Below are 55401 nucleotides of genomic sequence, written 5' to 3' on the forward strand. Positions count from 1 at the left end.
CCACGCGGGGGGCCAGGACGTGGAGATCATCTATAACGCCACGGGGCGCACGCCGCACCCGATCTTCGACACCCAGATCGCCATGATGGCGATCAGCCAGTCCGAGCAGATTGGCTATTCCAACCTCGTCGAATCGTGGATGGGCCTCACCATCGACAAGGGCGCGCGCTTTACCGACTGGTCGCGCCGCCCGCTGACCGAGCGGCAGATCGAATATGCCATCGGCGACGTCACCCACCTCTCCAAGATTTTCCCCAAGATGCTGAAGCGCCTGATCAAGACCGGGCGCGGCGAATGGCTCGATCAGGAAATGGAGAAGCTGGCAGACCCCGAGCACTATCGCAACGATCCGGCCCAGGCCTGGAAGCGCATCAAGGCAGCCGGCCGCAACCCGGCAATGCTCGGGCGTCTCAAGGCCATCGCCGAATGGCGCGAGTACGAAGCCCAGGGCAAGAACATCCCGCGCGGCCGCATCGCCCGTGACGAGACTCTGGCGGATATCGCCAGCCACCCGCCCAAGCAGCAGGCCGACCTCGCCAAGGTTCGCGGTCTTTCGCAGGGTTGGAAGGACAACGACATCGGCAAGCGTCTGATGAACACCATCGCCAAGGCCCAGCCCCTGTCCGAGGATGAGCTTCCGCCGCGTACGCCCAAGGGTGCGCCGCTCGGCAAGGAAGGCTCGCTGGTTGCCGATCTGCTCAAGCTGCTGCTGAAGATTCGCGCGCGCGAGATCGACGTGGCGGCCCGCCTGCTTGCCCGCAGCGAGGATCTCGAACTGCTGGCTGCCGGCGTGCGCAAGAAGCTGCCGATCCTCGAAGGCTGGCGTTACGAAGTGTTCGGGTGCGACGCCCTCGCCCTGGTCGAAGGCAAGCTCGCCTTCGCGGTGGAGAACGGCAAGCTCAAGATGACGCGCGTAGAGGACGAACCGACCGAGGAAACCGCCGGGGCTTCTGACGAGGCGGCAACCGAGGAATAAGGCCGCTTGGGAGGCCGTAAGACGAAACTGTAGGAAGAAGCCGTCGTCCCGGACTTGATCCGGGACCGCTGGCAGTGCCCCACCCAACTCTCGGCAAGGCGCCGTAACGCATGGCAGCGCCTAAAGACCTGCCAGCGGTCCCGGATCAAGTCCGGGACGACGGGCTCTCCGTCACTGCTCCTCTCTGCCCCCGCTCAGCAAAAGCAAACGCTTGGCGAACGACCAACGTTCGTGCGATAGCCGGCGCGTGACCGTATACCAGCCCACGCTCAAGCAGCTCCAGTACCTTGTCGCCTTGCACGAACACGGGCATTTCGGCCGTGCCGCCGATGCCTGCTTCGTTTCGCAATCCACCCTTTCGGCGGGCCTGCGCGACCTGGAAGCCCTGCTTGGGGTGACACTCGTGGAGCGTACCAAGCGCGCGGTGCGGTTTACCCCGCTGGGCAATGCCGTCGTCGCCAAGGCCCATCGCATCCTGCGCGAGACGGAGGAGCTGTCGGATCTCGTGCAGTCCAGCGGCAAGCCGCTCTCCGGCGAAGTGCGCATGAGCGTGATCCCCACGATCGCGCCGTTCCTGCTGCCGCGCATGCTGCCCCGGCTGAGGCGCGAACGGCCGAATCTCAAGCTGTTCCTGCGCGAGGAGCCGAGCCAGGCCGCCATCGAATCGCTGCACCATGGCCGGGCCGACTGCGTGCTGCTGGCGCTTCCTTATGCTACCGGGGAAATCGAGAAGGAGACGATCGAACTCGACGCCTTCTTCGTGGCCTTCCCCAACGACGACCCACGCAACCCACCGGCCGAGGTCGGTCCGGACGTCATCGACGAACATCGCCTGCTGCTGCTGGAAGACGGGCATTGCCTGAAAGACCACGCGCTGGCCGCCTGCAATCGCCCTGAACTGCGCGCTTCGGCTACGATGATCGGCACGTCGCTGCATACGCTAGTGCAGATGGTGGACAATGGCCTCGGACTGACCATGCTGCCGGAAATGGCTATCGACGCGGGCATCCTGAACGGCACCAACGTCGTCGCCCGCCCCCTGCTCTCGCCCAACGCAAACCGTGAAATCGCACTGGTCTGGCGCAAAAACTCGCCGCGCGGGGACGAATTCCGTCTGCTCGCGGACGAATTGCGGGCGGGGTAGCCATTCCGAGGTTCTGGGGGATCATCCCCCAGAACTTCCGTTTACTTCTTCACCCGCAGCGTCTGCAGCCCAAGTCCCAGCGCCGCGATCGCAGTGCCCAGCACGACCACGCCGGTCCAGCCCCAGTTGTGCCAGGCGACAGTGGCCGCTCCGGAGCTGGCCGAACCGGCGAAGAACATCGATGCCATGTAGACGGTGTTGATCCGCGAGCGCGCTTCGGGTCGCAGGGCGTAGATGATGCTCTGGTTCGAAATCTGGCTTGCCTGGATCGCGAAGTCGAGCAGCAGCACGCCCACGATCAGCCCGACGATCGAGGTCCAGAAACCGAAGACCAGCCAGGACACCAGGGTAAGCGCGCTCGCTGCGACGATTACCGGATGCGGACCGCGCCGGTCGGCGATGCGTCCCGCGATCGGCGCCGCCAGCACGCCCGCGGCGCCGAGGACGCCGAACAGCCCTGCAACCTCGGAGCCCAGCCCGAAACGTGGTTCCTGCAAGTGCAGCGCGAGGATCGTCCAGAACACGCTGAACACGCCGAACTGGGTGCATTGGGTGAACGTGGCCAGCCGCAAGGCCGGAAACTCACGCCACAGATCGCTCAGAGATGCCATCAGCCCAAAGTAGCCGAGGCCGCCCGACTGGGGACGACTGCGCGGCAGCTGCCAGGCCATGAGCGCGGCCGTCAGCAGGGCCAGCGGCACGGCGAGCCAGAACATCGCCCGCCAGCCGAACGCGCCGCCGACGAAGCCTGCCAGGGTACGACTGAGCAGAATGCCGCAGAGCAGCCCCGCCATGACCGTGCCCACCACGGCGCCCCGCTTCTCCTCAGGTGCGAGATTGGCCGCGAGCGGCACGATCTGCTGCGCAACCGAAGCAAGTAGGCCGACGAGCAGCGAGGCTGCCAGCACCGTGCCTCCGGTAGGCGCCAGCGCCACGAGCGCCAGGGCCAGGGAAAGTGCGATGCACTGGCTCACGATCAGTCGCTTGCGTTCCAGCAGATCGCCCAGCGGCACCAGCAGGAACAGCCCCGCCGCATAGCCTAGCTGGGTCGCGGTAGGCACGTAAGTGATCGCGGTGCCCGATATCTCGCGTTCCATCAGGCCCAGCATCGGCTGGCCATAATAGATGTTGGCCACGGTCAGGCCGGCAGAGGCGGCCAGCGCGAACACCAGCGATCGGCCGAACGCTCGCTCGCGGCGCGGCCGGTCGGGCGACGAAGGCTGCTGGGCCGGGGTAGTGGGAGAGTGGCGGGAGGCGGTGATGGGATTGTCCTTGAATGAAGCCCCCAAACTCGCGCTCGCCGTGCCCGGCGATCCGGTTTGTGCCAAACGCAACAAGTTCAAGCCTGGCCGCGAAAATTGCAAATCGGACGACTGCGCGAGGCGCAACGCGTCTCGATCAGTCCATATGCTTGAGGCCGACCCGCAAGTAATCCCAGCCGGTGATCAGCGTGAGAGCCGCCGCAGCCCATAGCGTCGTGAGGCCCACCGTATGGGGAACGTTCACTTTCAGGGCTCCCAGGTCGATGTTCCACCAGGGCATCGCCGCGCCGAGCACCAACGCCCCCAGAGAGATCAGCTGAAAAGTCGTCTTCCACTTGGCCAGGCGACTGACCGGCACCGATACCTGCAATCCGCCGAGAAATTCACGCAGTCCCGAAACGGCGATCTCCCGCACGAGGATGATCAGCCCGGCGATGACATGCATGTCGCCCACGAAAGGTCCGGTCAGGATGCCCTGTGCCGTCAGCACCAGAATCACTGTGGCGACCATGATCTTGTCGGCAATGGGATCGAGAAACACCCCCAGCTTCGACACCGTGCCGCTCGACCGGGCGAGATAGCCGTCGAAATAGTCGGTGATGCCCATCAGGCAATAGAGCCCGAAGGCCAGGCCATAGCCGAATTCCCATCGCGGCCACCACAGCAGGAAGGCCAGGAGGGGAAGCGCGACGATCCGCGAGAGCGTGAGGATATTCGGCAAGGTCAGCATGTTCCCTAGCCCATAGCCCCGATTCTCGCATTTGAGAATTGCCTTGTGAGAGCCGCGTGAGAACGGCGTGAGAACTGCGCGAAGCGGTCCGGCGAATGGCTGGAACGTTTGTTGCCAAACCATTTCACGCCCCGCCGTCCGCCCAGCGGCCCGGCAAAAAACGCCTTACGGGGCTTGTGCCCTCGCCCTACCGCATTAAGTGTCGCCGCAATGATGAAGCGAGGCCGCCGAATTTTTCCGACATGACCACGACGACTCAACTCATCCGGGCCAGGCGTTTCCTGCCCCTGTTCGTCACTCAGTTGCTTGGCGCGTTCAACGACAACCTGTTCAAGAACGCCATGGTTCTGTTCGTCGTCTACGGCGTCTACAACTCGGAAACCGCCGAGGCACGGTTCAGCGCGCTGGCTTCTGGAATTTTCGTGATCCCCTTCTTCCTGCTTTCGGCGCTGGCCGGGCAGATGGCGGACATGCGGGACAAGTCGCGGATCATCCGCATCGTGAAATTCTGCGAAATCATCATCATGCTTGTGGGCGGCACCGGTCTTGCGCTGGCCTGGCAGGGCATCGCGCTCCACCTGTTGGCCATCCCGCTGATGCTGCTGGCGCTCTTCGCAATGGGCGTCCACTCCACGTTTTTCGGACCGATCAAATACGCCATCCTGCCGCAGCACCTGAAGGACAACGAAGTGCTGTCCGGCACCGGCCTGGTCGAGGCCGGCACCTATATCGCGGTGCTCGCCGGAACGATCGTGGCGGGATGGATCAGTGTCGATACGGCGGCCGTGATGGTGGTCGTGATCGCGGCGATCGGCTATCTTGCGGGGAGGCAAGTCCCTTCCGCGCCGCCGCTGGGCAAGCTGGAACCGATCGACTACCACGTCATCCGCTCGTCGATAAACCTGGTCCGCACCACCATGCAGGACCGCCGCGTCTATCTGGCGATCTGCTCGATCAGCTTCTTCTGGGCGATCGGCACCGTGCTGTTCGTGCACTTCCCGCCGCTCGCTAAGAACATGCTCCACGCCAGCAAGGAAGTGGCCAGCTTGTTCCTGGTGATCTTCTCCGTCGGCGTGGCCATCGGATCTGTCGCCATAAACGCCCTGCTCAAAGGCTCGGTGTCGGCGCGCTGGTCGCCGCTTTCGGTGATCGGCATGGGACTGTTCCTGCTGGCCTTCCAGCAGGTCTGCGCGATTTGGCCACCGCACGGCGGGCCGGAAAAGCTGATGAATGTGGCAACCTTCGTCATCCAGCCGCTGGCCTTGCCGCTACTGCTGACCCTGCTCGGCATCGCGGTTTGCGGCGGCATGTTCGTGGTGCCGCTCTACGCGTTCCTGACCACTTTCGTGGACAAGTCCCAGACCGCACGCACCATCGCGGCAAACAATATCGTCAATTCCGGTGCCATGGTGGTGGGCGCCATCGCCACGGGGCTCATGTCCCTGCTGGGGCTGGCCGTGGTGACTCAGCTTACGATCGTGGCGCTATGCTGCGTAGCCTCCGCTTGGCTGGGCCTGCTGCTCTATCGTGCCGAGCGGGCTGCCGGACGGCCCTGAAGCTCCAGCCTCAAGCGATGAAGGCGAAAATAGCCGCCAGAACCGCGCAGTAAGTCGAGAGGAAGCTGCGCCAATCCGCGCCGCTCATTCCCCAGCCGGCAACCAAGCGTTGCCGGGCAAGGCTTTCGCGTAACTGGACCAAAGAGCGCCGATACGGATGGCCGGCCTGTTCGCGGGCTAGAACGCCTGGACTTCTGGACATGCTCCACATGAAGACCAGCGTAACGCTTTGTTTACCTTACGCCACTCATCCAAACGGATCATCCCGAAACGGGACACGGGTTCCTGGATCGTGCTGCGGATGAGCACAAAAAAGGCCGCCCGAAGGCGACCCTTTTCTGCTCCGACATGACGCCGGATAGGAAGGTCAGACCCGGTCGCCCAGCGCGCCCTTGACCTTGCCGATGCCCTGCTGGACTTCGCCCTTCTTTTCCTGCGCCTTGCCTTCGGCCTGCTGCGCGGGATCGTTGCGGACCTTGCCCGCAGCCTGCTTGGCATTGCCGGCGATTTCGTTGCCGAGGCCCTTGATGGTGTCCTTGAGTTCACCCATGATCGGTACTCCTTTTCGGTTTCGGCTCATTCGGCCGTCTACACGTTGAAGAAACCGATCCGAGGCTCAGGAAGTTGCACAAGCCTGCGCCGAAGCGTTCCCCATCAGCGACGAGCTTTAGCGATCCGCCAGGGTGAGGATGTAATCCCAGTCTTCCGGCGTCACTTCCGCAACGGACAGACGGGACAGCCTGAGCATCTCCATCTCGGCGAGCCGGGGATCGGCCTTCATCTGCTTGAGTGATACCGGACGCGCCACCTTGCGCACGGGCTTCACCTTCACCGCGGCCCATTTTCCTTCCGGATCCGAAGGGTCCGTCAAGCCGGACTGGCTGATCGAGACGATGCCCACGATCTCCTTGCCGATGTTGGAATGATAGAAGAACGCCTGATCCCCCACCTCCATCGCCCGCAGGTTGTTCGCGGCGCGATGGTTGCGCACTCCGTCCCAGGTGCCTTCGCCTTCGGCCACCAGATCGTTCCAGCCATAGGCATCGGGTTCGGACTTCATCAGCCAGTAGCGCTTTGCCATCGGGTGCCTTTCGATTTCGCGTTGCGGCAATAAACTTCTATGGGGGCGGCATAACGATTCAATCGGCGGAGACAACAGCGGCGATTCGGCGCCCTGTCGGAGTGCGGGAAGCCGCTATCCGATCCTGTTTTGCCCCCGATCCTTTTGGAAGACCATGATGAACCTTGCCCAGATCCCCGTCCTCAGCCTCGAAGATGATCGCACCGAGTTTTCGCAGCGCATCGGCGAAAGCTTCCGCACCTTCGGATTCGCCATGGTGCGCGATCACGGCATCGACCAGCCCCTGATCGACCGCGCCTGGGCGCTTACCGAGCAGTTCTTCGCCCTGCCCGACGACGTGAAGCGCGCCTACTTCATCGCCGGACAAGGCGGCGCGCGCGGCTATACCCCGTTCCGCACCGAAGTGGCCAAGGGGGCGACGGAAAAGGATCTCAAGGAATTCTGGCACATCGGCCGCGATCTGCCCGCCGGCTCGCCGCTTGCCGCTTCGATGCCGCCGAACGTCTGGCCCGATGAGATCGAGGGCTTCCAGGAAACCTTCACCGAACTCTATGCGCAGTTCGACAAGGCGGGCGCCGAAATCCTCTCCGCCATCGCCGTCTATCTGGGCGTCGATGCGCGCTGGTTCGATCCCGCCATCGAAGACGGCAATTCGGTGCTGCGCCTGCTCCACTATCCGCCGGTGAGCCAGGGCGCCGGCGGCGCCATCCGGGCCGGCGCGCATGAGGACATCAACCTCATCACCCTGCTTCTCGGCGCGCAGGAAGCCGGTCTCGAACTGCTCGGCAAGAATGGCGAGTGGCTGTCGGTCGCCCCGCCCGAGGGGGCCGTGGTGATCAATATCGGCGACATGCTCCAGCGCCTGACCAACCACGTCCTGCCCTCCACCACGCATCGCGTCCGCAACCCCGAGGGCGACCGCGCCGCGCACAGCCGCTATTCGATGCCGTTCTTCCTGCACTTGCGCAGCGACTTCCCGTTCAAGACGCTGGAACAGTGCATCACCGATGAAAATCCGGACCGTTACCCCGTCAGCATCACCGCCGACGACTACCTCCAGGAGCGCCTGCGCGAAATCGGCCTGAAGATGTAAGCGAACGATCCCGCGCGCCCGGTTCTCTGCCGAAGGCGCGCGGGCCGCTTGTCCGATTTAACTAATATTTCAGTCCAGTGCCCTAAGTAATCTGCCGGGGATCGAGCAGGGGGACGTCGGGTGATCAAGGCTGGGGCTGAGCAAAGCCGGACGTTCGAAGACACGGACCGTCAGGTCGATATCGTCGCACTCGGCATCGTCACCGCCGCGATCCTGCTCTTCGTTGCCACCGGCGCGGCGATCGGTCCCGCCGTCGTCAGATCGCTGGCCGGTCAAGGGCCCGGCCCCGACCGCTTTCTGGTCAACGCCTTCGTCCTCAACATTGCCATCATCATCTTCGGATGGAGCCGCTATCGCGAACTCTGCGCCGAAATCCGGCAGCGCAAGGCCGCAGAGCAGCACGCCCGCCACCTCGCGGAAACCGATCCGCTGACCGGCTTCCTCAATCGCCGCAGCTACCACCGCGCCGTGGAAGACATGGTCCGGCAGGCCGCGATGCGTGATAGAACGGTCGTTCTGGCGATGATCGACCTGGACAACTTCAAACAGGTCAACGACCGCAACGGTCATGACACTGGAGACCGGCTGCTGCAGGAGTGTGCCAGGCGCATTTCCGGTTGCCTTCCGCACGGTGCCCTGATCAGCCGCATAGGCGGTGACGAATTCTCGGTCGCGCTGGAGTTCGACCGCGATCGGGTGGAACGGGTCGATCGCATCGCCGCCTCGCTCGTCGAAGCGATCGGGCAAAGTGCCGCGCAAAATTCCGCAGGCGCGGACGTCACCGCTTCGATCGGGCTGGCGCGTTCGGATATCGCCTTTTCCGGCGTGGCGCGTTCGGACGGAGCCACGGAGCGCAGCGATGCCGGCGCCCTGCTGGAAATGGCGGACATCGCCATGTACCATGCCAAGCGCCAGGGCAGGAACAGCTTCTACTGGTTCGAAACGCCGATGGCGGACGAGATGCGCTCCCGCAACGATCTGGAACGCGGCATTCGCCAGGGTATCGCCATGGGCGAATTCGTGCCCTTCTACGAACGTCAGGTCGATCTCCAGACAGGCGAACTCACCGGCTTCGAAATGCTGGCGCGCTGGAATTCGCCGCGTTTCGGCGTGGTCGCGCCCGACATCTTCATACCCGTAGCCGAAGAGATCGGTGCCATCGCCGAACTGTCCGAGGGGCTCATCGCGCGCGCCCTTCAGGACGCGCTGGAATGGGATGCGCGGCTGACGCTCTCGGTCAACATCTCGCCGGTCCAGATGCGCGATCCCTGGTTCGCCCAGAAGCTGCTGAAGCTTCTGCTCGAAGCTGCCTTCCCGCCTCACCGGCTGGAGATCGAGATCACCGAATCCTGCCTGCACCAGAACATCGCGCAAGTCCGCTCGCTGATAGACAGTCTGAAGAACCAGGGAATCAAGGTCTGCCTGGACGATTTCGGCACCGGCTTCAGTTCGCTCGCCATGCTGCGCAGCCTGCCGTTCGACCGCATCAAGATCGACCGCAGCTTCGTGTCCAACCTTGCAGGCAACAAGGACAGCGCCGCGATCGTCCATGCCATAGCCCTGCTCGGCCAGGGGCTCGACCTGCCGGTGACCGCCGAGGGAATCGAGAACGCCGAAGTTCTTTCGCATCTCCGGCAGTATGGGCCGATCAAGGGCCAGGGTTATCTCTACGGTCGCCCGCGCCCTGCGGAGCAACTGGCGGAGTGGCTCCCGGGTGTCGTGATCGTGGCCGACCCGGAAACCGTGAACGACCTGGCAATCCTGCGCCGCCGGATCGAGGCCCGGCGGCATGAAGAACAGGCGCTTGCAGCCCAGGCCTCGCAGGATCCGCAGTTCCGCCTCGCCCGAGAGGGCATTTGAAAGCGGCTTTCGCTGGACCTGGCGCGGCGTAACGCATAAATCGCCCGCCATGCGGATCGATTTCACCAAGATGCATGGCCTGGGCAACGACTTCATCGTCCTCGATGGCCGCTCCGGCGCGCTGCCGGTCGTGGACGCGGCCCTGGCGGCGGCTTTGGCCGACCGTCATACCGGCATCGGCTGCGACCAACTGATCGTGCTTGCCCCGTCCGATCGCGGCGACTTCCGGATGCGCATCTTCAATGGTGACGGCAGCGAAGTGGAAGCCTGCGGCAATGCCACCCGCGCCATCGGCCTGCTCCACGGCCGTCCCGCCCTGATCGAAACCCTGGGGGGCATGGTTTCCACCACGCCGACCGACACGGGGATCAGCGTCGAGATGGGCAAGCCCCGCTTCGACTGGGAAGCCATCCCGCTCGGTTATCCCATGGACACCCACAAGATGCCGGTGGCCTGGGAAGAGCTGGTCAATCCCATCGCGGTGAACGTCGGCAATCCGCATGTCATCTTCTTCGTGGACGATCCCTACGCCATCGACATGGCGCGCCTTGGTCCGCTGATCGAGAACGACCCGCTTTTCCCGGAGCGGATCAACGTGAACGTCGCCGCCGCGACTGCCCGCGATGCCATCACCCTGCGCGTCTGGGAACGCGGCGCCGGGCTCACCCGGGCCTGCGGTACCGGAGCCTGCGCAACCGCCATCGGGGCGATGAAGCGCGGGTTGGTGGATCGCAAGGTTACCGTCACCCTGCCCGGCGGGCCGCTGTCCATCGAATGGCGTGCCGACGATGAGATCGTCATGACCGGCCCGGCTACCGAATCGTTCCGGGGCTCCTTCGCAGCGGCGGACTACGGGATTACAGATTGACCGTCGAAGTCCATTCGCTCGGCTGCCGCCTCAATATCTCCGAAAGCGAAACGCTGCGCGGCCTGCTGCGCGGCGTGTCGGAAGCCGATGGGGATCTCGTGGTCGTCAACTCCTGCGCGGTTACGGCCGAAGCCGTTCGCCAGACGCGGCAGGCCATCCGCCGCGCCCGCAAGGAACGGCCGGACGCCCGCCTCATAGTGACCGGCTGCGCGGCCGAAGTCGAGCGCGCCATGCTGGCCGCCATGCCCGAGGTGGACGGGCTGGTGCCCAATACCGTCAAGCTCGACCCCCGCGCCTGGAACGTGGCGCCCGCCCCTGCCCCAGTAGCTGGTCCTCTCAGGCGCCACGCCTATACGCGCGGCTTCGTGCAAGTGCAGAACGGCTGCGACCATGCCTGCACCTTCTGTGTCATCCCGCAGGGACGGGGGCCCAGCCGCTCGCGATCCATCTCCGAGGTGCTGCATGACGTAGCGGTTCACCGCGATGCGGGCGTGAACGAGGTCGTGCTGACCGGGGTGGACCTCACCTCCTGGGGCGGCGACCTTGAAGGCACGTCCGGTCAGGCCCCGCCTCGCCTCGGCGCGCTGTGCGAAGCGATCCTCGCCCGGTTTCCCACCCTGCCGCGCCTTCGCCTGTCCTCGATCGACGGCGCCGAAATGGACGAGGCGCTGTTCGAGCTGCTCGCCGGGGAAGCGCGAGTCATGCCGCATGTCCATCTCTCGCTCCAGCACGGGCACGACCTGATCCTCAAGCGCATGAAGCGCCGCCACAGCCGCGCCGATGCGGTGAGCCTCGTGAGCTCCCTGCGCGCGCGCCGACCGGAAATCGCGATCGGTGCGGACCTGATCGCAGGCTTTCCCACCGAGGACGAGGAGGCGCATTCCGCCAACCTCTCGATCGTCGAGGAATTGCAGGTCGTCCACGGCCACGTCTTCCCCTATTCGCAGCGCCCCGGAACCCCGGCGGCGCGGATGCCGCAAGTCGATGCCGCCACGATCAGGACGCGCGCGGCCGAACTGCGTGCGAAGATCGCCGAAGTCAGGGCGAACTGGCTGGCGGGCCTCGTCGGTAAGCCGCTATCCGTGCTTGCCGAAAGAGGCGCGAAAGGCCATGCGGAAAACTTCGCGCCGGTAGGCCTGCCCGCCGATGTGCAGCCCGGCACGCTGATCCGCGTTACGCCCGCAAGGGTAGTCGAAGGAATACTGGAATCATGAGTACCGAAGACCAGCAGGCTGAGCGCGACTGGTCCGATCGCCTGTTCGGCGGCTTCCGCAAGACGTCGGAACGCCTGAGCGAGAACCTGTCCGGCATCGTCGGCAAGTCGAAGCTCGACGACGCGCAACTCGATGCTCTCGAAGATGCGCTGATCATGTCGGACCTCGGCCCTCGCGCCGCCGCGCGCATCCGCGCCCGCCTGGCCGACGAGCGGTTCGAGCGTGACGCCGATGAGCGCGCGATCATGGAAGTGGTCGCCCGCGAGATCGCGGATATCCTGCGCCCGGTCGCCAAGCCGCTCGATGTCGTGGCCTTCCCGCGACCGCAGGTGATCCTGGTGATCGGCGTCAACGGCTCGGGCAAGACCACCACCATCGCCAAGCTGGCGCATCTGTTCCAGGAGCAGGACTATTCGGTCATGCTGGCGGCGGGCGACACGTTCCGTGCCGCCGCAATCGGCCAGCTCGGGGTCTGGGCGGATCGCCTGGGCATCCCCCTGATCAAGGGCCCCGAGGGTGGGGATCCGGCCTCCATCGTGTTCGATGCTGTCAAGGCCGCGACCGAGCAAGGCATCGACGCGCTGATCGTCGACACCGCCGGCCGCCTTCAGAACAAGCGCGAACTGATGGACGAACTGTCCAAGATCCGACGTGTGCTGGGCCGCCTCAATCCCGAGGCGCCGCATGACGTGGTGCTCGTGCTCGACGCCACCAATGGCCAGAATGCGTTGTCGCAGATCGAGATCTTCAAGGAAGTGGCGGGCGTTTCCGGCCTGATCATGACCAAGCTCGACGGCACTGCGCGCGGCGGCGTTCTCGTCGCGGCCGCCGAGCAATACGGCCTGCCCATTCACGCCATCGGCGTGGGCGAAAAGATCGACGACCTGCGCCCCTTCAACCCGGACCTGCTGGCCCGCGTCATCGCCGGGATCGCCTGATGAACACGCCCCCTACAAGCGCAGAAAAGCCCAAGAGCTCCTGGGTCAACCTCGTCGTCGATTTCGGCCCTTTGCTGGTATTCTTCCTCGCCTACCGCCATTTCTCGCCTACGGGCGAAGGCGATACGATCGGCACTGTCTCCGCGGTCATCAAGGGCACGATCGCCTTCATGGTCGCCACCGTGATCGCGTTGGGCGTCTCCAAATGGCGCCTCGGCCACATCTCTCCGATGCTCTGGCTGACCACCGTGCTGATCGTCGGCTTCGGCGCGCTGACCGTCGTGTTCCACGATGCCTTCTGGATCCAGATCAAGCCGACCGCCGTCTACCTGATGTTCGCCGTCGTGCTCTTCGTGGGGCTGATGCGTGGCAAGCCGATGCTCAAGTATCTCCTCCAGTCCGCGTTCGAGGGACTGGACGAGGAAGGCTGGATGAAGCTGTCCCGCAACTGGGCCTGGTTTTTCGTCCTCCTCGCCGTGCTGAACACCGTGCTCGTCTTCACCGTCAGCTTCGATGCCTGGCTCCAGGCCAAGCTCTGGGGCTTTACCGTGCTTTCGTTCGTCTTCACCTTTTCGCAGCTTCCCATGGTGCTCAGGCACGGCATGGGCGAGGCTGCCAAGGAAGAAGTGATCGAGAACCCGCCGCACGATTAAAGCATTGGTTCTCCGGCGGATTTTCAGGTGCCTTGTCGCGCCCCGGCACGGCGCTTGAGACGGCGCCAGTCGGGCAGCGACATGCGCGGCGGGCTGGAAATCGTCAAAGCCAGGGCGAGCGCCCCGCCCCGGACCACATCACCGCTGCGAACGTAATCGCGCAGCACCGCGGTGAACGCCCAAGGCGAAGACGCCTCCATCTGGTTGCGGTAGCGCAGGGCTTCGACCTGCAACGCGCGCCAGCCGCCTGCCTGCCCCCGCGCAATGCGCTTCACGATCTTCACGAACTCCCGCGCCCAGAAACGGGAAACCGCGCGGTCCAGCTTCGCGCAGGCATGCGGCAGTCGCTCCGCCAAGGCGCGGTTGAACCCATGCAATGAGGCAGCGAGATCGTCGTTGCCCTGCCGGTCGAACTGGCCTCTACAATTGAGCTGGGCCATGATCCCGCTCTTACGGGTGCGGTAGAAGATCCAGGGCTGCGCGGCGTAGACGAAACTTCTGGCCGAAAGCAGGAGCCAGGGCACCGTGGCGACATCCTCGAAACGAGCGCCCTCGGGAAAGCGGATCGTATCCCCGAACAGTTCCCGACGCCAGATCTTGGACCAGGCATGGAGGCGACGGCGGGAAAAGGCACCCGCCACCAGCGTCTCGGTGCACTGCATCGGCACGCCGCTCTGGATGCCGCTCTTGCTGCAGAAAGTGCGGAATGCATCGCCCTTCTCGCGCCGGTAATCGCATAGGATCACGTCGGGACGATGCGACCAAACCACCTCGCTCAGGGCGCCCAAAGCGCCCGGCAATAAAGTGTCGTCGGAATCGATGAACCACACGTATTCCCCAAGCGCCGCTGCCAGCAGCGTATTGCGCGCAGCGCTGATCCCTCGATTGTCGTCATGCCGCAGAAGACGCGCATCGACGCCGCTGCCCGTCAGGCTTTGTGCGCAGATTTCGGCCGAGCCATCCGTCGAACAGTCGTCCACGACGATAAGTTCGATCCCAGGCTGCTTCATCATCTGCGCCCTGATCGAATCCAGGCATTCGCCCACGAACGGACGTACATTGTAGACCGGGACCAGAATGCTCAGCCATGGCCCTTCCGCCACAGCCTCACCTTCACCCGCGCTCGATCGGACGACAGGGCCGCTTCCGGCCATGTCCGTACCTGTTCCCGCCATTCGACTGCCCCGCAGATACCTGTCATCTTCACTGCCGAGTCATGCCAGGTCTTGGCGGCCCCTTAGGGTCAAGAGTCGCCCGCGAACAGTTAAATCTTCAGATTTCCAGCTGGCTGCCCAGTTCCACCACGCGATTGGTCGGCAGGCGGAAGAATTCCATGGCGCTGGCCGCATTGCGCATCATCCAGGCGAACAGCTTTTCCCGCCAGATGGTCATGCCGGGCTTGGCCGAAGGCACCAGCGTCTGGCGGGAGAGGAAGAAGCTCGTCTTCATCATCTCGAACGGTCCCCCGCACATCTCGGAGTGCGCCAGGGCAACGGGCACGTCGGTTTCCTCCATGAAGCCGTAGCGCAGGGTCATGCGATAGAAGCCCTGCCCCAGGTCGATCACCGAATAGCGGTCACCCGGCTCGACGTAAGGCACGTCCTGCACCTCGACGGTCAGCACTACCACCCGTTCGTGCAGCACCTTGTTGTGCTTGATGTTGTGGAGCAGAGCCGAAGGCACGCCGGCATTGCTGGAGGCCATGAAGATCGCCGTGCCGGGCACGCGCGCGGCCGAACCGTGCGCGCTCTTGGCGAAGACGTTCAGCGGAAGTGCCGCCTCGGTCATGCGATCGCGCATGAGGCGGCGCCCCTTGTTCCAGGTGGTGAGCAAGGTGAAGGCAATGCCGCCGATCAGCAGCGGGAACCAGCCGCCATCCGGCACCTTGGTGGCGTTGGCCGCGAAATAGGCGCCGTCCACCACGAAGAAGGTGACGATGACCGGCACCGCCAGCCACAGCTTCCAGCGCCACAGCACGATCACCAGCACCGCCATGAGGCAGGTGTCGATCAGCATCGCTCCGGTAACCGCGATGCCGTAGGCCGAAGCCAGGTTCGACGAGTTCTGGAACACCAGCACCAGCACGATCACGCCGGTCATCAGCGCCCAGTTCACGAAGGGGATGTAGATCTGGCCTACCTCGTGCTCGCTGGTGTGGCGCGTCGAGAGGCGGGGAATGAAGCCAAGCTGCATCGCCTGGTGCGTGATCGAGAAGGCACCGGAAATCACCGCCTGGCTGGCGATGAAGGTGGCGCAAGTCGCCAGGATCACCAGCGGAAGGCGCAGGTTTTCCGGGGCGAGGTTGAAGAACGGGTTCTTCATCGCTTCGGCGGCGGCGGAATCGTCCAGCCCCAGGATCATCGCGGCCTGGCCGAAGTAGTTGATCAGCAGGCAAGGCATGACCACGCCGAACCACGAGAGGCGCAGCGGTCCACGGCCGAAATGCCCCATGTCCGAGTAGAGCGCTTCCGCACCCGTCACAGCCAACACGACCGAGCCCAGCGCGAGGAAGCCCAGCACCTTGTCGGTCATGAAGAACTGGATCGCATACCAGGGGTTCAGCGCCACCAGCACCGATGGCATCTGCACGAGATGGTAGATGCCCAGGATGGCAAGGACGGCGAAATATACGACCATAACCGGAGCAAAGAGCGCGCCGACTTTCGCGGTGCCGCTCTTCTGGATCACGAACAGGGCGATAAGCAGCACCAGCGCGATCGGCAGCACCAGCGGAGCGAGGCGCGATTCGACCACGGTAAGGCCTTCGACCGCCGAAAGCACCGAGACCGCAGGCGTGATCATCGAATCGCCGTAGAACAGCGAAGTCGCGAAGACGCCCAGCAGGACCACCAGCGGGCCGTAGCGCGACTTGCGGATAACGCCCGAGATCAGCGCGACCAGCGCCAGGCTGCCGCCCTGCCCCTTGTTGTCCGCGCGCATCAGGATGCCGACGTATTGCACCGACACCACCAGCGTCATCGACCAGAAGATCAGGCTGACGACGCCAAGGATGTGAAGTTCGTCGATCGCCAGCGGATGCGGGCCGACGAAGGTTTCGCGAAAGGCATAAAGCGGGCTGGTGCCGATGTCGCCGAACACCACGCCCACCGCGCCCAGCGCGAGCTTGGTGATGTTTCCGGAACCATGTGCACCTGCGACCGGGGTCTTTCGCCCGGTCGCCGGATCGATCACCGTCGGGACGCCATTCGTGTCCGAACCTGTATCACTCATTCCAGCGCCCCGTTATGGCTTTGCCGCGTCGACATTTCGCCCCCGCAACAAGCGCCCGCCGTTAGCAGCATGAAATGAGCCTAGCAACGGGCGTTCGCCCCAGGTTCATCGTGGCCGGGTCATCGACGGAGGATTTACCCCCTCCGATCCGTCCGTTTCCGGTGCTGGAGACTGGCTCGCCACGAAAGCATCCAGCCGCTGGAGCTGTTGCTCCAGAGGACCACGCCAATCCGCATCTTTTGGCGCCCTTTCCAGCAGACCGGCCCAAATCTTGCGCGCCTCCTCCAACCGTCCGGACTGCGCCATGCCAAGGCCGAGGAAAAAGGGCGGCGCCGGCGCTTTCGGATCGGCTTCGCCTGCCCGTCGATAGGCATAGAGCGCCGGGGCCGTCAGAACGCCTTCCGCATGCGCTACCAATACGTTGCCCAGTGCTACCCAGGCCTCCGAATCCTTGGGATCGTCCTCTATCGCCCCGCGCAGGAGCTGCGCCGCATCGAGATAATGCCCGTTTCGCGCCAGCCCGTCGGAAATGATCACCCAGTGATTGGTGGTGGGGATTCCCTCCCCCCTCAGTCTGGCGCGTGCTTCGACGAAGAACTGCCCCATTTCCGGGTTCTGCGCTTCGCTTGCCGGCTTCGGCGCGCCCGCCTCGCTCGGCCGGCCTTGCGAGGCATAGCCCGCGACCCCCAGCATCAGTGCCGCTGCCACCGCTTCCCTGCCACCCTTGGGAGCCTTGAACAGGAAGCATATCGCCAGGAAGGCCAGGAGCGCCAGCAGCGCGACGAAAATCCAGGTCATTCCGCGTCTCCCCGGCGGAAGCGCTTGCGCAGCAGCAGCACTGCCAGCCCCAGCAGGAAGATCGGGGCGGCAAAGAGCGGCCAGGTCAGCGTGGTAAGTTGCGGGGCGTAACTGACGTAGTCGCCATAACGCTCCACCAGCCAGCTGCGAATGGCCTCGGGCTGCTCCCCCGCCGCAATGCGTTCGCGCACCAGCGAGCGCATGGAACCGGCGATGGGCGCATCCGAATCGGCGATCGACTGGCCCTGGCATTGCAAGCAGCGCAGGGTTTCCATCAGCGCCCGCGCCTCTTGCTCCTTTGCCGGATCGTCGAGCTGGCGATAGGCGAATGGCGCGGTCGATTGCTCTTCCTGGGCATGGGCAGCCGGCACCAGAAGCGCCAGCGCGAACAGGAAAGCGCCCGGAATCCGCATCACCGCGACGCCTCTTGCAGTTTTTCCAGGATCATCGCGACATGCTCCGGCCGGATCTCCCCAATGTGCTGGTAGCGGATCACGCCCTTCCCATCGATCACGTACGTTTCAGGCACACCGGAGGATCCCAGCGCGAGCTGCACCTTGCCGTCGTCATCGGCGCCGATGCGCTGGTAGGGATCGCCGTTTTCCTTGAGGAAGCCCGCCAGCGCTTCTTCACTATCCCGCACGGAAATGCCTTCGATCGGCACCCCCGCGCCGGCAAGGGCGGCAAGCTGAGGCGCCTCCACCCGACAGGGGATACACCAGGACGCGAAAATGTTGACCAGATGCGGCTTGCCGGTGGCGATGTCCCCGGTTTTCAGCCCGGGCTTGGTGGGCAGCGCGGGCGGCAGGGCAAAACGCGGCATCGGCTTGCCGACCAGAGTGCTCGCGTCCGTCCTGTCGGCGGGGCGATAGAGGCCCACCGTCACCAGCGCCACGAAGGCCAGGAACAAGGCCAGCGGCAGCCAGATCGCCCATCTCGGCGCCCTGGGAGCGGGCGGCTTGGGAGCGGACGGCCGGGCGCGGGGCGCGTCGCTCATGGCTGCTCTTCCGATTTGATACCGTCCAGTTCCGCCAGGCGACCGCGACGATAGGCGATCTTCTCGCGCGCGAAAATGCGCCGCAAGTCACTGGCGACCCGTCCTGCCAGAGCAAGCACGCCGCCAAGCGCGATCAATACGCCGCCAAGCCAGATCAGCGGAACGAAAGGCTTCCACCAGAGACGCAGCTGCCAGCGACTGGGCTTACCCTCGGGGTCCGCCTTGGCCTGGGCCTGGGCCTTGGCATCCGCCTCCCCGCCCAGCACTGCGTAGAGCTGACCGTTCCAGCGCGTAAGCAGGGCCGATTCGCTGGTCTGCTGCGGCGGCGCCCAGAAATTGCGCGACTGCGGATCGAGTTCCACGACTTTGCCGTAATCGCCATAACGCACCAGCAGCCGTGCCTCCAGCGCGGTCCAGTTCGGCCCCGCAACCGGAGCGACGGTATCCAGCTTGACCTGCCACGGCCCCACCGTGGTGGCTTCACCGGTCCTTATGGCCACAAGCTTCTCGATGGAAAATGCGCTTTCGCAACTCATGCCGAACAGCGAGACGGCGATCCCGAAGTGCGCGATCACCATGCCCCAGATCGGCAAGGGCGTGCGCCGCAGGTTTCGGCCCTTCAGCGGCAGCACGCTGGCCCAGCCAAGCCCCAGCGACAGAGCGAAGCCGATCGTAGGCAACAATGCCACGCCGCCGATAGCAACCATCGCGATCAGGCCCGCGCCCACCAGCATCGCGGGTATCACGAGGTATCCGCCGATACGCGGCAGCGAATCCCGCCGCCAGCGCAGCAGCGGGCCTAACGCCAGGACCACCAGCATCGGCACCGCGAAAAGCGCGCTCATGGGGTTGAAGTAAGGCGGCCCCACCGAGACTTTCGCGCCTGTCGCTTCCGCCACCAGCGGATAGAGCGTGCCGAACAGCACGATGCCCAGGATCGCCGAGAGCATGACGTTGTTGAAGACCAGCGCACCCTCGCGGCTGACGAGGGCAAAGCGCTCGCCCTCGGTGACGGTACCCGCGCGCAGGGCGAAAAGCGTCAGCGCCCCGCCGATGTTGATCGCCAGCAGTGCGAGGATGAAGGAGCCGCGCTCCGGGTCCACGGCAAACGCGTGGACGCTGGTCAGGATACCCGAGCGCACCAGGAACGTGCCGATCATCGACATCGAGAACGCCACGACGCCCAGCATGATCGTCCAGGCCCGCAAGGCATCGCGGGAGGCAAGGACGCTTACGGAATGTAGCAGTGCAGTGGCCGCCAGCCACGGCATCAGCGAGGCGTTCTCCACCGGATCCCAAAACCACCAGCCCCCCCAGCCCAGCTCGTAATAGGCCCAATAGGAGCCTGCGGTGATCCCCAGGGTCAGGAAAATCCAGGCACCGAGCACCCAGGGTCGCATCGCGCGGGCAAAAGCCGGCCCGACCTGCCGCGTCACCAGCGCACCGATGGCGAAGCTAAAGGCCACCGACAAGCCCACGTAGCCCAGGTAAAGCGTGGGCGGATGGAACGCGAGCCCCAGATCCTGCAGCAGGGGATTGAGCCCATTGCCTTCTTCGGGAACCGGAAACTGCCGCTCGAAGGGGTTCGAAGCGATCAGGAGAAATGCATAGAACCCCAGGCTGACGAACGCCTGGCCCGCTAGGGTGGCCAGCATCGTCCGTTCCGGCAACCGGCGTTCGACCAGGGCCAGGAAGCCGCCCGACATCCCCATCACCGTGACCCAGAGCAGCATCGAGCCTTCATGGTTGCCCCAGGCTCCTGCGATCTTGAAGACCAGCGGCTTGAGCGAATGGGAATTCATCGCCACCAGCTTCACCGAAAGGTCGGTCGTCGCGAAGACCACGATCAGGCAGAGGAAAGCGAGCGATGCCAACACGCCCTGCACCACGGCCACGGGGCGCACGATATCGGCCAGCGAGGCTCCGCGTCCGGTCAGTGCCAGAGCGCCCGCAACGAGTTGAAGCCCTGCCAGCGCCGCCGCCAGCCAAAGCGCGGCTAGTCCGAGTTCGGCGATCATGGCGCCCAATTCATTTCGTGCCGCTCATTTCGTCTCACGCATGACCTGCTCGGCCTGTTCCCTGCTCATGTCCTTCATCTCGCGCGGCACATAGTTCTCATCATGCTTGGCCAGGAGGTTGTCCGCCTCGAACACACCCTTGGCGCTCATGTGGCCCTCTGCCACGACGCCCGAACCTTCGACGAAAAGCGACGGCACGATGCCCTTGAACCGCACCGGAACCCGCGCCTTGCCGTCCTCCACGACGAAGGCGATCGTCACGCCATCGGACTCGGTCCGAAGCGAGCCTTGCGCCACCATGCCGCCCAGTCGCACGGCACGGCCCGGCGCAGGCGGTTGCGCCGCGATTTCGGCCGGTACGTAGAAGTAACTGGCCTGATTGCGCAGCGCCCAGGCCGCCAGCAGCCCCGCGCCGATCAGCACGACCAGCGCCACCACGAGCAGCACCAGTCGCTGATGCTTGGCCTTTATGCGGCCCGTCGGGTTGCCCAATTCCTGCGCCATGCTCAACGCCGCCTGGATTCGTCGCGGCGCTTTTCCGCCCGGCGCATGGCAGAAAGCGACCACAGCACCATGACCAGTGTTGCGCCAAGGCCCACCACGTAGGCAGCGACCACGAAGGTCCAGGGATCCATTGCCTCACGCATCAGTTCACGCCCGCCGTCATGGCCCAGATCCCGTTCACCATGCGTCGCTCGATGCCTTGCGGCGCAAGCGTGCTTCGGCCTGCTGGTCGGCAAGAATGGCTCGCATACGGGCGAGGACGCAGCCCACGAACAGCAGCGTGAAGCCGAGCGTCGCCAACAGCAGCGGCCAGAGGAATGCCCCGGCCATCGCCGACTTGCCCACGGTGATGCTGGGCGCCTGGTGCTGGCTGTTCCACCAGATCACCGAATAGTGGATGATGGGGATATTCACGGCGCCGACGAGGCCGAAGATGGCCGGAGCGCGGTTCTCTCCGCCCTCGGCAGCCTCACTTGCCTGCGAAAGCGCGATCCACCCGAAATAGAGGAACAGCAGCACCAGCATGCTGGTCAATCGGCCGTCCCATACCCACCAGGTGCCCCAGGCCGGGCGCCCCCACAGCGAGCCCGTCACCAGGCAGACGCCTGTGAACACCGCGCCGGGCACCGCGCAGGCCCGCGCCGCGATGCCGGCCAGCGGGTGCCGCCAGACGAGTTCGGCAAAGCTGGCCGCCGCGATGCCCATCCATCCCGCCATGCCCAGCCAGGCCGCCGGAACATGGAGATAGACGATTCGCACGGTTTCACCCTGGAGGCGTTCGGCCGGGCCGAAGAACAGCCCCCAGCCCAGTGCGCCGAGCGCCAGGACGAATCCGGCGCCCATGCAAAGCGGCATCAGCCATCGGGCGATGCGCAGGAAACGGGCAGGATTGGCGAAGCCGTGCATGGTGAAAGATGCTTCTATCGCGCGCAGGACAAGGAGCAAGTGGCCTACGTGAAACCATCGCGATTTACACCCCGCAAACGCCCAAGGCATGACAAGGTCACGAGAAAACCGCACCGCGATGATATCTGGAATGTCATGGGGAGAAGTGGGGCGACTGATGGGGTTCGAACCCACGACCTCCGGTACCACAAACCGGCGCTCTAACCAACTGAGCTACAGTCGCCACGGGAAACGCATGCTGGATCGCATTTTCGTTTCCGAAGCCCACTCCGTTCGCCGTGTGGCGATCGGTGCGGAGGGCGCCCTTTGCACAAGGTTGGGCGACTTGGAAAGCAAAAAATTCGATCGGACCGAAACTCACGTGATTTTCTCGCCGGGAACGCCTCGCTAAAGTCGCCGGATGACGGCTCCAGGCGAATCATCTGCGGACACCCTGCTCTCGCATCCCGGCGTGAAGCGCTTCCCCTCCTCGCGGCTCGACCTCTTCGTTCTTCGCGATTTTCTTTCGGATTCCGAATGCGAAACGTTGCTGGCGATGATCGAGGCGCAGCACCGCCCATCCACGATCGCGAACTACAACGGCGACGATGCCTTCCGCACCAGCTCCACCTGCGATCTCGACAGAAGCGAGCCCGCCGTGGCCGAACTGGCGAACCGGCTGGCCGCCTTGTCCGGCATAGACATCGCCCATGCCGAACCGCTTCAGGGGCAGCGCTACGAAGCTGGCCAGGAGTTCAAGGCGCATACCGACTACTTCGAGCCCAACAACGCCGATTACGAGAAGTATTGCACCGTCTCGGGGCAGCGGACCTGGACCTTCATGGTCTATCTCAACAATGTCGAGGCCGGCGGCGCGACTCGCTTCAAGGTGATCGACAAGCTCATCCAGCCTGAGCGCGGCAAGCTGGTCGCCTGGAACAATCGCCGGCCCGACGGAACGCTTAACGGCGCTACGCTCCATCACGCCATGAAGGTGCGCAAGGGATACAAGTACGTCATCACCCAGTGGTACCGGGAACGCCCTTGGGGATGAGCCGGAAGAGGCTGTACCGGAAGAGATTTGGAACCTCTTCCGGCACCCTGCTTCACTTCGGCGCGCTGATCACCGCGCAGGCGATCCGGCCACCCGCATTGCCGGCCGGCTGGCTGGTGTAATCATCGGGATCGGCATGGATCACAAGCGCGGTACCATCCGCGTCTGCCAGCGACTTGATCCCGGCACCCAGCGTCACACCGGTATTGAGAACCTGCGCCTTGAGCACGCCGTCGGTGCCGACATGCTGGTTCGGCATGTCGCCGCCGTGGGGACCGCCCATGACCATCAGGCCATGCTTGTGATCGCCGCCGGTGAAGTGTCCGCCGGCGGTCGTGAATTTCTGCGCGGGCTCGCAAATGCCCTTTTCGTGGAAGTGAAAGCCGTGGTCTCCGGCCGGGATGCCCTTGAGGTCGGTGGTGACGAGTACGCCGGCCGGCGTGTCCTGAAGCTTTGCCGTTCCCAGGACCTTGCCGTCGAGGCCCACGACCTTGGCAACGATCGACGGCGCTTCGACCGGAGCCGCAGATGCAGTGGTTCCCTGTGCCTGCACCTGGCCCGCGAGAGCGCCCATGCCCACAAGCGAAGCACCACAAGCGGCCAGGATACGGAAATTACGGTTCATTGCGCTTCTCCATCTGCGAGCCGGCGCGCCGGCATATACCTCGATCCAACATCGAACCTCGGTGAGGCGCTTGCCTTGAGGGGTTCGCGGTGACTGTCTCTTAACGAAATCGATCGGAATAAGCTCCGAATTTTGACGTTACGCCAAGGGCATCGCATAGCGACCGGGTCGCTCGCAAGGTTCCAGCCCGTCTTCTCAAGGCCGCGCGCGTAAAAGCGATGCAAGCCGTGCAGCGGGCAACAAAAAAGGCGGTCCGCAAGGACCGCCTTCTTCGTGTTCGCGACTTGGCTTCGCTCAGTTCTTCTTGAGCGACAGACCACCGAAACGCTTGTTGAACTGGGCAACGCGGCCGCCGTCCTGCAGCTGCGCCTTGCCGCCGGTCCAGGCCGGGTGCGACGTGGGATCGATGTCGAGAACGAGCGTGTCGCCTTCCGAACCCCAGGTCGAACGGGTCTGGAAGGTGGAGCCGTCGGTCATCTGGACGGTGATCGTGTGGTAGTCGGGATGCGTATCGGCCTTCATGTCGTATCTCTCTTCGCATATGGCCGGTTCCGACCGGCCTGCTTGGGAAAGCGGCGCCCTTACATCGATGACCCCGAAAAAGCAAGGGTCAAGCGCAGAGCGCGCGCTGCTCCGGAATGTCGGACCCCGTTAGAATCAGGCGTCCGCGATCATCGCGGTGAAGTTCACTTCGCAGGTCACCTTGTCGCCGATCGAAGCCTTGCCCCAGAACTTGCAGACGCGCGAGCGCTTCTGGACGAAGCCGGCCCGCAGGTCGAGCAGGTTGCCCGGGGTCACGGGGTTGCGGAACTTCGCTTCCTCGATCGCCATGAAGTAGACCAGCTTGCCGGTCCCCGCGAGACCCAGCGATTCAATCGCCAGGATACCCGCAGCCTGCGCCAGCGCCTCGATCTGAAGCACGCCAGGCATGATCGGACGGCCGGGGAAGTGCCCCTGGAAGAAGCCTTCATTGAAGCTCACGGCCTTGACCGCGTGGATCTCGTTCTCATCGAACGAGACCACACGGTCGACCAGCAGCATCGGGTAGCGATGCGGCAAGGCCGCGAGGATCTTCGCGGTGTCGTATACCAGCTCGGTCGGCTCGCTCATGGCCTTGCCCGCCGCTGCTCTTAGCGGCCCGAAGCCGCCGGTGCCGGCTGCTGCTGCTGCTGAGCCGGCGCGGTCGTGTTGATCGTGGTGAGCGCGCCGTTGAGGGCGGTCAGCACGTCGGTGGTGATGTCCAGCGAGGGATCGTAGGCCAGCGTCTGGCCCATTTCGACCAGCATGTTGGCGCCGCGCTTCTGCATCGCCGGCTTGTAGAGGTTCTGGAGCTGCGCCTGGATCTGCTGGCCGATGTAGGCCTGGTTGCGCTGGAGCTGCTGCTGCTGGCCCTGGAGTTCCTGGCCGGCCTGCTGTTCCTTCTGCTGGTAAGCCTGGATGCGGGTCTGCAGCGCGGCGTCTGGCTGCTTGCCGTTCAGCGCCTTGACGGCGGTTTCAAGGCCCTGAGCTTCGGGCTGAAGCGAGGTTTGGAGCTGGTTGCGGCGCGCCTCGAAGGTCTGGATCTGCTGTTGCAGGGCCTGGTTGGCGGTCTTGCACGCGTTGCACTCACGGGCGACGCGGTCGAGATCGACCACGGCCACCTTCGACGCGGGCACGGCCTGGGCCAGCGCAGGCTGGGCCAGAGCGACAAACGCCAGGCCCGAGGCCAGAGCGGCGGACTTGAGAAGCATGTTCATCAGAATTGAGTTCCCACGTTGAAAGTGAAGGTCTTGGTACGGTCGCCGTCATACTTGAGCAGCGCCTTGGAAATGTCGATGCGGAACGGGCCGAAAGGCGAGTTCCAGTTCACGCCGAAACCGACGGCAACACGCGGCTTCCAGGTGTTGCCGAGGAAACGTTCGGTGAAGTTGTTGTACGAGCCGATCGGATCGTTTGCACCGCCCGTGACGGTATTGGTCGCGCTCGTGGTCGTGGTCTGCGTGCCGTCCGCAGCCGTCTGGGTGTAAAGCTGGTTGCCGCTGTTATCACGCGAGCCGACGAAGCAGCCGCGGGGATCGGTCGTATCGGGAGCGTGGCACTGGTTCAGCTCAGGCGACTTGATCGCCCATACCGCGCCTGCATCGACGAAGATCGAGGGACGCAGCCCCATCTCCCTCGCGCCGGAGCCCAGCGGAATCTCCAGTTCGGCACGGCTCATGTAGTAATAGCGGCCGCCCAGCGCGTCGTCGGTATCCTGCCCTTCGACGGTGTAGTTACCATCGGAATCCGCCGTGTAATACTGACGGACCACGCGAGGACCGACGCCGCGAATGCCGAAGCCGCGGATCTGCGGTTCGCCCAGGTAGAAACGGTCGGTAAGGCGAATATCGTCGCCGCCCCAGCCCTTGATCAGGCCGCCCTCACCCTGGATCGAGAAGATGAAGCCTTTGCCCAGCGGCCAATACTTCGCCGCATTGCCGCGCAGACGGTAGTAATTCACGTCGCCGCCAAGACCCGCCAGATCGAAGTTCACGGACACCGTCTCACCGCGCGTCGGACGCATGCGGTTGTCGAGGTTGTCATAGATCAGCGACCCGCCAAGGATCGAACTCAGCCGCTTGCCGATGGCATCGCAAAGATAGCGGCCGGCGCGGATGGGATCGCAAGCGTATTCGCCGTTGTTATTGATCGAGTAATAGGTGCTCCTGTCCAGCGACACGTCATCGTAGTTGAGCGTGTAGCGCGCGATCGCCGTCAGGTATTCGGTGAGCGGCACGCCGGCGCGGATCTGGAAGCCGGTGGTCGACTGTTCGTACGTCGTGTTACGGCTCGAATTGGCGAAGTTGAAGCTGTTGTAGTCGCGACGATAGATATCGACGCCCAACGACACGTTCTTGTCGAAGAGGTAAGGCTCGACGAAGCTCGCCTCGACCGACTTAGAATAGGACGAATAGCTGCCCGAAAGGCCGACCGTCTGGCCGCGACCGCGGAAGTTCCGCTGACGGATCGAAGCCTGGAAGATGAAACGTTCGAGGCTGGAGAAACCGGCCGAGAGCTGGAGTTCGCCGGTGGGCTTCTCCTCGACGTTGGCTTCGAGCGCGATGCGATCGTCGGCGGTGCCGGGCTTCTGCTCGACTTCGAACTTCTCCTGGAAGTAGCCGAGCGACTTGATGCGGTTGGTCGACCGCTTGACCTGCAGCGAGTTGAACGCGTCACCCTCGGCAAGGCGGAATTCGCGGCGGATGACCTTGTCCTGCGTCAGCGTGTTGCCGTTGATGTCGATCTTCTCGACATAGACGCGCGGGGCCTCCTGGATCACGAAGGTCAACCCCATGGTGAGGTTTTCCTTGTCGCGATCGTATTGCGGGCGGACGTCGGCGAAAGCGTAGCCGAATGCACCGGCAGTGTCGTTCAGGCTTTCGATCGTGTCTTCGACCAGCTTGGCGTCGTACCAGTCGCCCTTTTTAAGCGCGAGGTTCTTGGCCAGCTTTTCGCCGTCGAAGTCGCGCAGCTGGCTCTCGACCTTCACGTCGCCGAACTTGTAGCGCTTCCCTTCCTCCACCACGTAAGTGATGATGAAGTCCTTCTTGTCCGGGGTCAGTTCGGCCACGGCCGAAACCACACGGAAATCGGCATAGCCTTGCGTCAGGTAGAACTGGCGCAGCTTCTGCTGGTCGAAGGCCATGCGATCGGGATCGTAGCTGGTTCCCGAGCTGAACAGCCGCGTGAAGCGGGCCTGCTTGGTGACCATCTGGCCGCGCAGTTCGCCGTCGGAAAACTGCTCGTTGCCGATGATGTTGATCTGGCGGACCTTGGACTTGTCGCCCTCGGTGATCTCGAACACGATATCGACGCGGTTCTGGTCGAGCATGACCATCTTCGGCTCGACGGTCGCCGCATAACGGCCCTGGCGCTTGTAGAGTTCGATGATGCGGGCCACGTCGGCGCGAATCTTCGAACGCGTGAAGATCTGGCGCGGAGAGACCTTGATCTCCGGCAGGATCTTGTCGTCCTTGATGCGCTTGTTGCCTTCGAGGATGATGCGGTTGACGACCGGGTTTTCCTTGACCTGAATGGTCACGACGCCCTTGTCGTTGCTGACCTGCACGTCGGAGAACAGCTCCGTGGCGTAGAGATCCTTCAGCGCGGCGTCGCCCGAAGCCTTGGTATAGGGCTGCCCGACGCGGAGCTGGATGTAGGACAGCACGGTTTGCGGCTCAAGGCGCTCGGCGCCGGTGACCTGGATCGTCTGGATCGTTTCGCCGGCTTCGACTGCCGGCGCCGCAACTGGGGCCGGAGCCGTAGCTGCGCCCTGCGCGAGAGCAACACCGGGGGAGCCCGCAAGGATCGTCGTCCCCAAGAGCACTGCTGCAAGGTGCGGCGCACGGCGAGCGTCAGTGCTGCGGCCCATTTCCAATCCGATCATTCTACGCAAATTCCTGTATTCGCTTTCGCGAGGACTTCGACCGACCCGCCAGGCTGCCCGTCATGACGACGGGCAATCGCGCCCATCTGCCCGATGGACGACGTCCAATCAAGCAGCCAATCCCGGCGGAAATGTGATGGTTGACGAATTCTCCAGGCTATCCCCCGAAAATCGGGAGCGATGCCAGATCGTTGACAGTGACGAACAGCATCAAGGCCAGCACGAGTGCCACCCCGGTGCGGATCGCCCATTCCTGACTGCGCAGTCCCAACGGCTTACGACGAACCAGTTCGGCCGCGTAGAAAGCCAGGTGCCCGCCGTCGAGGCCAGGAATTGGCAGGAGATTGATGAATGCCAAGTTAATCGAGATCATCGCCACGAAACCGACGAAGGGCTCCCAGCCCAGCGAGAATTGTTCGCCCGAATACTTGGCGATCTTGATCGGCCCACCCAGCTCGCGCACCGAGCGGTCGCCGGTGACGATCTGGCGGATCCCGGTCACGATGGTGCCCATAAGGGCGAAACTGCGGTCCACGCCGATGCCCAGCGCCTCCACCGGGCCGACCGGTTCCAGGCGCCCGAAGCCGGACTGTACGCCGATCCGGCCGACCGGAGCCTTGTTGCCCTTCTCGTCTTCCTGGATGCCGGAGCCGATCGTCATCGGCAGGACATGGGCCTGACCATCCCGCATCACCGTGATGGTGGTGCTGGCGCCCGCCTTGGGCATGATCAGCGGCGGCACTTCACGGAAGCTGTTGATCGACGTTTCGCCGACCGCCACGATGCGATCCCCGATCTTCATCCCCGCCTGCTCGGCCGGAGAATCGCTGGTGAAGCCGCTGACCACCGGCACCGCGAAGTCCACGCCAAGATCCCCGATCCGCGCCTTGTTGCCGAAATCGTCACTCACTTCCTCGTTGGCGAGGGTGACGGGCAGAACAACGGAACGGCCATCGCGTTCGACCACGAGTTCCACGGCCTTGCCCGGATAATAGACGGTGTGCTCGGGAATGTCGGTGACGCTGTCGATACGGTTGCCATCGATGGCGACGATATGATCGCCGACTTCCACGCCGGCCGCCTTGGCTGCGGAGGTTTCCGAGAAGCCCACCACTTCGGCATCCGCGATCAGCCGGCCGTGCGCATAAACGAAGCCCGCCAGGATGAGCACGCAGAGCACGAAGTTCGTAAGCGGCCCGGCGAACACGATCAACGCGCGCTGCCACAATGGCTTGACGTGGAAGGTCATGGCCCGCTCTTCCGCCGAGAGGCCGTCCTCCCCCGCGCTCGGCGCCGAGGCCGGGTTCATATCGCCCGCGAACTGCACATAACCACCCAGCGGCAGCATGGACAGCTTCCAGCGCGTACCGCGCCTGTCGGTCCAGCCCGCAATCTCCTTGCCGAAGCCGATCGAGAAGGCATCTGCCTTCACGCCGAACAGCCGCCCGACCAGATAGTGGCCCAGCTCATGGATCAGCACGAGCGGCCCGAGCACCAGCAGGAATGCGAAAATCGTCGTCAGCAGGTTCGGCGATGCGGTCACAATTCAGGGAATCCTCTTCGGACCGCGTATCGTCACGCAGTCCCGGCCAGCATGCTTGCCCTTGCTCGCGCCTCGCCGTCAACCGCAAGTACGTCCGACAGGCTTGCGGGCGCGGGCGGAGCGTAGGCGCCGAGCACGTCCTCTACTTGCGCGGCGATGCGCGTGAAGGGGATCTGGCCGCCCAGGAAAGCCGCCACGGCCACTTCATTGGCGGCATTGAGCACGGCGGGAATGCCGCCGCCCGCCTCTGCCGCCTCACGCGCGAGACGGGTTGCGGGAAAGCGCACCTCGTCGGGCTTGCGGAAGGTCAGTTCGCCGATTTCAGCCAGGTCCAGCGGCGCGCAGGGCGTGTTCATCCGCTCCGGCCAGGCGAGCGCCGAGGCGATCGGCACGCGCATGTCGGACGGGCCGAACTGCGCCAGTGTCGACCCGTCGCGATACTCGACCATGGAGTGGACAACGGACTGCGGGTGGACGATGATGCGCAACTTGTCGAGACCGACCGGGAACAGGTAATGCGCCTCGATCAGTTCGAGGCCCTTGTTGAACATCGTTGCCGAATCGACGCTGATCTTCGCGCCCATGTCCCAGTTCGGATGCTTGATCGCCTGTGCGGGCGTCGCCAGGGTCAGCCGATCAAGCGTCCAGTCTCGAAACGGGCCGCCGCTGGCGGTCAGCGTGATCCAGCGGACATGATCGAGGCTGTTGCCCTGGAGGCACTGGAAGATCGCGTTATGCTCGGAATCGATCGGCAGCAGCGTGGCGCCGTGGCGCTCGACCGCGGCCGTCATCACTTCCCCAGCAGAGACCAGCGCTTCCTTGTTGGCCAGCGCGATCACGCCGCCTTGCTCGATCGCCGCCATCGTCGGCGCGAGGCCCGCACAGCCGACGATCGCCGCAACCGTGACATCGGCGCCGCGCGCTGCCGCTTCCACGAGCGCCGCAGCGCCGCCCGAAGCCTCGATGCCGGTTCCGGCCAGCGCCTCGCGCAGATCGGGAAGGCGCGCCTCATCGGCGACGACGGCCAGTTCGGCGGAAAATTCGATCGCCAGCCTGGCCAGTTCGGTCACGTTACCGTTGGCGGTCAGCGCGGCAACGCGCCAGTCGGCGGGATTGCGGCGAACGAGATCCAGCGTCGATGCGCCGATGGAGCCGGTGGCTCCGAGAATGGAAATGGTGCGCATGGTGGTCATCGCGGCTGGAAAAGGATCATCAGGCCTAGCACGAAAAGCACGGCCAGCAAGCCGTCGAGACGGTCGAAGAAACCGCCGTGGCCGGGAATGAAGTTGCCGGAGTCCTTCACGCCCGCCCGGCGCTTCATCCAGCTTTCGAAGAAATCGCCGGCCTGGGCGCAGACCGCCACGAAAATGCCGATCATGAGGCAGATGGCGAAAAGCGGCAGCGGATTGGCCGTGAGATACCAGCAGGGCTGCATGCCGAAGCAGGCCGGACCGTCGGCGGCATTGCCCTGCGGCTGGACCGAGAGCAGCCCCTCCTGCCAAAACCGCGCCGCGCCGAACAGCACCAGCGTGGCGCCCAGCACCCCGCCCAGCAGGCCGGACCAGGTCTTCGACGGGCTGATCGATGGCGCGATCTTGGGCCCACCCAGGCTACGCCCGGTGAAATAGGCGCCGACGTCCACCCCGATCACGGCAAGCAGGACCGTCAACAAGGGCGCCAGGCTGAAGACAGGATTGCGCAGGAACAGCAACATAGCCGCGGCAATACCGACGTAGAGCATGCCGCCGAAGTTGAACGCGGCGCGCTCTCCGGGATGCTGTGTGCCCGCCCGCGCCAGCCTGGTCCATTCCCACAGCACGCCGAGCGCCACGGCGCAGACGAAAGCCGTCCAGACAACCCCGCCCAGCCACAGTGCGCCGCCGGCCACCACGAGCATGACCGCCGCCGAAACCGTGCGGACACCGAGGTCAGCGTTCTTCCTCGCCGGATCAGCGTCCGCCATAGCGTCGCTCGCGAGAGGTGAAGTCTTCGAGGGCTTGCCGCAGATGCTCGGCGGTGAAATCGGGCCAGAGCACTTCGGTGAACATCATTTCGGCATAGGCCGCCTGCCACAGCAGGAAATTCGACAGCCGCACTTCGCCGGACGTGCGGATCAGCAGGTCGAGCGGCGGCAGGTCGGCGGTATCCAGCTCCAACGCGATCGTTTCGGGCGTGATCGGCCCTTTCGCAGCCGCCCTGGTGGCGGCACGGGCGATCTCGTCCTGCGAACCGTAGTTGAGCGCCACCGCGAGCGTCGTGCCGGTATTGGCGGCGGTCTTCGCCACCGCGCCTTCGATCAGTTCGACGACATCGGGCTTGAAGGCCTTGTAATCGCCGATGATCTTGAGGCGTACACCGGCGGCCGCAAACTCATCGAGATCGGAGAGGATGAAGCGTTTCATCAGGCTCATGAGGTCGGAAACCTCATCCTCGGGCCGCCGCCAGTTCTCGGTGGAAAAGGCATAGAGCGTCAGCGCTTCCAACCCCATCTCGCGTGCACCGCGCACGACGCGGCGCACGGCTTCGACGCCGCGCTGGTGCCCCAGCGCGCGCGGCAGATGGCGCTTATTCGCCCAGCGCCCGTTGCCATCCATGATGATGGCAACGTGGCGCGCGGAAACGGGTTCGCTCTCGGCCATCAGGCGTTCCTCGAATCGGGCCCCAGAGGCCTCACTTTCCGAGGATTTCCTTTTCCTTGGCGCCGAACACGTCATCAAGCTGCTTGATCATGTCGTCGGTCAGCTTCTGGACTTCGGTTTCGCCGCGCTTGCGGTCGTCTTCCGAGATTTCCTTCTTCTTTTCGTCGGTCTTGAGGTTCTCGATACCGTCGCGGCGCACGTTGCGCACGGCGACGCGGGCCTTTTCGGCATAGGAGCTGGCAAGCTTTGCCAGTTCCTTGCGACGTTCCTCGGTCAGGTCGGGGATCGGCAGGCGCAGCGTGTTGCCGTCGTTGATCGGGTTGAGGCCGAGGCCGGCCGAACGGATCGCCTTTTCGACGGGGCCGACGTTCGACTTGTCCCAGACCTGCACCGAAAGCATCCGCGGCTCGGGCGCCGAAATCGTCGCGACCTGGGTGATCGGGGTGTTGGCGCCGTAGACGGTGACCATGATCGGCTCCAGCAGCGCGGTATTGGCGCGGCCGGTGCGCAGGCCCGAGAGGTCGTGCTTCAGCGCTTCGATCGCGCCGGTCATGCGGCGCTCGAGGTCCGCCTTGTCGTACTTCGCCATGTGTCAGGCTCCTTTCTGGACGACCGTCTTGATGCCTTCTCCCGCGAGAACGGTGGCAAGATTGCCCTTCTCGCGGATCGAGAACACGACGATCGGGATTGAGTTGTCGCGGCACAGGGCCACGGCGGAAGCGTCCATCACCTTCAGGTTGTCGGCGAGGACGGTGTCGTAATCGACCGAATCGTAACGCTTGGCGTCCGGGTTGGTCTTGGGGTCGCTGTCGTAGACGCCGTCTACGCTGGTGCCCTTGAGCAGGGCATCGCAGCGCATTTCGGCGGCGCGCAGGGCAGCGCCCGAATCGGTGGTGAAATAGGGCGCGCCCACGCCTGCCGCGAAGATCACGACGCGGCCCTTTTCAAGGTGACGCTCGGCGCGGCGGCGGATCACCGGCTCGCAGACCTGGTCCATCTGCACGGCGGACTGCACGCGGGTTTCGACGCCGATCTGCTCGAGCGCGTTCTGCATCGCCAGGGCGTTCATGACGGTGGCCAGCATGCCCATGTAGTCGGCCTGCGCGCGGTCCATGCCGCGCGCTGCGCCGGCCATGCCGCGAAAGATGTTGCCGCCGCCGATGACGAGGCAGATCTCCAGGCCGGTTTCCTTGGCGGCCTTCACTTCCTTGGCAAGCTCGGTGACGAATTCGGGGTCGATCCCGAACTGCTGGCTTCCCATCAAGACTTCGCCCGACAGCTTGAGAAGGACGCGCTTGTAGGGGGAAGAACTCATGGCCGCACAATCTCCTCTGGGCATTTTGCCCAATTTCAGGCCGCCCGGCTTTAGGAGCGCAGGGACGGCTTGCCAAGGGCCTTGGCCGACCTTCCTCAGCCTGCCGCCGCGCGCTTGCCGCCGGCAGGCGGATACCGCGCAGATCGGAGATACAAAAAGAGCCGGGAAGCGAAGCCCCCCGGCCCTTTTCTATTGCGGTATCCGCGAAGGATCAGCGCTGGAAATCAACCTGCGACAGCAGCAGCCACTTCGGCCGCGAAGTCGGTGACTTCCTTCTCGATGCCTTCGCCGAGCTGGAAGCGGACGTAGTCCTTCAGCACGATCTTGGCACCGGCTTCCTTGCCGGCCTGGTCGACGACCTGCTGGATCGGGGTCTTGTTGTCCATGACGAAGACCTGCGAGAGCAGAGCGTTTTCCTTGGCGTACTTGGCGATCGCGCCTTCGACCATCTTGGCCTGCACGGCTTCGGGCTTGCCCGATTCGGCAGCCTTTTCCTGGGCGATCTTGCGCTCGCGCTCGATCAGCTCGGCGTCGAGATCGTCGGCGTTGAGGGCCAGCGGGAAGGCAGCGGCGATGTGCATCGCGATCTGCTTGCCGAGCGCTTCGAGAACGTCAGCCGAAGCTTCCGATTCGAGAGCGACCAGAACGCCGATCTTGCCGAGGTTCGGTGCGGCGGCGTTGTGCATGTAGGGAACGACGAGGCCCTGAGCGACTTCGACGGTCTTCAGGCGGCGAACCTGCTGGTTTTCGCCGATGGTCGCGACGTTGTTGGTCAGCGCGTCGCCGACGGTGCCGCCGGTCGGGTAGGCAGCAGCCTTGAGCGCTTCCACATCGTCACCCGAAACGCCGAGAGCGACTTCGGTGGTCTTGCGGACGAAGTCCTGGAACTGGTCGTTCTTCGCGACGAAGTCGGTTTCCGAGTTGACCTCGACGGCCACGCCGCGGGTGCCGGTGACGGCAACGCCGACCAGACCTTCGGCAGCCGTGCGGCTGGACTTCTTGGCGGCAGCGGCCAGACCGCGCGCGCGCAGCGCGTCGACGGCGGCTTCGAGATCGCCACCGGTTTCGTCCAGGGCCTTCTTGCAGTCCATCATGCCGGCGCCGGTGCGCTCGCGCAGGTTCTTCACGTCAGCGGCGGTGTAAGCCATCGCTCAAATCCTTTTGCTTGGTGGGGCCAGTTCAATGGCCTTAAATAAGTGCGCGCCAGGCCCATTGGACCCGGCGCGCGACAATTCCATGACGAAAAGTCGTCGCCGGGCCTATCAGGCCTCGACCGCCGCTTCCTCAGCAACCGGAACGTCCATGGCGCCGATGTCGGCACCGCTGTTGACGATCGCGTCACGGCCGCCCTTGGTGGCTGCCTGGGCGACGGCTTCGCAATACAGGCGCACGGCGCGGCTGGCGTCGTCGTTACCCGGAATCGGGAACGAGATGCCCTGCGGGTTGACGTTGGTGTCGAGCACGGCGACGACCGGAATGCCAAGGACGTTGGCTTCCTTGATGGCCAGCTCTTCCTTGTTGGCGTCGATCACGAACATCACGTCCGGGATGCCGCCCATGTCGCGGATACCGCCGAGCGACAGCTCAAGCTTGTCACGCTCGCGGGTGAGCTGAAGGACTTCCTTCTTGGTCAGACCGGTGGTGTCGCCAGCCAGCTGCTCTTCAAGAGCCTTGAAGCGCTTGATCGAACCCGAGATGGTCTTCCAGTTGGTGAGCATGCCGCCCAGCCAGCGGTGGTTGACGAAGTGCTGACCGCAAGCGCGGGCGGCCTGGGCGATCGGCTCCTGAGCCTGGCGCTTGGTGCCGACGAAGAGCACCTTGCCGCCGGCCTGGACAGTGGCCGAAACGAACTCGAGCGCGCGGGCCATCAGGGGCACGGTCTGCGACAGGTCGATGATGTGGATGCCGTTGCGCGCGCCGAAGATGTACGGCTTCATGCGCGGGTTCCAGCGGTGGGTCTGGTGACCGAAGTGCGCGCCGGCTTCGATGAGCTGCGACATGGTGACGACGGGAGCCGCCATAAGATAATTCCTTCCGGTTTGAGCCTCTGGAAAGCAGGAACCAGGCGGAACTTCATAGCGACCGCCAAGGCACCGGTATGTGCGCTTTCCATGTGGATTGCCCGAGTCGGCCAGTATCGCGAATTCGATATGGTGTTTTCGAGCGGGGCCGCCCTTAGCGCCGTTTCGAGCAATTGACCAGCCCCAATCCGGCGTTCGGACAAGGCAACTCGTCGCTAACACCCTTCACTTCCCGAATCAGAGGGAAACATGGGGGCTTTACAGGGTTTTCCACAGGGTAGTCCCAAGGGCCGACAGCCCCAAAGACTTTCCAGCTTCAACGCCTTGAGGGGATGGCGAGAACAAGGATTCAATCGATGAGTGTCGTTTCATCCATCCTGTTCGGCATCGGCGCCGCAATCGCGCTCATGACGATCTGGACCAGCTACGCAGCCGCCCTTCCCGCGTTTCGACGGCTGAAACGACAGATTGAAGCATCGGCCAGCCCGGTTTGCGTCCGCAAGGGGGAGGCCCTTGGTCAGCGACTACCTCCGGCGCGCGCAAAGACGCATCGACGCCATCCTCGCCCGCGGAGCCCGGCATTGTGCCGGATTGAACACCGCGCGGCCTGACCCGGACCGTTGGGGCCCTGATAAATGAGGCCATGATCAATGAAGCCGGCGCGATCCCTCCAGGCCGAAAGCCTGATCGATCTTCCTGTCATCGGCTTCGACACCAGAAGAGACTACGTCTTCCAACAGGTCGCTCGTGTGATCGATGATCGCCTGCATCTGAATGATCGCCTCGGCAATCGCTGCCGCTGAACGGCACGATGGCATCAAATCCACGATGATGACCAGGCCATGTTGGGCGTCCACCGAAAAGCGACAGCCGAGCAGGCGATCATGAAGCCGGGCAAGCGTGATGCACAACGCCGCTCCAGGCTCTACCTCTTCGAGTACGAGGCCCTTGATCTGGATCCAGTCGTCCACGCCGAACACGGACCAGACGCTACCCGTGTCCTGATCGGTCAAAACCAGTTCGGACGAATCGATCTCCTCGACGTCGAACTCGTTGTCGCTGCACCACTCGTCCAACCCGCCAAGATCCGCGAGGAACCCGCCTTCAGGCACGTCGCTCATGTTGGATAATGCCCCTTCTTAGCGACGGCCCGCCGAAATTCCGTGCACGTCGACCGAACCGATTTCCGCTTGACAGCAGAAGAACAAATTGAGAACAACCAGATCACGGGAACATTAATAGAACGATTCTGGATTTTCCACAAGCTCTCCACAGGGCTGGAGGCATTCGGATCCGCGTAAGCGCTGGATGTCGGTTCGAAAGGGAATGTCATGACTGTCTTCGCCGCCTGCCTCTTCGCCATGGCTGCACTCGTCGCAGCCCAGATCATAGCTTCGAGCTGGCTGCGCCATGCCGGGGCTGCGCGAATGCTGTCGAAGCAGCTTCGCGCATGCACCGATTCCATGATGCTGGATTGGAAGGCGGCGGAGCGCGTGCCGATGCCCGCGCTTTCCATGCTCAGAAAGGATCGTTTGCTTCGCTCGCGCCGTCATCTCCAGTGGAACGTGGCCCAGTGGCATACGGCGTGGAATGTGGCGGAACGTCCCGGTCTTGAATCGCCCGAGCGTGGCGCCGAGATCGCCGCCTGACTTTCGCATAAGTAACAATGCCGATCGGTATCAGCACCATATAGGCGATCGTGATCACCGCGAGCGTGAACCAGGGTTCGGTCAGCAAGGCAGCCACCGTCAGTCCCACCAGCGCTATCACGCCGAGACGCAGGCTGGGCGGCGGACGCATGCGCGACCAGCTGAGCGAGGGCAGGCTGGAGATCATCAGGAATGCGATCATCATCATCCAGATGCTGACGGCGACGGGATTCGTGAATACCGACAGTCCGGTGGCAATCCAGAGATACATCGGCAGGAATGCCAGGCCTGCCCCGACAGGCGCGGGAACACCGGTCAGGAAGCCGGCCTGCTTGTGCGGCTGATCAAGCTCGTCCATGCGGGAGTTGAAGCGCGCCAGGCGCAGCACGCAGCAGATCGCAAAGGCAAGCGCCGCAATCCAGCCCATGCTCGGAAGCTGATGAAGCGTCCACAGATAGACGATCAGAGCCGGAGCGACCCCGAACGATATCGAGTCGGCAAGGCTGTCCAGCTCGGCGCCGAAACGGGTCTGGGCCTTCAGCAGACGAGCCGCGCGACCGTCGATACCGTCGAGCAGACCGGCCAGGATAATGGCTTGAACGGCTCGTTCGTAATCTCCGCCAATGGCGAAACGGATGCCGGTCAAGCCGGAACAGAGCGCCGCTGCCGTAATGGCATTGGGTACGAAAACACGCATCGGCAGCCCGCCGGCGATGCGGCGACGCCCGGGGGAAGTCTCACTCCCGGGCTCGCCGCGCTCAATGCCGCCGGGCTCGCCGGTCACTGCGAGATACCCTCGATCACGGGCGCCGATCCCAGTTCGGCCAGCACCGTTTCACCGGCAACGATCCGCTGGCCCATCAGCACCTTCGGTTCGGTTCCGGCCGGCAGATAGACGTCGACGCGGCTGCCGAAGCGGATCAGGCCGATGCGCTGCCCCGAAGCGATCATATCGCCAGGCTTGACGAAAGGAACGATACGGCGGGCCACCAGGCCGGCGATCTGCGTGAAGCAGACGCGCAAGCCATCGCCACGCTCGACCAGGATATGCTGGCGTTCGTTCTCCTCGCTGGCCTTGTCGAGGTCGGCATTGAGGAACTTTCCGGGAATGTAGATCACCCGACGTACGGTGCCGCCGATGGGGCTGCGATTGATATGAACGTCGAAGACGCTCATGAAGATCGAGATCCGGGTCACCGGCTCGGTCGACATCGGCTGGGAGCCGCTGCCGTCCTCGACCGTCAGTTCCCGCGGAGGCGCAACCTTGCCGATCAACGTCACCAGGCCATCGGCAGGTGCCACGATGTAGCGGTCGTCCTGCGGCGTCACGCGAACGGGGTCGCGGAAGAAGGCAAGGACGCAATACGTGAGCAGAGCGAGCGGCAGGCCTACCAGCGGACCGAATGCGATCCAGCCGACCAGCGCTACGACCCCGGCAATGGCGCCGAACTTGCGACCTTCCGGGTGAATGGAAGGCCAGCTCCAGGACGCTTCGCCGCGTCCCTGATTGTCGAGAATTTCTCCGGGCATCACCGTCCTCTAGTCACTGTCCACCGCCCCCGCAATGCCGGGAAGCACGACCCTGTTCCCGAACGCCGAAACGTGCGAGCTTATTTTTCGAGGTAGAAGTAGGTTCCGGGAGCCCCGAAGGGAGTGCTCTTCTGGAGGAACCGGTGGTGGACAGGGCTGGATTCGAACCAGCGTACGCTTGCACGGGCAGATTTACAGTCTGCTGCCTTTAACCACTCGGCCACCTGTCCACACCAGTTGCTGGCGGGGGTTTCCTTTCGGAAGACCCGTTGTGTTGAAGCTCCGAAACCAGAGCCTCGCTGCCGAGGAGCGCGCCTATGTAGAACGCGGCCTTGCCTGTCAATGGGGGGAATGGCAGGAGCGGCACAGTTTTTTCGAATAAGGACGATTTTCATGACAAAACGTAGCGATCCGCAAGACGGCGACCGCGAAGGCGGACGTTCGGGGAAACCGCTGCGCGGTCGCGCCGGCCGGATGAAGAACGGCCGTGGCAGCGGACGGGCCAGCACCGGCATGGTTCGCCTGTGGGGCCGCCATGCCGTGGAAGCGGCGCTGAAGAATCCGAATCGCAGCCACCGCAAGCTCTGGGCGACTCGGGAGGGCGTGGAATCGCTTGACGGCGAACTGCCCAGCGATTTCCCGGTGGAGTGGGCCCAACCCGCCGATCTGGCGCGCCTGGTGGCACGCGATGCGCCCCATCAGGGCCTTGTCCTCGAATGCGCCCCGCTGGACGACATCTTCATCGACGACGTGCTCGACGGCGATCCCTCGCGCCCGGTGGTCGTACTCGACCAGGTGACCGATCCGCATAACGTCGGCGCCATCATGCGCTCGGCCGCAGCCTTCAATGCCTGTGCGATCGTTACTCAGGATCGTCACGCTCCCCCCGAATCGGGAACGCTCGCCAAAAGCGCGTCCGGCGCGCTGGAGATCCTTCCCTGGGTTCGCGTCGTCAATCTGGCCCGTGCGCTCGAAGAAATCGCCGAGGCCGGATACTGGCGCATCGGGCTCGACGGCGAGGCGGAGTCCACCTTGGGCGACGCGCTGCCCACCGGTCCCGTCGCACTCGTTCTGGGCGCCGAAGGAGACGGCATGCGCCACAATATCACCCAGCACTGCGATGCCATCGCCAAACTGCCGATCAGCGAGGCCATGGAAAGCCTCAACGTCAGCAACGCGGCAGCGATCGCACTTTACGCTGCGGCGACGCGGTCCGCATAATCGCACACCTTAGGGGGCACTCATCATGAAACGCATCGAACGGCGTCCTTTGGGACGCCGCCTTCTCGCAGGACTTGGGGTCACCGCCCTCGCCCTCCTCGCGGCGGCCTGCATTTTCGCGCCCGGCAAGTTCGCATCCACGCTGGACCTGCGGAAGAACCGCACATTTACCTTCCGCTATGCCGGTGAGATCGTGATGGTGCCTCTCAAGGCATCGAAGCCCAAGCCCTACGAACCCGAAGCCTGCCACGACGAAGACTACGACGAACGTCCCTGCACCGACGAGGAACTCGCCAAGCAGAAGACGGATTGGGAAGCCTCGAACGAGCGAAAGAAGAAGAGCGACGCGGAGGCTTCGCAGATGCTGCTCGGCGGTCTCGATCCCAGCGACCCCAAGGCCGGCGAGCAGATCGCCGAAAAGCTGCGGCGTCAGGTGGGATGGAACAAGGTCGATTACGTGGGCGACGGCAAGTTCGACGTAGACTTCGCGATGACAGGCCGGCTCGATCACGACTTCACCTTCCCCACCATCGAAGGCTTCGCGATGAACAATGCCTTCGTCCAGCTTTCGCTAAGGCGGGACGGCTCGGTGCGTCTGGATGCCCCTGCATTCGGCCCTCAGGGTGGCGCTGCGGGCATGGGAGCGATGATGAGCGGCCTTGCTGCCAACGACAAGGGCGGCGACACGTCCGAAAGCACCGTCGACGCCGACGGCACGTTCACGTTGACCACCGACGGAGAAATCCTTGCCAACAACACCGATGAAGGGCCGGTTTCGGTCCCGAACGGAAAAGCCATGGTCTGGAAGATCAATCCGCGCACGCCGGCCGCACCGACTGCTCTGGTCAGGCTGACGCCCTGATCGGATCACCGAACAACAGACGTCCATTTCCGTAGAACGAAAAACGCCGCGCTACCCAGAGGGTAGCGCGGCGTAATCGTATTCAGCCTGCGAGGCGTGGCAGGCTGCAAGGATGCTTAGTTTACAGCGTCCTTGAGGCCCTTGCCGGCCTTGAACTTCGGCTGGGCCGAAGCCTTGATTTCCATGGGCTCGCCGGTGCGCGGGTTACGGCCGGTCGAGGCCTTGCGCTTGGCGACCGAGAAAGTGCCGAAACCGACGAGGCGAACTTCGTCGCCGGCCTTCAGCGCGCCGGAAATGGCGTCGAACACGCCTTCGACAGCCTTGGTGGCGTCGGTACGGGTAAGACCGCTCGAGTCTGCAACGGCGCTGATAAGATCGTTCTTGTTCATTATGGGTACCCCCTAACCTTTCATTTGAATCGGATGTGACGGGATATTCGGATTCGCCTCTAAACGCGACGGAATTGAGCCGTTTTTACCTGCGGTGTCAAAGGCTAAACATGGCGGAAAAGGGCAATTTGTCGCGTTTTTCCGCCGTCCGGGTGACAAATGCTGATTTGTGCACCGCAGCATGGGCGAACGAAGCCGCTGGCTCCGCTCCTAGCCCATGACGACAGGCAGGCACAAAAAAGGCGGTTCGAAACCGAACCGCCTTTCAAGTTGTCCGGCTCCGCAGAGCTGGACACGAAGCCGCAGCTTAGCCCTGGGCGTCGTTGATGCGACGCTCGGCGATGCGAGCGCGCTTGCCGGTACGACCGCGCAGGTAGTACAGCTTGGCACGACGCACGACGCCGCGGCGAACCACGGTGATCGAATCGATGTTGGGCGAGTAGAGCGGGAATACGCGCTCCACGCCTTCACCGAAGCTCATCTTGCGAACGGTGAAGTTCGAACCCATGCCACGGTTCGAGCGCGCGATGCACACGCCCTCGTAAGCCTGGACGCGGGTACGGGTGCCTTCGATGACCTTCACGCCGACGCGGACGGTGTCGCCCGGACGGAAGGTCGGGATATCCTTGGCGGCCTTGGCAATTTCCTCGGCCTCGATCTGCTGAATCAGGTTCATGAACCTAAGTCCTCGTTTTTGCGCCGCGCGCCAGAGGCAGACTGGCCCCGAACGTCACTGCGACGTTCCCAAAGGTCCGGCCTGCGTGACCGTGTATCTTCCTCCGCCTGTTGTTTCCGCCAGGCGGCGATCTTCGCATGATCCCCCGATCGCAGCACTTCGGGGATCGTGCGCCCTTCCCACTCGGTGGGTCGGGTATATTGCGGGTATTCGAGAAGACCGTCCTCGAACGATTCCTCGGTCCCGCTGGAAGCCGCGCCCATTACGCCGGGAAGCAGCCGAATGCAAGCATCAAGCAGCAGGATCGCCGCGGGCTCGCCGCCGGAAAGCACCGCATCGCCGACGGACATCTCCTCGACATCGCGGCCTTCGAAAATCCGCTCGTCGAAGCCTTCGAAACGGCCGCAGAGAATCGTCACGCCGGAGCCGTCCGCCAGTTCCCGCACGCGCTGTTGCGAAATGGGCTTTCCACGCGGCGTCATCGCGATCACCGGCGCATCGGGATTGATCGCGCGCGCGTGGTCGATCGCTGCGGCCAGCACGTCCACCTTCAGCACCATGCCCGCGCCGCCGCCGGCGGGCGTATCGTCCACGGTGCGGTGCTTGTCCGTCGTGAAATCGCGCATCTGGACGGGATTCATGGCCCACTTCCCCTCGGTCAGCGCCCTGCCCGCCAGGCTGATGCCGAGCGTGCCGGGGAACATCTCCGGATAAAGGGTGAGGACGGTGGCGTTGAAAGTCATGCTTTCGCGCAAAGCCCAATTCCGCGGCTGCGGCAAGGGGGAACCGCCGGAATTGCGCCTTTCAGAGCGGTTCCCAGACTTCGGCAGGGAGGAAATTCCGATCGGCGTCAATCTCCTCGCGCAGCCATTCGCGCAGGCGTTCGATCTTGCGGACGCCCACGCGGCTTTCCGAATGGACAAGCCACTGCGCCGGCCCCGGGTAGTATAGCGTGCCGAACGGCTGGACCAGGCGTCCGGCCTCCAGGTCGGCCCGCCAGAACAGCGGAGATAGCAACGCAATGCCGAAGCCCTGGCGCATGGCTGTCGCCTCCTGAAGCTGGTTATCGAAGACGATGCCCGTTCGCGGGGGAGGTGCCGTGCCGATCCCCGCGGCGGCGAACCATCCTGCCCACCACGGATCGTTCGGCGCGAACCGCTCCACCGACAGCAGGTCTTCCGGCTTTTCGATGCGGTTCTCTTCGAGGAAGACCGGCGCGCAGATCGGCGAGAAGTGCTGGCGGAACAGGAATTCGGCGCGCAGCCCATCCCACTTCCCGAAGCCGACGCGGATCGCCGCGTCATAGGGCGAAGTGGCGAGATCGACGACCTCGTTGCTGAGAGACATGCGCACCGCCAGGTGGGGATGGCGCAACTGGAAACGACCAATTCGCTCGCTCACCCAGGTGGCACCGATCGAAACGGAGGCATTGAGCGAGAGCACATCCTCGTCCTCACTCCACACTGCGGCGAAAGCGTCCGTCATCGATGCGAAGGCGCTGGTCAGCGTCGGCAACAGGCGGCGCCCGACGTCCGACAGGCGCACCCTGCCCTTCTGCCGCACGAACAGAGGCTTGCCCACGCGGTCTTCCAGCTGACGGATCTGGTAGGAAATCGCGGCCTGCGTCATCCCCAGTTCCTCTGCGGCGCGCGAGAAGTTCTCGTGCCGGCCGGCAGCTTCGAAAGCGCGGATGGCGGTCAGGGGCGGAAGGCGATCCATGCTCGCGACGATAAGGCAGCCTTATGATCCGTGCCAGTGGCTTTGTTGGCAAAGCGCCCAGCGATCCGGCACATTCCCGTCATTCGATGGAGGAACCGGACAATGCAGGATCAACACTTCATGCAGCAGTGGAACGCCGACCATGAACGGTTTTCCAACGATGTCGATCGCCTGGCCCGCAAGATCTTCGAAGCCCTCGGCAGCGGATTGCGCGATGGCCGACACGACGATTCGGTAAAGGCCAGCGAACAAGCACTGGATGACAGGGAAAAGCGCTCCGCCCCGCAGAACTGTCCTTTGGCTCACAGGGCGCGGCTGACGGCGATCGGCATTATCGCCGGCGTTCTGACCGGGTCTGCCCTGGCGATGATAACCCCGCTCGTGACCGCGCCGAACTGTCCTGAACAGGTCAATCGTATCTGCGCCAGAGCTGCTTTAGCCTGACGCGCCGTCCTGAAAGCGAAAAGGCCGCCTGAATGGGCGGCCTTTCCTTCATTCTTCGGCGAAGGTAGCGTTGACCACCAGCCGTTCGTGATCCCACTCGGGAACGGCTGCGGGGATCATCGGCACCATGAAGCGGCGCCGTTTTCCGGTCCCTTGGCCATCCTCACCCGCCGGACGTTCGACCTCGATGACGTCGCCCGCGCCGAAATTCTCGACCGCGATGCAAATGCCGAGTTCGTCGCCCGCGTCGGAAACGACGCGCAGCCCCAGCAGGTCGGCGTGATAATACTCACCTTCCGCCAGTTCCGGCATGGCCGAGCGGGGAACGGTAAGCGCCGTGCCGCGCAGCTTCTCGGCGGCCGTGCGATCCGGCACTTCTTCGAAACGCGCAATCGCGCCGCCCTTGCCGTCATCGCGCAGCTTGGCGAGCGTGAGCTTGGAATCGTTGAAGGCGCGGTAGCGCTTGAGCGCCGCCACGCCTTCACCGAACAGCTTGAGGCGAACCTCGCCCGTCACGCCGTGCGCGCCGGTTATGGCAGCAAGCGTGACGGGGCGGTCTTGACCAGCCATCTGGATTCAACCTGAAGCTTAGGCTTCGGTCGATTCCTCAGCGGCTGCTTCAGCAGGCGCTTCTTCAGCGGCCGGAGCGGCAGCAGCAGCGGCGGCAGCTTCTTCAGCTTCACGCAGCTTCTCGGCCTTTTCCTCGGCGCGGTCCTTGGCCTTCTGGCCCGGCTCGCCCTTCTTGGCGTTCACGGTAGCGGCGCGCTCCTTGATGCCGGCCTTGTCGAGCAGGCGGGCAACGCGGTCGGTCGGCTGGGCGCCAACGCCGATCCAGTAACGCACGCGGTCTTCGACCAGACGGACGCGGTTTTCGTCGTCCTTGGCGAGGATCGGGTTGTAGGTGCCGACCTGCTCAAGATACTTGCCGTCGCGCGGGGCGCGCGAGTTGGAGACGACGATCTTGTAGTAAGGACGCTTCTTCGCGCCACCGCGCGACAGACGGATCGAAACGGACATTGCTCTACCTTTCCTTCAAATCTTCAAAAATTATTTCTTCAGAAACTTGCTGAGATCGGGACCACCGGCACCCAGTCCCGGAAGACCGGCACCGCCGCCCATACCGCCACCCAATCCGGGCATGGCGGCATCGAGACCGCCCTTGCCGAACATGGAGGCAAGGCCCTTGAGGCCGCCCATCTTCTTGATCTGCTTCATGGCCTTGGACATCTCCTGGTGCATTTTCAGGAGCTTGTTCACGTCCTGCACCTGAGTGCCCGAGCCGTTGGCGACGCGGATCTTGCGCTTGGCATTGAGAAGCGCCGGGTTGACGCGCTCTTTCTGGGTCATCGAACCGATGATCGCATCCATGCGCAGCAGCACGCGGTCGTCCATGCCCGAGGCGGCCATCGCCGCCTTGGCCTTCTTCATGCCCGGCATCATGCCCGCGAGCGCGCCAAGGCCGCCCATCTTCTGCATCTGGCCCAGCTGCATGCGCAGGTCGTTCATGTCGAACTTGCCCTGCTCCATGCGCTTGGCCAGCGCTTCGGCGTCTTCGATCTTGACCGCTTCGGCGGCCTTCTCGACGATGGAGACGATGTCGCCCATGCCGAGGATGCGGTTGGCGACGCGGCTGGGGTGGAAGACCTCGAGGGCCTCCATCTTCTCGCCGGTGCCCGCGAACTTGATCGGCTTGCCGGTGACGGCCCGCATCGACAGCGCCGCACCGCCGCGCGCATCACCGTCCATACGGGTGAGCACGACGCCGGTAAGATCGACTTCGCCGGAGAACGACTGCGCGACGTTGACCGCGTCCTGACCCGTCAGCGAGTCGACCACGAGCAGCGTTTCACGCGGAGTCGCGATGGCGGCAACCGCCTTCATCTCGTCCATCAGCTGCTGGTCGACGTGGAGACGACCGGCGGTGTCGAGCATGAGCACGTCGACGGCCTGGAGCTTGGCCGACTGCATCGCGCGGGTGGCGATTTCGGTCGGCTGCTGGCCCGTGATGATCGGCAGGGTGGCGACGCCCACCTGCTCGCCGAGAACGCGAAGCTGTTCCTGCGCGGCCGGACGATTGACGTCCAGCGAGGCCATCAGAACCTTCTTACCCTGCTTCTCGCGCAGGAGGCGGGCGATCTTGGCGGTGCTGGTGGTCTTGCCCGAGCCCTGCAGACCGACCATCATGATGACGACCGGCGGCGCGGCATTCAGATCGAGTTCGGCGGTTTCTTCACCGCCCAGCATCTCGATCAGCGCGTCATTGACGATCTTGACGACCTGCTGGCCGGGCGTGACCGAACGGAGCACCGACTGGCCGATGGCCTTCTCGGTAACCTGGTCGACGAAGCGGCGCACGACGGGAAGCGCGACGTCGGCTTCGAGCAGCGCGATGCGCACTTCGCGCATGGCATCGCGAACGTCCTGCTCCTTGAGCGCGCCGCGACCGCGCAGCTTGTCGAATACGCCACCAAGACGATCAGACAGAGAGTCAAACATTCTCGCTCCTAACGTCACTCGCGGCGAACATGCCACAAACCCTTTCGGCAGCCGCAGCCGCCAGAACGCCAAAAACGCCGGTGGGCGAAACCTCGCTGACCGGCGTGACGGAAACCTTATGCGAAAAACGCCGGCGGACGAAACCTCGTCGGCCAGCGTATCGCGTTTCCGCGAAACTGATATGTTGAAATAACCGAACAAAGATAACTTTGAAAGGCTATTTCGGAGAAATGGTGGAGCCTAGCGGGATCGAACCGCTGACCTCCTGCATGCCATGCAGGCGCTCTCCCAGCTGAGCTAAGGCCCCGATCATTTCAGCGGACCGACCCTGGGAGGCTCGATCCAATTCCCACGTTTCGGCTTACGCCTCCGCTTGGGAGGCCGCCCTCTAGATTGGGTTATTCAGGCTGGCAAGTGGAAATTTTCACCGACCTGTCATTTTTTCGCCGACCCTTCGAAACGGCCGCAAAAATGGAAAGGGCGCGGTCGCCGAAGCGCCGCGCCCTTTCCTCAGAACCCGACCCGCGACTTACTCGTCGCGATCAACGTCATCGTCGCCGGCGCCGATGCCGAGATCGTCGTCACCGCCGAGGTCGACGTCGTTGTCCGGCGAATCGCCATCGTCATCGATGTCCAGATCGTCTTCGGCGAGATCCGCATCCTCGGTCTCGACGGCTTCCTTCTTCTGGATTTCCTCATAGGGAATCGGCTGCTTGGACTTCAGCACCGGTTCCGGGTGCCACGAATGGCCGCACTCGATGCAGGTAACCGGGTCATCCTTGCCCAGGTCGTAGAAGCGGGTGCCGCATTTCGGGCAGCCGTGCTTGGCGCCCCACTCAGGCTTTGCCATGAAATGTCCTCATACTGCGCGCCCGAACGGTACGGGCGTGAATTCCGTGTCTTGATGGGAGGGCCGGCGCGCAAAATCAAGCGTCCCGGCTGCATCAGGGCGCGCGCCTTGCCATAGGCCGCACCCGCTGTCAAAAGCCGGGCGATTTTGCAGCCTCCAGCCTCGAAAGACGCAAGCCCGTGAGCCACGACACCGCCACCCCGATGCGCCCTCGCCGTTTCCTGCCCACCGGGCCGCTCAAGGGACGGATTCGCGTGCCGGGTGACAAGTCGATCAGCCACCGTTCGATCATGCTGGGTGCCCTGGCCGTCGGCGAGACGCGCGTAAGCGGCCTGCTGGAAGGCGAGGACGTGCTGGCCACCGCCGCCGCCATGCGCGCGATGGGCGCCTCCGTCGAGCGCGTCGGAGACGGCGAGTGGCGGGTGAACGGCGTGGGCGTCGGCGCCCTGCGTCAACCCGAGGGTCCGCTCGACATGGGCAATTCGGGTACGTCGACCCGCCTGCTGATGGGCCTTGTCGCCAGCCACCCGATCCATGTCAGCTTCACGGGTGACGCTTCCCTCTCCAAGCGCCCGATGGGCCGCGTGATCGATCCGCTCTCGGAAATGGGCGCGAGCTTCGAGGCTAGTGAAGGAGGCCGCCTGCCTCTTATTGTGCGGGGCGCCTTGCCTGCCGTGCCGATTACCTACCGGCTGCCCGTCGCCTCGGCGCAAGTGAAGAGCGCGATCCTGCTCGCCGGCCTCAATACGCCGGGCACCACCACCGTCATCGAGCCCGTCCCTACCCGCGACCATTCCGAGCGCATGCTCAAGGGCTTCGGCGCCGACCTCGATGTAACCGTGGAGGCCGACGGCACCCGCGTCATCACCGTCAAGGGCCAGGCCGAACTGAAGCCGCAGGTCATCGACGTACCGGGCGACCCTTCCTCGGCCGCCTTCTTCATCGTTGCCGCCTTGATCGTGCCGGGCAGCGAGGTCGTGATCGAGAACGTCGGCCTCAATCCCACCCGCGCCGGCCTTGTCGAAGTGCTGCGCCAGATGGGCGGCAGCATCGCGTTCCTGAACGAACGCGAAGTCGGCGGCGAGCCGGTTGCCGACCTTCTGGTCAAGCACTCTGAGCTCAAGGGCATCGAAGTCGACCCCGGCATTGCGCCGTCCATGATCGACGAGTTCCCCGTCCTCTTCGTCGCCGCCTCGCTGGCGGAAGGCGTCACGGTCACCAGCGGCCTCGACGAGTTGCGCGTGAAGGAATCGGATCGCCTTACCGCGATGGCAGTGGCGCTCACGCTTGCCGGCGCGCAAGTCGAGGAGCGCGAGGACGGCCTGGTCATCACCGGCACCGCAGGGGCCGCGCTCTCCGGCACTGCCGGAGATGCACCCGTCGTCACGCATCTCGACCATCGGATCGCCATGTCGATGGCCATCGCTGGTCTGGTCAGCAGCGGCGGAGTGGACGTGGACGACACGCGCCCGATCGCCACCAGCTTCCCCAATTTCGAAGAGCTGCTGGTCAGCCTGGCGGAATAAGGGCATTCTCCGGGAGGCTGCACCGGGACTGTGCTCTCCGGTCGACAGCCTCCTGACGGGAGTGCGCATGATCCTGTACCTGCCGCAATGGCTCAGCAACGCGCTCGGTTTTGCCGGCACCCTGTACTGTACCGTCGCCTATGCCTGCGAAGCGCGCTTGCCTTGATGCGTCCGAGCCGCCAAGAGCCCGCGATGATCATCGCCGTCGACGGACCCACCGCTTCGGGCAAAGGCACTATCGCCAAGGCCCTCGCAGAGCACTTTCGCCTGCCCCACCTCGACACCGGGCTGCTCTACCGCGCCGTGGGGCGCCAGTGCTTCCTCGACGGCGGAAACCCGGACGATCCCGTGGCCGCCCTCGCTGCCTGCTCCTTCCCCGATGCGCTGCTGACCGACCCCGAACTGCGCTCCGAAGCGACCGGGGGACTGGCAAGCCGGGTTTCGGTGCACCCCGCCGTGCGCCAGGCGCTGTTCGAACGTCAGCGCAGCTTCGCCACCCAGATGAGCGGTGCCGTGCTGGACGGCCGCGATATCGGCACCGTCATCGCTCCGGAAGCGGCAGCCAAGCTCTTCGTCACCGCCTCGGTGGAAGCGCGTGCCTGGCGGCGCCATCTCGAGATGGAAGCCCAAGGCCGCGACCACTCGCTGGAAGAGATTGCCGCCGACCTCGCCGCTCGCGACGAACGCGACCGCAACCGCAAGGACGCGCCGCTGGTCGCCGCCGAGGACGCTGTCCTGCTCGATACGTCGGAACTGGACCGCGACGCAGCGGTCGCAGCCGCGATCGCCGCCGTCGAAGCCTGCGTCAGCCGCGCCCTCTCCTGAGCAGCACACGTCGTCCCGGACTCGATCCGGGACCGCTGCCAGTTCTTTAGCGCAACCTCGCGACCCGCCCCAGCCATGCTCGACAACCAGCCACGCCCGAGAGGCGGCGCGGCTCCGACAGCGGTCCCGGATCAGGTCCGGGACGACGACTAGGGCTGCGTCCTTGGCCGCTGGCGCCAGCGCTCCACGCCGGCGCGGGCATCCTGCACGAAGCGCGAACGCCGTACCCCTTCGAGGAACAGGTTGCCCACGATCCATCCGATCGGGCCGACCGGTCGCTTGAACTGCACGAGAAGGACGATACGCGTCTCGTCGCTGTCGTTGCGCACTTCGTGATTGAAGACATCGTCGAAGACCAGGCACTTGCCTTCGCGCCACTCCAGCCATTCATCGACCACCCGCATCCGGCACTTTTCGGACTCGCGCGGCACCTGGATCCCCAGATGGCAGGTCAGAAAGGCTTTCGACACACCGGTATGGGCCGGCAGATGCGTGCCCGGCACCAGTACCGAGAAGAAAGCCGAGTTCAGGCCGGGAATCCGCGAAATCAGCTCGGTGGTGCGGGGACAGGCACGGCAATTGGTCTCGTCGCGATACCGATAGCCGACGAGGAAAAAGGAGCGCCAGCGCCCGGCCGGAGCGATGCGCCGGTGATCGGGAGAGATCGTCGCCAAAGGGGGAACCTCGTCCAGGTCCTGCAGGGCGGCGGCGGCTTCCTCCCGGATCGCTTCCCAGTTCTCTTCCAGAATACGGGTCCAGGCGTAGCGGGACGGATCATGGACGGGGACGTCGGGCACGCGCGAACTGCGGGCGATCCAGCGGTTCGTCTTCGGCTGGATCCACTTGCCGAAGCGCAGGATCCAGGTCGGCTTCGGGACCAGCGCCTTGCTGGGCGCCATGGTTGCATCGAGTTTGTCGGGAATCGGTGACGTAACGTGCTCTGCCATGCAGGCTCCTGACGAAATGGTCCCGTACGCTCCCCTGCCCCGACAATGGCGCGTTTCCGTGGACTCGGCAAGCCGGTGCCCCGATCGAAGCAGCGTTCTGAGGCCAACCGGCCGAAGCGCCATTTTCCTTGCATTTCGGCACTCCGAGGCGTAGTGGCCGCCGGTCTGGACGGCCCTGTGGCTTGAAGGACGCTGCGGCGGGCATCCGGCCTCCGCGGCAGTTCGGCCCTTTTGGCCCGTCGTTCGCATGGTGCGGACGCGCGGAGGAAAGACCGGTGGATTCAACCACCTGGCCGGGAAAATCGTTACAAAGGAAAGCGCCTTAATGGCTTCTTCTGCCAATCCGACTCGCGACGATTTCGCGAAGATGCTCGACGACCAGCTCGGCGGCGTCGCCGACGACGGCTTTGAAGGCCGCGTGGTCAAGGGCACCATCACCGCCATCGAAAACGACAAGGCCGTCATCGACGTGGGCCTCAAGAGCGAAGGCCGCGTGCCGCTGCGCGAATTCGCGCGCGGTGAAGGCGAGCATGGCCTGAAGGTCGGTGATGAAGTCGAAGTTTACGTCGACCGCGTCGAAAACGCCGACGGCGAAGCAATGCTGTCGCGCGACCGCGCCCGCCGCGAAGCCGCGTGGGACAAGCTCGAAAACGAATTCGGTGAAGGCAAGCGCGTCGAAGGCGTGATCTTCGGCCGCGTCAAGGGCGGCTTCACCGTCGACCTCGACGGCGCCGTTGCGTTCCTTCCCGGCTCGCAGGTCGACATCCGCCCCGTGCGCGACGTCACCCCGCTGATGGACGTGCCGCAGCCCTTCCAGATCCTGAAGATGGACCGTCGCCGCGGCAATATCGTCGTGTCGCGTCGCGCCGTCCTCGAAGAAACGCGCGCCGAACAGCGCAGCGAGCTGATCGACAAGCTGAGCGAAGGCCAGGTCATCGAAGGCGTGGTCAAGAACATCACCGACTACGGTGCGTTCGTTGACCTCGGCGGCATCGACGGCCTGCTCCATGTCACCGACATGAGCTACAAGCGCGTCAACCACCCGAGCGAAGTGATCGCCATCGGCGACACCGTGAAGGTCCAGATCATCCGCATCAACCAGGACACCCAGCGCATCAGCCTTGGCATGAAGCAGCTGGAAAGCGATCCGTGGGAAGGCGCAGCCGTCAAGTACCCGGTCGGCGCCAAGCTGTCGGGCACGGTCACGAACATCACCGAATACGGTGCCTTCGTGGAACTGGAAGCCGGCATCGAGGGCCTCGTCCACGTTTCGGAAATGTCCTGGACCAAGAAGAACGTCCACCCTGGCAAGATCGTCTCGACCTCGCAGGAAGTCGAAGTGGTCGTTCTCGAAGTCGATTCGGACAAGCGCCGCATCTCGCTCGGCCTCAAGCAGGCTCAGCAGAATCCCTGGGAAGCCTTCGCCGAGAAGCACCCCGTCGGTTCGCAGGTTGAAGGCGAAGTCAAGAACGCCACCGAATTCGGCCTGTTCATCGGTCTGGACGGCGACGTCGACGGCATGGTCCACATGTCGGACATCGCCTGGGGCATCTCGGGCGAAGACGCTCTGGCTCTGCACCGCAAGGGCGAAGAGGTTTCGGCCGTCGTTCTCGACGTCGATGTCGAAAAGGAACGCATCAGCCTCGGCATGAAGCAGCTTGAGCGTGGCGCTCCGGCCGCTGGCGGCGTTGCCGCGACCGGCGGCAGCTCGCTGCGTCGCAACGAAGTCGTCACCGTCACCGTTCTCGAAGTTCGCGACGGCGGCCTGGAAGTCCAGGCTGGCGACGATGGCGCCACCGGCTTCATCAAGCGTTCGGACCTCGGCCGCGACCGCGACGAGCAGCGCCCCGACCGCTTCCAGGTCGGCCAGAAGCTCGACGCCATGGTCACCGGTTTCGATCGTTCGAAGAAGCCGAACTTCTCGGTCAAGGCCCGCCAGCTGGCCGAAGAGAAGGAAGCCGTGGAGCAGTACGGTTCGTCGGATTCGGGCGCTTCGCTCGGCGACATCCTCGGCGAAGCCCTCAAGAACCGTTCGTAAGAACGTTTCCGGGCTTCACCCAAGGTGAACCATCAAAAGCCCGTCCGGAGAAATCCGGGCGGGCTTTTGCTTTCCCGGTGTCACGCGTAACCCGAACCTTATCGCCACACGGCCTTCCACACCGCGCCGTCAAAGCCTACATCGATGCTCAAGGAGAGTACCGATGCTCGAAGTCCACCAGTTCCCCTGCCTCAGCGATAACTACGGCTATCTGCTCCACGATCCCGCAAGCGGCGAAACCGCCTGCATCGACACGCCCGATGCAGACGAATACCTGCGCCAGGCCGGAAACAAGGGCTGGCAGATCACGCAGATCTGGAACACGCACTGGCACCCCGACCATGCCGGCGGCAACGGCGCCATCAAGGCGGCGACCGGGTGCAAGGTCATCGCGCCCCACGGCGATGCCGGAAAGATTCAGGGCGTCGATCGCACGGTCGACCAGGGGGACGTCGTCACACTGGGAGACTGGCACGCCCACGTCATCGATGTCGGCGGGCATACCTTGGGCCATTGCGCCTATCATCTGCCCGAAGCCAAGATCGCATTCGTCGGCGATTCCGTATTCGCGCTAGGCTGTGGACGCATGTTCGAAGGCCAGCCCGCGCAGTTCTGGGACAGCCTCAAGCGGATCAAGGCCCTGCCCAGCGATACCATGCTCTACTGCGCGCACGAATACACCGCCTCGAATGCGAAATTCGCACTGCATGCCGATCCCGACAATGCCGAACTCCTCGCCTATGCCGCGGACATAGATCGCGCCAGGGCGGCCGGTCTGCCGACGGTGCCGACCAAGCTCGGCCGCGAATTGCTCACCAACCCGTTCCTGCGTGCCGACGATCCCGCGATACAGGCCCGCTGGGCACCCGCAGGTGCGACGAGCGACGCCGTCGCCACTTTCGCGGCGCTGCGAGAAGCCAAGAACAGCTTCTGACGCAGGAAGGCGGGGCCGCGACCCCGCCTCCCCCGCCTCACTTGTAGACGATACGCACCCGAGACGCCGCCTCTGCCGCCACGCGGCGCGCGGTGTCCGTGTCTCCGGCCAGCGCCAGAGCCACTCCCATGCGGCGGTAGGAACGCGTCACCGGCTTGCTGAACAGCCGCAGGTCCACTTGCGCGCCGGGCGTCGCCAGCGCCTCCGCCTGGCCTTCGTAGGCGAAGGACTCGCTGTCGCGGTCGGCCAGGATCACCGCAGAGGCGCTGGCGCCGTGCAGCACCACTTCGGGCACCGGAAGTCCCAGGATCGCTCGTGCGTGAAGGTCGAACTCGGAGAGGTTCTGCGAGATCAGCGTGACCATCCCGGTATCATGCGGACGCGGTGAAAGTTCGGAGAAGATCACCTCTTCCCCCTTCACGAAGAACTCGACGCCGAACAGCCCGTAGCCGCCAAGATCGTCGACGACCTTGCGCGCCATGTCCTGTGCGGCGGCGATGGCGGCGGGCGCCATCGGCGTCGGCTGCCATGATTCCTGATAATCGCCGCGTTCCTGCCGATGCCCGATCGGCGGGCAGAACGAGACGCCTTCGCGGCTGCGCACGGTAAGCAGCGTGATCTCGTAGTCGAAAGCGACGAATTCCTCGACGATCACCCGCTTGCGGTCCCCGCGCATATTGGCGACGGCGTAGTCCCACGCCTTTTCCAGATCGGCGGCATCGCGCACCGTGCTCTGGCCCTTCCCCGATGAGGACATGACCGGCTTGATGACACAGGGAAGCCCCGTGTGCTCCGCGCCTGCCAGCACTTCGTCCAAGCTCTCCGCATAACGATAGCGCGAGGTGCGCAGGCCCAGTTCGACCGCCGCCACCTCGCGAATGGCGTCGCGGTTCATGGTCATCTGCGTAGCGCGGGCCGAGGGGACGACGCAGAACCCTTCCGCCTCCACTTCGGCCAGCACTTCGGTGCGGATCGCCTCGACCTCGGGAACGATGAAGTCCGGCCGGTGCTTCTCGATGGCAGCGCGCAGGCGCTCGCCATCCAGCATCGAGAACACCTCGAACCCATCGGCCACCTGCATGGCCGGCGCGCCCTCATAGGCATCGCAGGCCACAACCTCGCAGCCGAGCCGCTTGGCCGAGATCACGAATTCGCGCCCCAGTTCGCCCGAGCCGAGCAGCAGGATCTTCGCGGTGAATGCCATGGCGGCGGTCCTTTCGTTTGATTGCGCGGCCCTAGAGCAGCGTTCCCGAGAGAATCGCAAGGGCGATCGTGAAGTAGATCACCAGCCCCGTGACATCCACCAGCGTCGCCACGAACGGCGCCGAGGCGCTGGCCGGGTCGAAGCGCAGCTTCTGAAGCACGAACGGCAGCATCGAACCCGCCAGCGAGCCGAAGGTCACGATGCCCACCAGCCCCGCCGAAACGGTGGTGGCGATCAGCACCCAGTGGGCGCCGTAGTCGTAGAAGCCCAGCGCCTGCCACGCGGCGATGCGCACGAAGCCGACGGCGCCGAGAATGGCCCCGAGCACCATGCCCGCGGGCAATTCGCGCAGCGCCACGCGCCACCAGTCGCGCAGGCGCACCTGCCCCATCGCCAGCGCCCGGATGATGAGCGAAGTCGCCTGGCTGCCGCTGTTGCCACCCGAACTCATGATGAGCGGAATGAACAGCGTCAGCACCACGGCGCGGGCGAGTTCGTCCTCGAAATGCTGCATGGCGCTGGCGGTGAGCATTTCCGAGAGGAACAGCACGCTCAGCCAACCTGCCCGCTTGCGGATCATCTCGAAGAAGCCGGTTTCGAGATAGGGCCGGTCCAGCGCCTCCACGCCGCCGAACTTCTGCACATCCTCGGTGTGTTCGGCCACCAGCGCATCGAGCACGT

58 protein-coding genes and 3 tRNA genes are annotated in these 55401 nt (G+C 64.2%); 17 read left to right on the top strand and 44 right to left on the bottom strand.

Annotated features, from left to right (window positions below; genetic code table 11):
• Together RT424_RS02125 and RT424_RS02130 are read left to right on the top strand one after the other, a co-directional pair.
• The coding region (locus RT424_RS02125) for an HRDC domain-containing protein (RefSeq protein ID WP_313434177.1) at positions 1-976 on the top strand (976 nt) is incomplete at its 5' end.
• A 247-nt stretch (positions 977-1223) separates the two neighbouring features.
• Positions 1224-2120: a hydrogen peroxide-inducible genes activator gene (locus tag RT424_RS02130; protein WP_313434179.1), complete on the top strand. Its 897-nt coding sequence runs from the start codon at positions 1224-1226 to the stop codon at positions 2118-2120.
• A 41-nt stretch (positions 2121-2161) separates the two neighbouring features.
• On the opposite strand, the gene RT424_RS02135 is transcribed toward RT424_RS02130, so the two are convergent.
• Together RT424_RS02135 and pgsA are read right to left on the bottom strand one after the other, a co-directional pair.
• The gene (locus RT424_RS02135; RefSeq protein ID WP_313434393.1) at positions 2162-3280 is read right to left on the bottom strand and encodes an MFS transporter; all 1119 of its coding nucleotides are present in this window, start codon (positions 3278-3280) and stop codon (positions 2162-2164) included.
• A 238-nt stretch (positions 3281-3518) separates the two neighbouring features.
• A complete protein-coding gene (pgsA, locus tag RT424_RS02140) occupies positions 3519-4112 on the bottom strand; it encodes a CDP-diacylglycerol--glycerol-3-phosphate 3-phosphatidyltransferase (RefSeq protein WP_313434181.1) in 594 nt (197 codons plus the stop codon).
• A 242-nt stretch (positions 4113-4354) separates the two neighbouring features.
• Here pgsA and RT424_RS02145 point away from each other — a divergent pair, with 242 nt between their 5' ends.
• Positions 4355-5668, top strand: a complete 1314-nt coding sequence (locus tag RT424_RS02145; RefSeq protein ID WP_313434182.1) for an MFS transporter — start codon at positions 4355-4357, stop codon at positions 5666-5668.
• A 367-nt stretch (positions 5669-6035) separates the two neighbouring features.
• On the opposite strand, the gene RT424_RS02150 is transcribed toward RT424_RS02145, so the two are convergent.
• Both RT424_RS02150 and RT424_RS02155 read right to left on the bottom strand, forming a co-directional pair.
• A complete protein-coding gene (locus RT424_RS02150; RefSeq protein ID WP_313434184.1) occupies positions 6036-6218 on the bottom strand; it encodes a CsbD family protein in 183 nt (60 codons plus the stop codon).
• A gap of 117 nt (positions 6219-6335) precedes the next feature.
• Positions 6336-6749, bottom strand: a complete 414-nt coding sequence (locus RT424_RS02155; RefSeq protein WP_313434186.1) for an EVE domain-containing protein — start codon at positions 6747-6749, stop codon at positions 6336-6338.
• 157 nt (positions 6750-6906) lie between these two features.
• On the opposite strand from RT424_RS02155, the gene RT424_RS02160 reads away from it, so the two are divergent.
• From RT424_RS02160 to RT424_RS02185, 6 genes are all read left to right on the top strand, one after another.
• Complete coding sequence (locus RT424_RS02160) at positions 6907-7842, top strand: isopenicillin N synthase family dioxygenase (RefSeq protein ID WP_313434188.1); 936 nt, start codon at positions 6907-6909, stop codon at positions 7840-7842.
• A gap of 120 nt (positions 7843-7962) precedes the next feature.
• Entirely contained in the window at positions 7963-9702 is a 1740-nt protein-coding gene (locus RT424_RS02165) for an EAL domain-containing protein (RefSeq protein WP_313434190.1), read from the top strand.
• A gap of 49 nt (positions 9703-9751) precedes the next feature.
• On the top strand, positions 9752-10570 hold the full coding sequence (gene dapF / locus RT424_RS02170) for a diaminopimelate epimerase (RefSeq protein WP_313434191.1): 819 nt from the start codon (positions 9752-9754) through the stop codon (positions 10568-10570).
• Positions 10567-11784 carry a MiaB/RimO family radical SAM methylthiotransferase gene (locus RT424_RS02175; protein WP_313434193.1) on the top strand — a complete coding sequence of 406 codons (1218 nt, stop codon included), beginning with the start codon at positions 10567-10569 and terminating at the stop codon, positions 11782-11784. The genes dapF and RT424_RS02175 overlap by 4 nt, the downstream gene beginning before the upstream one ends.
• A complete protein-coding gene (ftsY, locus tag RT424_RS02180; protein WP_313434195.1) occupies positions 11781-12722 on the top strand; it encodes a signal recognition particle-docking protein FtsY in 942 nt (313 codons plus the stop codon). The genes RT424_RS02175 and ftsY overlap by 4 nt, the downstream gene beginning before the upstream one ends.
• Positions 12722-13375 carry an inner membrane-spanning protein YciB gene (locus tag RT424_RS02185; protein ID WP_313434197.1) on the top strand — a complete coding sequence of 218 codons (654 nt, stop codon included), beginning with the start codon at positions 12722-12724 and terminating at the stop codon, positions 13373-13375. Before ftsY ends, RT424_RS02185 begins: the two co-directional genes overlap by 1 nt.
• 23 nt (positions 13376-13398) lie before the next feature.
• On the opposite strand, the gene RT424_RS02190 is transcribed toward RT424_RS02185, so the two are convergent.
• The 10 genes from RT424_RS02190 to RT424_RS02235 form a co-directional block, all read right to left on the bottom strand.
• Positions 13399-14550, bottom strand: a complete 1152-nt coding sequence (locus RT424_RS02190) for a glycosyltransferase family 2 protein (RefSeq protein WP_313434199.1) — start codon at positions 14548-14550, stop codon at positions 13399-13401.
• A 97-nt stretch (positions 14551-14647) separates the two neighbouring features.
• Complete coding sequence (locus RT424_RS02195; protein WP_313434200.1) at positions 14648-16606, bottom strand: potassium transporter Kup; 1959 nt, start codon at positions 16604-16606, stop codon at positions 14648-14650.
• Positions 16607-16711: 105 nt separating this feature from the next.
• Complete coding sequence (locus tag RT424_RS02200; RefSeq protein ID WP_313434201.1) at positions 16712-17404, bottom strand: tetratricopeptide repeat protein; 693 nt, start codon at positions 17402-17404, stop codon at positions 16712-16714.
• Positions 17401-17817, bottom strand: coding sequence for a cytochrome c-type biogenesis protein (locus RT424_RS02205; RefSeq protein WP_313434202.1), 417 nt, complete (start codon positions 17815-17817; stop codon positions 17401-17403). Before RT424_RS02205 ends, RT424_RS02200 begins: the two co-directional genes overlap by 4 nt.
• Positions 17817-18401: a DsbE family thiol:disulfide interchange protein gene (locus RT424_RS02210; protein ID WP_313434204.1), complete on the bottom strand. Its 585-nt coding sequence runs from the start codon at positions 18399-18401 to the stop codon at positions 17817-17819. The genes RT424_RS02205 and RT424_RS02210 overlap by 1 nt, the downstream gene beginning before the upstream one ends.
• Positions 18398-20419 carry a heme lyase CcmF/NrfE family subunit gene (locus RT424_RS02215; protein ID WP_313434206.1) on the bottom strand — a complete coding sequence of 674 codons (2022 nt, stop codon included), beginning with the start codon at positions 20417-20419 and terminating at the stop codon, positions 18398-18400. Before RT424_RS02215 ends, RT424_RS02210 begins: the two co-directional genes overlap by 4 nt.
• A gap of 24 nt (positions 20420-20443) precedes the next feature.
• Positions 20444-20923 (bottom strand): cytochrome c maturation protein CcmE, encoded by a 480-nt coding sequence (ccmE, locus tag RT424_RS02220; RefSeq protein WP_313434207.1) that lies wholly within the window; start codon positions 20921-20923, stop codon positions 20444-20446.
• A 2-nt stretch (positions 20924-20925) separates the two neighbouring features.
• Positions 20926-21066, bottom strand: coding sequence for a hypothetical protein (locus tag RT424_RS02225; RefSeq protein WP_313434209.1), 141 nt, complete (start codon positions 21064-21066; stop codon positions 20926-20928).
• Between the two features lie 34 nt (positions 21067-21100).
• Positions 21101-21829: a heme ABC transporter permease CcmC gene (gene ccmC, locus RT424_RS02230; RefSeq protein ID WP_409521430.1), complete on the bottom strand. Its 729-nt coding sequence runs from the start codon at positions 21827-21829 to the stop codon at positions 21101-21103.
• A gap of 146 nt (positions 21830-21975) precedes the next feature.
• A tRNA-His gene (locus RT424_RS02235) sits at positions 21976-22052 on the bottom strand.
• Between the two features lie 177 nt (positions 22053-22229).
• Here RT424_RS02235 and RT424_RS02240 point away from each other — a divergent pair.
• A complete protein-coding gene (locus RT424_RS02240; protein ID WP_313434212.1) occupies positions 22230-22862 on the top strand; it encodes a 2OG-Fe(II) oxygenase in 633 nt (210 codons plus the stop codon).
• Between the two features lie 52 nt (positions 22863-22914).
• Here the strand turns inward: RT424_RS02240 and RT424_RS02245 are convergent, their stop codons facing one another.
• The 18 genes from RT424_RS02245 to RT424_RS02330 all read right to left on the bottom strand — a co-directional run bounded on the left by RT424_RS02245 (position 22915) and on the right by RT424_RS02330 (position 38819).
• The gene (locus RT424_RS02245) at positions 22915-23487 is read right to left on the bottom strand and encodes a superoxide dismutase family protein (RefSeq protein WP_313434213.1); all 573 of its coding nucleotides are present in this window, start codon (positions 23485-23487) and stop codon (positions 22915-22917) included.
• A 294-nt stretch (positions 23488-23781) separates the two neighbouring features.
• Positions 23782-24009: a 50S ribosomal protein L31 gene (gene rpmE, locus RT424_RS02250; protein ID WP_313434215.1), complete on the bottom strand. Its 228-nt coding sequence runs from the start codon at positions 24007-24009 to the stop codon at positions 23782-23784.
• A gap of 135 nt (positions 24010-24144) precedes the next feature.
• A complete protein-coding gene (gene fabZ, locus RT424_RS02255; protein ID WP_313434216.1) occupies positions 24145-24597 on the bottom strand; it encodes a 3-hydroxyacyl-ACP dehydratase FabZ in 453 nt (150 codons plus the stop codon).
• Between the two features lie 20 nt (positions 24598-24617).
• Positions 24618-25223, bottom strand: coding sequence for an OmpH family outer membrane protein (locus RT424_RS02260; protein WP_313434218.1), 606 nt, complete (start codon positions 25221-25223; stop codon positions 24618-24620).
• Positions 25223-27892, bottom strand: a complete 2670-nt coding sequence (gene bamA / locus RT424_RS02265; RefSeq protein WP_313434220.1) for an outer membrane protein assembly factor BamA — start codon at positions 27890-27892, stop codon at positions 25223-25225. Before bamA ends, RT424_RS02260 begins: the two co-directional genes overlap by 1 nt.
• A gap of 157 nt (positions 27893-28049) precedes the next feature.
• The gene (gene rseP / locus RT424_RS02270; RefSeq protein ID WP_313434221.1) at positions 28050-29435 is read right to left on the bottom strand and encodes an RIP metalloprotease RseP; all 1386 of its coding nucleotides are present in this window, start codon (positions 29433-29435) and stop codon (positions 28050-28052) included.
• Positions 29436-29467: 32 nt separating this feature from the next.
• Positions 29468-30619, bottom strand: a complete 1152-nt coding sequence (locus RT424_RS02275; protein WP_313434394.1) for a 1-deoxy-D-xylulose-5-phosphate reductoisomerase — start codon at positions 30617-30619, stop codon at positions 29468-29470.
• Positions 30620-30624: 5 nt separating this feature from the next.
• Positions 30625-31398, bottom strand: coding sequence for a phosphatidate cytidylyltransferase (locus RT424_RS02280; protein WP_313434223.1), 774 nt, complete (start codon positions 31396-31398; stop codon positions 30625-30627).
• Positions 31385-32074 (bottom strand): polyprenyl diphosphate synthase, encoded by a 690-nt coding sequence (gene uppS, locus RT424_RS02285; RefSeq protein ID WP_313434224.1) that lies wholly within the window; start codon positions 32072-32074, stop codon positions 31385-31387. Before uppS ends, RT424_RS02280 begins: the two co-directional genes overlap by 14 nt.
• Before the next feature lie 31 nt (positions 32075-32105).
• On the bottom strand, positions 32106-32663 hold the full coding sequence (gene frr, locus RT424_RS02290) for a ribosome recycling factor (protein ID WP_313434225.1): 558 nt from the start codon (positions 32661-32663) through the stop codon (positions 32106-32108).
• 3 nt (positions 32664-32666) lie between these two features.
• Entirely contained in the window at positions 32667-33389 is a 723-nt protein-coding gene (gene pyrH, locus RT424_RS02295; protein WP_313434227.1) for a UMP kinase, read from the bottom strand.
• Positions 33390-33613: 224 nt separating this feature from the next.
• Complete coding sequence (gene tsf, locus RT424_RS02300) at positions 33614-34537, bottom strand: translation elongation factor Ts (RefSeq protein ID WP_313434229.1); 924 nt, start codon at positions 34535-34537, stop codon at positions 33614-33616.
• A 114-nt stretch (positions 34538-34651) separates the two neighbouring features.
• Positions 34652-35410, bottom strand: a complete 759-nt coding sequence (rpsB, locus tag RT424_RS02305) for a 30S ribosomal protein S2 (protein ID WP_313434231.1) — start codon at positions 35408-35410, stop codon at positions 34652-34654.
• Positions 35411-36057: 647 nt separating this feature from the next.
• Positions 36058-36531, bottom strand: coding sequence for a hypothetical protein (locus tag RT424_RS02310; protein WP_313434233.1), 474 nt, complete (start codon positions 36529-36531; stop codon positions 36058-36060).
• A complete protein-coding gene (locus tag RT424_RS02315; RefSeq protein WP_313434235.1) occupies positions 36528-36926 on the bottom strand; it encodes a hypothetical protein in 399 nt (132 codons plus the stop codon). The genes RT424_RS02310 and RT424_RS02315 overlap by 4 nt, the downstream gene beginning before the upstream one ends.
• 2 nt (positions 36927-36928) lie before the next feature.
• Positions 36929-37843, bottom strand: coding sequence for a CDP-alcohol phosphatidyltransferase family protein (locus RT424_RS02320; protein WP_409521427.1), 915 nt, complete (start codon positions 37841-37843; stop codon positions 36929-36931).
• Positions 37840-38589 (bottom strand): phosphatidylserine decarboxylase, encoded by a 750-nt coding sequence (locus RT424_RS02325; RefSeq protein WP_313434236.1) that lies wholly within the window; start codon positions 38587-38589, stop codon positions 37840-37842. Before RT424_RS02325 ends, RT424_RS02320 begins: the two co-directional genes overlap by 4 nt.
• Positions 38590-38733: 144 nt before the next feature.
• Positions 38734-38819 (bottom strand) — tRNA-Tyr (locus tag RT424_RS02330).
• Positions 38820-38982: 163 nt separating this feature from the next.
• Here RT424_RS02330 and RT424_RS02335 point away from each other — a divergent pair.
• Both RT424_RS02335 and RT424_RS02340 read left to right on the top strand, forming a co-directional pair.
• On the top strand, positions 38983-39810 hold the full coding sequence (locus RT424_RS02335) for an RNA methyltransferase (RefSeq protein ID WP_313434238.1): 828 nt from the start codon (positions 38983-38985) through the stop codon (positions 39808-39810).
• 25 nt (positions 39811-39835) lie between these two features.
• On the top strand, positions 39836-40672 hold the full coding sequence (locus RT424_RS02340; protein ID WP_313434239.1) for a hypothetical protein: 837 nt from the start codon (positions 39836-39838) through the stop codon (positions 40670-40672).
• Between the two features lie 116 nt (positions 40673-40788).
• Here RT424_RS02340 and RT424_RS02345 read toward each other — a convergent pair whose 3' ends face one another.
• From RT424_RS02345 to RT424_RS02360, 4 genes are all read right to left on the bottom strand, one after another.
• Positions 40789-41061 (bottom strand): HU family DNA-binding protein, encoded by a 273-nt coding sequence (locus tag RT424_RS02345; protein WP_313434240.1) that lies wholly within the window; start codon positions 41059-41061, stop codon positions 40789-40791.
• A 307-nt stretch (positions 41062-41368) separates the two neighbouring features.
• The gene (rplS, locus tag RT424_RS02350; protein ID WP_313434241.1) at positions 41369-41737 is read right to left on the bottom strand and encodes a 50S ribosomal protein L19; all 369 of its coding nucleotides are present in this window, start codon (positions 41735-41737) and stop codon (positions 41369-41371) included.
• A complete protein-coding gene (gene trmD / locus RT424_RS02355; protein WP_313434243.1) occupies positions 41734-42480 on the bottom strand; it encodes a tRNA (guanosine(37)-N1)-methyltransferase TrmD in 747 nt (248 codons plus the stop codon). The genes rplS and trmD overlap by 4 nt, the downstream gene beginning before the upstream one ends.
• Positions 42481-42541: 61 nt before the next feature.
• On the bottom strand, positions 42542-43456 hold the full coding sequence (locus RT424_RS02360) for a LysR substrate-binding domain-containing protein (protein WP_313434245.1): 915 nt from the start codon (positions 43454-43456) through the stop codon (positions 42542-42544).
• 102 nt (positions 43457-43558) lie between these two features.
• Here RT424_RS02360 and RT424_RS02365 point away from each other — a divergent pair, with 102 nt between their 5' ends.
• Positions 43559-43900 (top strand): hypothetical protein, encoded by a 342-nt coding sequence (locus tag RT424_RS02365; RefSeq protein WP_313434246.1) that lies wholly within the window; start codon positions 43559-43561, stop codon positions 43898-43900.
• Between the two features lie 48 nt (positions 43901-43948).
• On the opposite strand, the gene rimM is transcribed toward RT424_RS02365, so the two are convergent.
• From rimM to RT424_RS02390, 5 genes are all read right to left on the bottom strand, one after another.
• Positions 43949-44470 (bottom strand): ribosome maturation factor RimM, encoded by a 522-nt coding sequence (rimM, locus tag RT424_RS02370; RefSeq protein WP_313434247.1) that lies wholly within the window; start codon positions 44468-44470, stop codon positions 43949-43951.
• A gap of 18 nt (positions 44471-44488) precedes the next feature.
• Complete coding sequence (rpsP, locus tag RT424_RS02375) at positions 44489-44917, bottom strand: 30S ribosomal protein S16 (protein ID WP_313434249.1); 429 nt, start codon at positions 44915-44917, stop codon at positions 44489-44491.
• Between the two features lie 30 nt (positions 44918-44947).
• On the bottom strand, positions 44948-46396 hold the full coding sequence (ffh, locus tag RT424_RS02380) for a signal recognition particle protein (protein ID WP_313434250.1): 1449 nt from the start codon (positions 46394-46396) through the stop codon (positions 44948-44950).
• A gap of 231 nt (positions 46397-46627) precedes the next feature.
• Positions 46628-46703, bottom strand: a tRNA-Ala gene (locus RT424_RS02385).
• Positions 46704-46925: 222 nt separating this feature from the next.
• A complete protein-coding gene (locus RT424_RS02390; RefSeq protein WP_313434252.1) occupies positions 46926-47246 on the bottom strand; it encodes a TIGR02300 family protein in 321 nt (106 codons plus the stop codon).
• Between the two features lie 203 nt (positions 47247-47449).
• Here RT424_RS02390 and aroA point away from each other — a divergent pair, with 203 nt between their 5' ends.
• Both aroA and RT424_RS02400 read left to right on the top strand, forming a co-directional pair.
• Positions 47450-48772, top strand: coding sequence for a 3-phosphoshikimate 1-carboxyvinyltransferase (gene aroA / locus RT424_RS02395; RefSeq protein ID WP_313434397.1), 1323 nt, complete (start codon positions 47450-47452; stop codon positions 48770-48772).
• Between the two features lie 192 nt (positions 48773-48964).
• A complete protein-coding gene (locus RT424_RS02400; protein ID WP_313434253.1) occupies positions 48965-49597 on the top strand; it encodes a d(CMP) kinase in 633 nt (210 codons plus the stop codon).
• Between the two features lie 149 nt (positions 49598-49746).
• Here the strand turns inward: RT424_RS02400 and RT424_RS02405 are convergent, their stop codons facing one another.
• Positions 49747-50544 carry an aspartyl/asparaginyl beta-hydroxylase domain-containing protein gene (locus RT424_RS02405; protein WP_313434255.1) on the bottom strand — a complete coding sequence of 266 codons (798 nt, stop codon included), beginning with the start codon at positions 50542-50544 and terminating at the stop codon, positions 49747-49749.
• Positions 50545-50869: 325 nt separating this feature from the next.
• Between RT424_RS02405 and rpsA the strand changes: the two genes are divergently transcribed.
• Together rpsA and gloB are read left to right on the top strand one after the other, a co-directional pair.
• On the top strand, positions 50870-52582 hold the full coding sequence (gene rpsA / locus RT424_RS02410; protein WP_313434256.1) for a 30S ribosomal protein S1: 1713 nt from the start codon (positions 50870-50872) through the stop codon (positions 52580-52582).
• Positions 52583-52745: 163 nt separating this feature from the next.
• Positions 52746-53516, top strand: a complete 771-nt coding sequence (gene gloB, locus RT424_RS02415; RefSeq protein WP_313434258.1) for a hydroxyacylglutathione hydrolase — start codon at positions 52746-52748, stop codon at positions 53514-53516.
• Between the two features lie 37 nt (positions 53517-53553).
• Here gloB and purT read toward each other — a convergent pair whose 3' ends face one another.
• Both purT and RT424_RS02425 read right to left on the bottom strand, forming a co-directional pair.
• Positions 53554-54720, bottom strand: a complete 1167-nt coding sequence (gene purT, locus RT424_RS02420) for a formate-dependent phosphoribosylglycinamide formyltransferase (protein WP_313434259.1) — start codon at positions 54718-54720, stop codon at positions 53554-53556.
• A 31-nt stretch (positions 54721-54751) separates the two neighbouring features.
• Positions 54752-55401: magnesium transporter (locus RT424_RS02425; RefSeq protein WP_313434260.1), on the bottom strand; the 650-nt coding region annotated here is incomplete at its 5' end.

It is taken from the genome of Novosphingobium sp., assembly GCF_032093395.1.
In the GTDB taxonomy this organism is placed as follows: Bacteria; Pseudomonadota; Alphaproteobacteria; order Sphingomonadales; family Sphingomonadaceae; genus Novosphingobium.

What these genes read in the sequence shown, in the direction of transcription:
- pgsA (WP_313434181.1), bottom strand. Translation starts at nt 4,112, where the DNA reads ATGCTGACCTTGCCGAATATCCTCACGCTCTCGCGGATCGTCGCGCTT.
- RT424_RS02145 (WP_313434182.1), top strand. Translation starts at nt 4,355, where the DNA reads ATGACCACGACGACTCAACTCATCCGGGCCAGGCGTTTCCTGCCCCTG.
- RT424_RS02150 (WP_313434184.1), bottom strand. Translation starts at nt 6,218, where the DNA reads ATGGGTGAACTCAAGGACACCATCAAGGGCCTCGGCAACGAAATCGCC.
- RT424_RS02155 (WP_313434186.1), bottom strand. Translation starts at nt 6,749, where the DNA reads ATGGCAAAGCGCTACTGGCTGATGAAGTCCGAACCCGATGCCTATGGC.
- RT424_RS02160 (WP_313434188.1), top strand. Translation starts at nt 6,907, where the DNA reads ATGAACCTTGCCCAGATCCCCGTCCTCAGCCTCGAAGATGATCGCACC.
- dapF (WP_313434191.1), top strand. Translation starts at nt 9,752, where the DNA reads ATGCGGATCGATTTCACCAAGATGCATGGCCTGGGCAACGACTTCATC.
- ftsY (WP_313434195.1), top strand. Translation starts at nt 11,781, where the DNA reads ATGAGTACCGAAGACCAGCAGGCTGAGCGCGACTGGTCCGATCGCCTG.
- RT424_RS02185 (WP_313434197.1), top strand. Translation starts at nt 12,722, where the DNA reads ATGAACACGCCCCCTACAAGCGCAGAAAAGCCCAAGAGCTCCTGGGTC.
- RT424_RS02190 (WP_313434199.1), bottom strand. Translation starts at nt 14,550, where the DNA reads ATGGCGGGAACAGGTACGGACATGGCCGGAAGCGGCCCTGTCGTCCGA.
- RT424_RS02195 (WP_313434200.1), bottom strand. Translation starts at nt 16,606, where the DNA reads ATGAGTGATACAGGTTCGGACACGAATGGCGTCCCGACGGTGATCGAT.
- RT424_RS02200 (WP_313434201.1), bottom strand. Translation starts at nt 17,404, where the DNA reads ATGACCTGGATTTTCGTCGCGCTGCTGGCGCTCCTGGCCTTCCTGGCG.
- RT424_RS02205 (WP_313434202.1), bottom strand. Translation starts at nt 17,817, where the DNA reads ATGCGGATTCCGGGCGCTTTCCTGTTCGCGCTGGCGCTTCTGGTGCCG.
- RT424_RS02210 (WP_313434204.1), bottom strand. Translation starts at nt 18,401, where the DNA reads ATGAGCGACGCGCCCCGCGCCCGGCCGTCCGCTCCCAAGCCGCCCGCT.
- RT424_RS02215 (WP_313434206.1), bottom strand. Translation starts at nt 20,419, where the DNA reads ATGATCGCCGAACTCGGACTAGCCGCGCTTTGGCTGGCGGCGGCGCTG.
- ccmE (WP_313434207.1), bottom strand. Translation starts at nt 20,923, where the DNA reads ATGGCGCAGGAATTGGGCAACCCGACGGGCCGCATAAAGGCCAAGCAT.
- RT424_RS02225 (WP_313434209.1), bottom strand. Translation starts at nt 21,066, where the DNA reads ATGCGTGAGGCAATGGATCCCTGGACCTTCGTGGTCGCTGCCTACGTG.
- ccmC (WP_409521430.1), bottom strand. Translation starts at nt 21,829, where the DNA reads ATGCACGGCTTCGCCAATCCTGCCCGTTTCCTGCGCATCGCCCGATGG.
- RT424_RS02240 (WP_313434212.1), top strand. Translation starts at nt 22,230, where the DNA reads ATGACGGCTCCAGGCGAATCATCTGCGGACACCCTGCTCTCGCATCCC.
- RT424_RS02245 (WP_313434213.1), bottom strand. Translation starts at nt 23,487, where the DNA reads ATGAACCGTAATTTCCGTATCCTGGCCGCTTGTGGTGCTTCGCTTGTG.
- rpmE (WP_313434215.1), bottom strand. Translation starts at nt 24,009, where the DNA reads ATGAAGGCCGATACGCATCCCGACTACCACACGATCACCGTCCAGATG.
- fabZ (WP_313434216.1), bottom strand. Translation starts at nt 24,597, where the DNA reads ATGAGCGAGCCGACCGAGCTGGTATACGACACCGCGAAGATCCTCGCG.
- RT424_RS02260 (WP_313434218.1), bottom strand. Translation starts at nt 25,223, where the DNA reads ATGAACATGCTTCTCAAGTCCGCCGCTCTGGCCTCGGGCCTGGCGTTT.
- bamA (WP_313434220.1), bottom strand. Translation starts at nt 27,892, where the DNA reads ATGATCGGATTGGAAATGGGCCGCAGCACTGACGCTCGCCGTGCGCCG.
- RT424_RS02275 (WP_313434394.1), bottom strand. Translation starts at nt 30,619, where the DNA reads ATGCGCACCATTTCCATTCTCGGAGCCACCGGCTCCATCGGCGCATCG.
- RT424_RS02280 (WP_313434223.1), bottom strand. Translation starts at nt 31,398, where the DNA reads ATGGCGGACGCTGATCCGGCGAGGAAGAACGCTGACCTCGGTGTCCGC.
- uppS (WP_313434224.1), bottom strand. Translation starts at nt 32,074, where the DNA reads ATGGCCGAGAGCGAACCCGTTTCCGCGCGCCACGTTGCCATCATCATG.
- frr (WP_313434225.1), bottom strand. Translation starts at nt 32,663, where the DNA reads ATGGCGAAGTACGACAAGGCGGACCTCGAGCGCCGCATGACCGGCGCG.
- pyrH (WP_313434227.1), bottom strand. Translation starts at nt 33,389, where the DNA reads ATGAGTTCTTCCCCCTACAAGCGCGTCCTTCTCAAGCTGTCGGGCGAA.
- tsf (WP_313434229.1), bottom strand. Translation starts at nt 34,537, where the DNA reads ATGGCTTACACCGCCGCTGACGTGAAGAACCTGCGCGAGCGCACCGGC.
- rpsB (WP_313434231.1), bottom strand. Translation starts at nt 35,410, where the DNA reads ATGGCGGCTCCCGTCGTCACCATGTCGCAGCTCATCGAAGCCGGCGCG.
- RT424_RS02310 (WP_313434233.1), bottom strand. Translation starts at nt 36,531, where the DNA reads ATGAGCGACGTGCCTGAAGGCGGGTTCCTCGCGGATCTTGGCGGGTTG.
- RT424_RS02315 (WP_313434235.1), bottom strand. Translation starts at nt 36,926, where the DNA reads ATGGAAAGCGCGGGCATCGGCACGCGCTCCGCCGCCTTCCAATCCAGC.
- RT424_RS02325 (WP_313434236.1), bottom strand. Translation starts at nt 38,589, where the DNA reads ATGCCCGGAGAAATTCTCGACAATCAGGGACGCGGCGAAGCGTCCTGG.
- RT424_RS02335 (WP_313434238.1), top strand. Translation starts at nt 38,983, where the DNA reads ATGACAAAACGTAGCGATCCGCAAGACGGCGACCGCGAAGGCGGACGT.
- RT424_RS02340 (WP_313434239.1), top strand. Translation starts at nt 39,836, where the DNA reads ATGAAACGCATCGAACGGCGTCCTTTGGGACGCCGCCTTCTCGCAGGA.
- RT424_RS02345 (WP_313434240.1), bottom strand. Translation starts at nt 41,061, where the DNA reads ATGAACAAGAACGATCTTATCAGCGCCGTTGCAGACTCGAGCGGTCTT.
- rplS (WP_313434241.1), bottom strand. Translation starts at nt 41,737, where the DNA reads ATGAACCTGATTCAGCAGATCGAGGCCGAGGAAATTGCCAAGGCCGCC.
- trmD (WP_313434243.1), bottom strand. Translation starts at nt 42,480, where the DNA reads ATGACTTTCAACGCCACCGTCCTCACCCTTTATCCGGAGATGTTCCCC.
- RT424_RS02360 (WP_313434245.1), bottom strand. Translation starts at nt 43,456, where the DNA reads ATGGATCGCCTTCCGCCCCTGACCGCCATCCGCGCTTTCGAAGCTGCC.
- RT424_RS02365 (WP_313434246.1), top strand. Translation starts at nt 43,559, where the DNA reads ATGCAGGATCAACACTTCATGCAGCAGTGGAACGCCGACCATGAACGG.
- rimM (WP_313434247.1), bottom strand. Translation starts at nt 44,470, where the DNA reads ATGGCTGGTCAAGACCGCCCCGTCACGCTTGCTGCCATAACCGGCGCG.
- rpsP (WP_313434249.1), bottom strand. Translation starts at nt 44,917, where the DNA reads ATGTCCGTTTCGATCCGTCTGTCGCGCGGTGGCGCGAAGAAGCGTCCT.
- ffh (WP_313434250.1), bottom strand. Translation starts at nt 46,396, where the DNA reads ATGTTTGACTCTCTGTCTGATCGTCTTGGTGGCGTATTCGACAAGCTG.
- RT424_RS02390 (WP_313434252.1), bottom strand. Translation starts at nt 47,246, where the DNA reads ATGGCAAAGCCTGAGTGGGGCGCCAAGCACGGCTGCCCGAAATGCGGC.
- aroA (WP_313434397.1), top strand. Translation starts at nt 47,450, where the DNA reads ATGCGCCCTCGCCGTTTCCTGCCCACCGGGCCGCTCAAGGGACGGATT.
- RT424_RS02400 (WP_313434253.1), top strand. Translation starts at nt 48,965, where the DNA reads ATGATCATCGCCGTCGACGGACCCACCGCTTCGGGCAAAGGCACTATC.
- RT424_RS02405 (WP_313434255.1), bottom strand. Translation starts at nt 50,544, where the DNA reads ATGGCAGAGCACGTTACGTCACCGATTCCCGACAAACTCGATGCAACC.
- rpsA (WP_313434256.1), top strand. Translation starts at nt 50,870, where the DNA reads ATGGCTTCTTCTGCCAATCCGACTCGCGACGATTTCGCGAAGATGCTC.
- gloB (WP_313434258.1), top strand. Translation starts at nt 52,746, where the DNA reads ATGCTCGAAGTCCACCAGTTCCCCTGCCTCAGCGATAACTACGGCTAT.
- purT (WP_313434259.1), bottom strand. Translation starts at nt 54,720, where the DNA reads ATGGCATTCACCGCGAAGATCCTGCTGCTCGGCTCGGGCGAACTGGGG.